The following is a 57671-nucleotide window of genomic DNA, read 5'->3' as shown; positions in this document are numbered from 1 at the left end:
GCAAAGTATAAAAAGTACAATACTGTGGGGGCCAGGGTCATCAGCAAGGGATCCGGCAACTGGTTTGAGATCTTTGCCATCGATAAAGGAAGCAAGGACGGCATTAAAAAGAATATGAATGTTATTGCTGACAACGGGCTGGTGGGCATTGTATACGATGTCTCTGACCATTACGCAAAGGTCCGAACCATTATCAACGACACGAGCATGGTCAGTGCCATGTTTATGAAGACAAAGGATTCCTGCATTGTCAAAGGAAGCTTAAGCACCATGTCCGATGGATATCTGGATGTGGTTTACATCGATAAAAATGCCAAAGTAAAAGAAGGCGATGAACTTGTCACATCCTATTTAAGTTCCAAATTCGTGGAGGGGCTTTCCATTGGAAAAGTGTCCGATATCAAGCTGGATTCCACAAAGCTTACAAAGACTGCGAGAGTGACGCCGATCGTGGATTTCAAGCATTTGAAAGAAGTCCTGGTGATCACGGACCTAAAAGAAAATGTCAATCTGGATGAAGATACAAAAGAATAGGGCGGTGGAAGGATGAATCTGAAAAGAACAATATTTTATATTCTATCTGTGATCTTTTGTTTTTTGCTGCAGACGTCAGTATTTCAATTTTTAAAGCTGGCTGATGTTATGCCGAACATTCTCCTGATCCTCACGGTTACCCTGGGGCTGATCAGAGGGAAAAAGGCAGGCATCGGCATTGGATTTTCCTGCGGTCTTTTGATTGACATATTTTTCGGTGACGTTCTCGGGCAATATGCCCTTCTTTATCTGCTCATCGGCTATATCAACGGATGTTTTAATTCTCTCTTTTATGAGGATGACGTCCTTCTGCCATTCGGGCTTTTAGTCATCAATACCCTGGCTTACAGCTTTGTGATCTTTTTCTTTTTCTTTGCACTGAGAGGAAGATTCGCATTTTTCAGTTACTTAAAAGATATCATGATACCAGAAGCAGTCTATACGGGGCTCATCGCGCTGCCGCTGTATAAATTCCTTCTGTTCATCGACGTACGCATCAGTGATTCAGAAAAAAGGAGCATGTTCTAGTGTTAAGAAAGATACAAAACCAAGTAGAAAAATTATTGGCAAACAGGCTTCTGGCTATGTCGGTTTTGTTTGCCGTGCTGTTTCTTGTGTTGGTCTACCGTCTGTTTGTCATTCAGATCGTGCAGGGGCAGTCACATAAGGAAGATTTCACTTACAAGGTGGAAAAAACGGTCAAGACTTCCGGGACCAGGGGCAATATCTATGACTGCAACGGAAAGCTCCTGGCCTACAATAAGATGGTCTATACTGTCAATTTCCAGAATGACAGCAAGTTCAAAACCCTGGCCCAGAAAAATAATACTTCAGAGAGCTATGAGAAGAATAAAGTCATCTACGAAGTGATCAAGATCCTGGAAAAGAACAAGGACTCTTTTAAGAGCGATATTCCTATAGAGATCACCGGTAACGGAACCTTCCGTTTTACGGAGAAGGGTTCTAAGCTGGAGCGCTTCAAGAGGGAAGCCTTTGGGATCGGGACAGATACAAAGGGGCTTTCCAAGGAACGTTTGAAGCTCCGCCAGCAGCAGCTGGATGCCAGCGCAGAGGAGGTTTTTGAATATCTGAGGAACGGAACTATGGGTAGTCCCGGTGTCGGAAAAATGTTTGACATTGATGAGAAGTATTCGGACAAGGATGCCTTAAAGATCATGTCGGTGCGTTACAGTGCGTACTTAAGCCGTTATTCCCAGTATATGAAGGTGACCTTTGCGACGGAAGTCAGCAGCAAGAGCATTGCTGAGATCGAGGAGCGCTCCAATGAACTGACCGGCATCGATGTGAGCACCAAATCCATCCGTGTCTATAAGAAAAGCGAGGCAATGTCTCATGTGATCGGCTACACCGGCACGATTAACACGGAGGAGCTGGAGGATTACAACAAAGGGAAAAAGGAGAGCGACAAAGACTATTATGCTATGGACGATGCTGTAGGAAAATCTGGCATAGAAAAGGAGTTGGAATCCTATCTGCACGGCAGCAGTGGAAGCCAGACTATGATCGTCAACAATATAGGAAAGATCGTAAAGACAACCAAGACGGAGAAAGCCGGAACAGGAAATAATGTTGTCTTATCCATAGACAGTGATTTGCAAGAATATGCCTATAATCTGCTGGAGAGAAGGATCACCGGTATTGTGCTCTCCAAGCTTACTACGTCCGATTCCAAAGGGGACCGGAGTGATATCAGGATCCCGATCAAGGACGTATATTATTCTCTGATCGGTAACAGTATCGTGGACATCACGGATTTAAACGGTGAACATGCCACTTCCTATGAAAAGAGTATGTACAAAAAGATACAGAGACTAAAAAAAGACAGTATAAAGACCATTGAGAATAATCTCACAGACAGCAAAAAAGCATATAAGGATGAGAGTGAAGAAAAGCAAAATTATGCAACTTATGTATATAAGATGCTTTCCAAGAAAAAAGTTCTTTTGACCGGCTCCATTGACACGAAGGACAAAACCTACCTGAAATGGAAAGATGAAAAGATTGGGCTGGGAGAATTTTTAAGATATGCCATCAACAAAGAATGGATTGATATCTCTATGCTGGACATTTCCTCCAAGTATACAGATACAGATAAGATTTTTGAGGCACTGGTATCTTATATAGGAGATCAGCTTGAAAAGGACGATGAATTTGATCTGACCGTGTGTGAGCAAAAGATTGGTACCGGTGAGCTCAGTGGAAAAGATGTATGCCTTCTGCTCTACGAGCAGGGAGGGCTGAGCAAGAAAAAAGATGCATCCACCTACCAGAGTTTAAAAAACGGTTCACTGGATGCGTACTCTTTTATCCGCCAAAAGCTTTCTGCCCGGGAGATCACACCGGCGCAGCTTGGGCTGGATCCCTGCTCTGGTTCCATCGTGATCACCGACCCTGACACGGGAAAGGTAAAGGCTATGGTCAGCTATCCGGGATACGATAGCAACAAACTGTCCAATGGAATCGACAGTGATTACTACCGACAGCTGGCAAACTCCACAGCAACCCCGCTGTACAATCAGGTGCTGAATCATAGAACGGCACCAGGATCCACGTTTAAGCCTTTATCCGCCATCACGGCGCTCAATGAAAGTACGATTACAACGGGAAGCCAGATCCAGTGTACCGGTGTGTTTGATAAGATCAGCCCCGAAGCACACTGCTGGATTTATCCTAACGGAAAGCACGGCTACAATAATGTAGCGGGAGCATTAGAAGTCTCTTGTAATTGCTTCTTTTATGAGGTAGGATATGATTTAGGAATGACCGGCGGATCTTACAGCAGCAAAAAGGGTCTGGAGGCGCTGAAAAAATACGCCACAAAGATCGGCCTGAATAAAAAGTCAGGTATCGAGCTCAGTGAAATGGCTCCGCATATTTCGGATGAGACATCCGTCCGTTCTGCGATCGGACAGGGAACAAACAGTTTTACACCAAGTCAGATATCCAATTATGTGACAACCCTTTCCAACAAGGGAACGGTATATGATCTGAGCATCTTAGATAAAGTCACAACATCCGGAGGAAAAACAGTCAAAAAATATGGGGTGAAGAAAAAGAGTAAGCTCACCTTGAATGACGATTCTTACTGGGATGCAGTATGGTCTGGAATGCGGCGGGTCGTATCCGGAAAGAAGGGTGCTGTGACCAGTATATTCAAAGGACTGAATGTAAAAGTGGCAGGGAAGACTGGAACGGCCCAGGAAGATAAGAAGAGGCCGAACCATGCGTTGTTTATATCGTTTGGACCGTATGAAGATCCTGAGATCACGGTCACTGCTGTCATCCCTTATGGATATACCTCATCCAATGCGGCTGCTGCGGCAAAGGATGTCTATAAGTATTATTTTGCAAATGATAAAGAGAAGGCGAAATTAAAGAAGGACAAGAAGGTAATTTCTGCGGCAGGTTCCGTATCTGATTAAGAGAGGTGAAAATATATGAAAGAACCAGTATTGTTGAAAGGAAACAATTTTGGTTTGACGATTGTCCTGGATGACAAGATAGAATTTGAAGAACTGCTCACGATCATCGAGCAGAAGTTTGTGGAAGCCGCTAAATTTTTCAATACGAAGACCCAGGTTGTGCTAAAGATCGAGGGAAGGGTTTTAAGCGTGGAGGAAACCGAACGGGTTCTGGAAAAGATAACACAAAACAGCTCTCTTTCCATCGCATATGTGATGGAAGGAGACCAGGTTTTGGAGACCAAATTTAAAAAGGTGATAGAGGAGAGGTCCATCAGGCTGAAAGAGTCAGAGAGTGAAGCCCGTTTAAAAAGCGGCGGAGTGTCCTTCGGACAGTTTTACCAGGGGACATTGAGGTCAGGACAGAGCCTTGAATCTGATGCCAGTGTGGTGGTCATAGGGGATGTGAACCCGGGCGCCACTGTAAGGGCAAAAGGGAATATTGTGGTACTTGGGTGTGTCAAAGGCTATGTATTTGCAGGGGTGGGCGGAAATGAAAAAGCGTTTATCGCCGCACTGGAGATGAAGCCCATGCAGATCCGGATCGGAAGCCATATTGCAAGATCTTCTGATGAAGAATCGGCAAAGAAAAAATGGTTTGGAAAACGGGCAAAGCAGGGCGCTGAAGAGGAAGCAAAGATCGCGTTTGTTGAAGATGATAATATTTACATAGAACCTATATCAAAATCACTTCTGAATGAAATTACAGCTTAAAACAATGGAGGAAGAAAACAATGAGTGAAGTAATCGTAATCACATCAGGAAAAGGCGGCGTTGGAAAGACAACCACAACGGCGAACGTAGGAACCGGACTGGCCAAAGAAGGAAAAAAGGTCGTACTGATCGATACGGACATCGGACTTAGGAACCTGGATGTGGTCATGGGACTGGAAAACAGGATCGTATATAACCTGGTGGATGTGGTAGAGGGAAACTGCAGAATCAAACAGGCTATGATCAAAGATAAAAAGTATCCGGATCTTTATCTGCTGCCTTCCGCACAGACAAGAGATAAGTCTTCCGTGAGTCCTGAGCAGATGAAGAAAGTTGTGGATGAGTTGAAAGAAGAGTTTGACTATATTCTTCTGGACTGTCCGGCGGGCATCGAACAGGGATTCCAAAACGCCATCGCAGGGGCTGACCGTGCCCTGATCGTCACTACACCGGAGGTATCTGCGATCCGTGATGCAGACCGGATCATCGGGCTTTTGGAGGCAAATGAGATACATAAGATCGACCTGGTCATCAACAGGATCCGTATGGATATGGTAAAAAGAGGGGATATGCTTTCCAAGGATGATGTGCTGGATATCCTGGCTATTGAACTGATCGGAGTTGTGCCGGATGATGAGAACATTGTCGTCTCCACAAACCAGGGAGAACCTATCGTGGGCAGTGACAGTATAGCAGGAAAGGCTTATGCGAATATCTGTAAGAGAGTTATGGGACAAGAAGTACCGTTTTTGGATTTGGATACCAAATCATTCTTCGAGAAACTTGCCGGTATATTCAAAAAATAGGGAAGGGGTAGAAGAATGGGTTTGTTTGACAGCTTTTTTAAAAAGAAAAATTCGGCGGATGAAGCCAAAGACCGGTTAAAGCTCCTGCTTGTTTCCGACCGCTCCAACTGCTCTCCGGAAACGATGGAACTGATCAAAAATGATATTATCAAGGTGATTTCAAAATATATGGAGATCGATGCCCAGGGATTGGACATCCAGATTACCCAGAATGACGAAGAACACACCGGACCGGCATTATTTGCCAATATTCCGATCCGTGAAATGAAAAAGAAAAAATAGACATGGAGTGATAAAATGCTTAGAAACTACCGACTGCAAAACTACAATATAAAGCTGGTTCTCAATGTATTGGTGCTGGCCACATTAGGAATTATTTTTATCCACAGCGCAAATCCGTCCTTTGTTTTGAAGCAGGGACTAGGGCTGGTGGTCTGTCTTGCGGTCATGGCAGTAGTTTCTCTCATCGATTATCAGACGTGGCTTAGAAGCTCCAATCTGCTGTATATCATCAATCTTCTGTTGTTGATCGGCGTCAAGCTGTTTGGTAAAGATGTCAACGGCGCAAAACGATGGTTTTCATTAGGTCCCCTCGGGACTCTGCAGCCGTCAGAGATCAGCAAGATTGTGATGATCATTGTGATCGCAGATTTTGTCATCCGCCACGAAGATGATCTGAACGAGCCGAAAGTATTAGGAAAGCTGGCGCTCCTTTGTGCACCGCCGCTTTACCTGATCTTAAAACAGCCGAACCTGTCCACCACACTGGATATTGTGTTCATCATACTTGCCATTGTGTTTGTGGGAGGACTCAGCTCTAAGCTGATCCTAAGGGTTTTAATCATAGGGATTCCTCTTTTTGCAGTCTTTATATGGTATGTCCAGACGCCCGGGCAGATTCTTTTAGAGCCACATCAGGTGGCCAGGATCATGTCTTTTTTAAACCCAGCCGCCTATGCGGATTCCACGGCCCTTCAGACCGCTAACTCTGTCATGGCCATAGGATCTGGTGGATTGTTCGGCAAGGGATTTGGGTCCAATACTATCTCCGATGTATCGGCCAGTGATGTGAATCTGGTATCGGAGAGGCAGACAGACTTTATTTTCTCTGTTGTGGGAGAAGAATTTGGATTTGTGGGATGCCTTGTGGTCATCGGACTGCTGGTACTTTTGGTAGCCCAGTGTTTGAATGTGGCCAGGAAGGCAGATAATGCGTCAGCCAAGATGGTGGCTGTCGGGGTGTCTGCTTATATGGGATTTCAGTCATTTATCAATATCGGAGTTGCCACGGGTACCCTGCCCAACACAGGACTTCCGCTGCCGTTTATCAGCTATGGTCTGAGTTCGCTTTTGTCGGCCTCCATTGCCATCGGCCTGCTGCTGAATATATATCTTCAACGTAAAAAGTATTAGGAGGAACCGTTATGAACGTAGGATTAGTTGCACATGATGCGAAAAAAATGTTGATGCAGAATCTCTGCATTGCTTATCAGGATATTTTAAGAAAGCACACGCTGTATGCTACGGCGACTACAGGAAAAGTGATTGAGGAAGTGACAAATTTGAGCATCCATAAGTTTCAGGTGGGACATTTTGGCGGCATGCATCAGATCGGTGCACTGATTCAGAACAATGAGATTGACTTGCTGATCTTTTTGCAGGATCCGGACAATAAGCAGAGGACTCAGGGATTCTATGATGTCTTAAACCTCTGTGACAAACACAACATTCCGTGCGCCACTAACCTGCCGACGGCGGAAGCGCTGATCATGGCTTTGGACCGGGGAGATCTGGACTGGAGAGAAATGTACAAATAGGCTGTCATCCGACAGTCTTTCTTTTCATCCCATAGGAGATTTCTATAGAATCCCCTATGGAACAAAAACGCTCTGCAGGATGCGCACAAATGCGTAAGGAAACTATTTGACTACGTCAAACTGATATCAGGAGGACAGAATGAAAAAACGGATATTATGCATATGGATGACAGCCTTCCTTGTTCTGATGACAGGGTGCAGTGCGCTCAATACGGTGACACAGCTTTCTGTGACTTATGAGGACCATCTGAGCAGGCAGGATGATGAATTAAGGTCAGAGACCCTGGGCGATAACTGGAAGTCCAAGGGAGCTTATGTGGGTGTCGTGTCCAGGGAAGACGCCGACGTACGGCAGTATTCCGGAGTCAAAGAGGCTCTTCTTGTGAATAATACGACAAATGAAGTGATAACAGCACAGAAAGTCTTTGAACAGGCTTATCCGGCCAGTATCACCAAGATTATGACGGCTCTTCTCGTATTGGAAAACTGTAATCTGGATGATGTTGTTACCATCGATCAGGATATTACATTTGATGACCCGGCGGCGGTGAGCATGCACCTAAAAAAGGGTGATAAGATTACTGTGGAGGCACTTTTGAACGGTCTCATTGTCATGTCTGCCAACGATACGGCCATTGCGCTGGGAAGAAAAGTGGCCGGCAGCGATAAAAAGTTTATTGCGATGATGAACAAACGGGCACAGGAATTAGGAGCTACCAACACACATTTTGCCAATCCCAACGGACTGCATTTAAAGAACCATTATACGACTGCATACGATCTGTACCTGATCTTCCAGGAATTAGTAAAACACAATGAGTTTCTTTCTATCGCAGGAAAGGCCAGCAGCAACATTGAATATACCAATCAAAAGAACAAACTCCAGGCATATGATATGTCCACCACCAACCAATACCTGCTGGGCAATTACAATCTTCCCCACAAGGTGTTTATGCTGGGAGGAAAGACAGGTACCACAGGGGAAGCCGGTTCCTGTCTGATCATTCTGACTAAGAATGAGGACGGAGACGAGTTTATCTCTGTGATATTAAAGGCATCCAGCAAACAGACTCTTTATCACACGATGACGGAAGTACTGGAAAAGGAAAATTAAGAGGATGGAACGTTACAACACTTACTCGGCACATTTGAAGAAGAGGTTCGGCGAGAAAGTCTACAAGCTTCCGGTGAACCTTCCGGTAACCTGTCCCAACCGCATGGAGGGCAGAGGCTGCAGCTTCTGCGCCGGTGTGGGAACAGGCTTTGAGGCCATGTCCGAAAAAGTGCCGGTGAGGGACCAGCTTGAGAAGACAAAGCAAAAGATCGGGAAGCGGTATGGGGCCAAGAAGTTCTTAGCTTACTTTCAGAATTATACCAACACATTTCTGCCACTGAAAGATTTTAAAGCTTACGTGCTGGAAGCTCTGGAGGCAGAGGACATCATAGGGGTCTCCGTTTCCACCAGGCCGGACTGCATCCGGGAGGATTACCTGAACTTTCTAAAAGAGGAAGTACAAGACCGGGGATTTGCGGTGACCATAGAGCTGGGACTACAGACCGTCAACTACCATACTCTCAAAGACATCAACAGGGGGCATACCCTGGCGGAGTATCTGAACGCGGTGTTGCTCACAGCGCCGTTCGGTTTTGAGATCTGTACACATGTCATCTTAAATCTTCCGGGAGATACACTTAAAGATGCGGTGGAGACTGCCAGAGTGATCTCGGCTCTGCCGGTGGATGTGATAAAAGCACATTCTCTGTATATTCCGAAGAACTCTGTCATGTATGAAGAATACGGAGAGGGTAAGATATCATTATGTACCAAGGAGGAATACATAGAACGGCTGACTGAATTTGTGGCAAATGTAAGAGAAGATATGGTCATTGAGCGTCTGTTCAGCAGGGTCCCTGAGGATGATGCAGTATTTTCAAACTGGGGAGTGAGCTGGTGGAAGCTGAAAGATCAGTTTGACGAAGAAATGGAACGAAAAGGATATGTCCAAGGATGTAAGTGTAATTATTTAAATGGGGCAGCTTTAAGGCGCTGGAGGATTTAGATGGCTAGAAAAAAATCAAGATGGAATATCGGGACCATTGTTTTTCTTGTCCTGCTGGTCTATGTTATCATTAACGTACTGATCTTTGTGGGCAAAGAAAAACTGACGGTTTACAAAGTGACAGAAGATAAGATTTCAACTACATATTCCCTGACCGGTATCGCCATAAGAAATGAAAAGCTGCTGCAAGCGGAAGACGATGGTTATATTACATATTATACGGAAGAAGGGAAACGGGTTAAAAAGTCCGGAACTCTGTATGTACTGGACAAAAACGGCAAGGTGCAGAAGGAATTTGCCAATCAGGTGGAAGAAATGAAGGGAAAGGGTGATATCCAGGAGAATTCCAGGGTTAAAAACCGGCTTTCTGAGTTTAAATCCATTTACGAGGACAAGGATTTTGAGGATGTCTATGACCTGAAATATGATTTAAAAAATGCAGTTTTGGGTATCAATGAAAAGTCCTTAAAAAAGGTCTTGGAGCAGGTGAAGGAGCAGGTTGGAGACGCAGCTTTTTCCACGAGGAAAAGCACCATCAGCGGCATCGCAAGTTTTTATTCAGATTCCTTTGATGATAAAAAGGCTTCTCAGATCAAGGCAAGTGATTTTGAAAGAGAAAATTATCGGGTGACAAAGCTGAATTCCACAGACAAAGTGAAAAAGGGAGATACCGTATGCCGGGTGACCACCAATGAAAAATGGACTCTGGCGGTGCTGCTGGATGAAGAGCAGTATAAAAGCCTGAAAGGCAGAAAGACGGTGATGGTCAGGTTTGCCGATGACCAGATGAAAGCAGCGGCGGGTGTAAAGACGGAAAAGAAAAAGGACGGTTATTTTGCATATCTGTCACTGGACCAGTATTTGATCCGTTACATCGGCGAACGGTATGTGGATATTGATTTGATCCTGGATACCTATCAGGGCTTAAAGATTCCGGATTCGGCTATTGTCTCAAAACAGTTTTATCAGGTTCCGGCTAAGTATATTTCAAGGGGCAACAACAAAGCCAGTGAGGGCTTTAGTGTGCGTACTACCTCCAAGGACGGTAATGTCAAGGTAGAACAGAAGGAATTTACTATTTATAAGAAGACGAAGAATTACTGCTATCTAGATCCGGAAGAGGTGGAAGAGGGCACAACATTTGAAGCTATGGATGCCGGAGACCGATTTACCGTGGGGGAAATGAAGAATCTCAAAGGAGTTTACTGTACCAATCAGGGTTATGCTGATTTCAGGCCGGTCCAGGTCATTGTAAACAAAGACGGTTATTCCATCGTAAAGACTGATACGCTGGAAGGCATCCGACTTTATGACTTTGTTGTTCTTGACAGTAAAACGATCAAAGAAAACCAGATGATATATTAAAGATAGGAAGTGTTTGTTATGTTAATCGACCAGTATAATGAAGTAAAGGAACGTGTGAGAGCTGCCTGTGAGAGGGCCGGGCGGAATCCGGAAGACGTGACAGTGGTCGCAGTCAGCAAGACAAAACCTCTCTCCATGATCGAGGAACTTAAGGACTGCGGAGTTATGGATTTTGGGGAAAATAAGGTCCAGGAGATCACAAAAAAATATGAACAGATCACGAGTCCAGTCCGTTGGCATATGATCGGCCATTTTCAGACAAATAAAGTAAAATATATCGTGGATAAGGTAGCGCTGGTTCATTCTGTGGATTCTGTGAAGCTGGCCAGGCAGATCAGCAAAGAGGCTGTAAAACATAAGGTAGAGGTCCCTGTTCTGATCCAGGTCAACCTTGCAAAGGAAGAATCCAAGTCCGGATTTTACGAGGAAGAGCTTTATGGGGCGCTGGAAGAAATTTCTAGTCTCCCCGGCATTCAGGTGGAGGGTCTCATGCAGATCGCACCATTCGTGGAAAATCCCCAAGATAACCGAATATATTTCAGACGCATGCGGCAATTATTTGTTGACATCAAAGAGAAAAACTTTGATAATATAGCTATGAACATCCTGTCCATGGGAATGACGAATGATTATGAGGTCGCGGTGGAGGAAGGCTCTACCATGGTACGGGTAGGAACAGGTATTTTTGGGGAAAGAGATTACAGCAAATAGTGGAGGATAGAGAGTATGGGTGCAGTGGATAAGCTGTTGAATTTTATGAAGCTTACAGAAGATGAAGAATATGATGAGTACGATGAATATGAAGAGGAGGAAGAAGAGGATCTGGATACAGAGCGCCGTTCATTCTTCCGCAAAAAAGACACAGTCAAAGAGGAATCCAATGTGATTGAACCGATCGCTTACACAAGCAGAGAAAACAAAGAACCAAAGCCGAGACGCTTTGGAACGGGGAAAGTGGTATCTATGAACGGACACGGAGTAGAAGTTTATGTGATCAAACCTCAGGATTTTGCAGAGGCCCAGACGGCGGCAGACCTTTTAAAAGAAGGAAAGACCGTTGTCATCAACTTAGAAGGCGTGGAGCTTACGGTAGCCCAGAGAAGCATTGATTTTGTGGGCGGAGCGACTTATGCTATTGACGGATCCTTACAGGCTGTTTCAAACAATATCTTTATCGCGGCACCGGACAGTATTGAAGTCAACGGGGATTTAAGAAGTGAGATCATGAATGAAAACATCATCTCCCCGCAATTAAAGTAAGCGATGGATGAGCAGCTGTTTAAAAAACGTTTGGAAGAATTAGCGCAGACTGCATTTATGAATTCGGTGTATACCCATACTCCGTTTCTGTCAGAGAGGGAACAGAGCCTCTTTCACGAGATGAGAAAGGAACTGTCCTTTGCAGATGCCTCACTTTATGGCGGCCATGAAGATTATGACCGCTGTATTGTTGTGTTCGGCTCAAAGGAAATGTTCGGATATGAAGGTGAGATTCCATTGGCCTGTGCCAAAGTCTCGCCTCTTTTTGAAAAATACGCAGAACCCCTGTCACACAGAGATTATCTAGGGGCACTTATGAACCTGGGAATCGAGAGAAGCCAGATCGGAGACATTTTAGTCTCAGGAAAAGAGGCGTACATTTTCTGTTTTGAACATATGGCCGGGTTTCTGTGCCATGAACTTACAAAGGTTAGGAATACTCAAGTAAACACTGCCGTTGTGGATTTTAAAGAGATCCATTATCAGCAGGAGTATATTACAAAAGATGGCTTTGTGTCTTCACCAAGGCTGGATGCGCTTGTTGGGCTGGCTTACGGCCTGTCCAGAAGCAAGGCTCTTTCATTGTTTCAGAGCCAGAAAGTATTTATCCGGGGGAAATTGGAGACAAGGAACAGTTACCAGGCAAAACCAGAAGACGTTATATCTGTCCGTGGATTTGGAAAGTTCCGGTTTTCGGAGCAGGGAAGAGAGACGAAAAAGGGCAGGTACCACGTGAAGCTGCAAATTTATAAATAGGAGGAGACAGATGATTACACCAATCGAGTTATTAGGGAAGGAACTGAAAAGAGGATTTGGCTATAAGGCTATTGAAGTGGATGAGTTCCTGGAGGAAGTGGCCAGAGATTACGAGAAGGTCTACAAGGAGAACAATGAATTAAAAGAGAGGGTTTCCGCTTTGACTGAGAACCTGGATCACTACCGGGTGATCGAAGAATCCTTGAAAAAGGCACTGGTCCTTGCGGAGGAAACTTCCAAGGAAACCATCGCAAACGCAGACAAGGCGGCAAAATCCATGGAAGAACAGGCAGAGATGGAGGCCAGAGAGATCATAGACAAGGCCAGGAGAGAAGCTGAAGATTTTGCACGACAGGCCAGGGAAGCCTTCGATAAAGAGAACCAGCAAAAGCAGGAAGAGATCGATGCTCTGGAAAAACAGATCAATAAATTAAACGGAGATTATGTGTCTTACAAGTCCAGAATGCTGCAGTTTATCAACGGCCAGCTGGATTATCTTAAGAATCCGGTCTATGAACTGGAGATTTCCAAAAAATCAGACAAGGAAGAGACGGAGGCAGCAGTGACAGAGGAGCCTAAATATGATGGAGAAGAATAGTCTGGAAGTCAGGGAACAGGGACAAAAGATATATGACATTTATTTCAGGGATTCCTTTGAGGACCTTATGGAGGCGATGTCCGGTCTGGGTCTGTCCGGACGGAAGGTCTGCATCGTGACAGAGAGTCATGTGGCGCCTTTATATTTAAAAGAGATCTATGATCTTTTAAATCCGGTGTGCGCAAAAGTGACCACCTTCAGTTTCAGCGCGGGGGAGGCCCACAAGCAGTTAAAGACCATCGAACAGTTATATGAGCAGCTGATCCGGAACCATTTTGACCGCAAGGATCTGATCGTAGCTCTTGGCGGCGGTGTCGTTGGAGATATGGCCGGTTTTGCGGCTGCTACCTACTTAAGGGGGATAGATTTTATCCAGATTCCCACAACCCTGCTCTCCCAGGTGGACAGCAGCATCGGCGGCAAGACTGGAGTGGATTTTATCCAGTACAAAAACATGGTTGGGGCATTTCACCAGCCTAAGCTGGTCTACATCAACGTCAACACATTAACGACACTGCTGGACCGTGAGTATGCGTCCGGCATGGCGGAAGTCATCAAGCACGGACTGATCAAAGACCGGGAGTACTATCACTGGATCCGAAACCATCAATCAGAAATACTTTCGAAAGACTCTCAGATCCTGGCGGAAATGATCCTGAAAAGCTGTGATATCAAACGGCGGGTAGTTGAGGTGGATCCGAAAGAGCAGGGGGAAAGAGCATTATTAAACTTTGGCCACACACTGGGCCATGCTGTGGAGACGCTGATGGATTTTTCACTGCTCCACGGAGAGTGCGTAGCCATTGGGTGCCGGCTGGCACTGAAGCTTTCCGGGAAACGAGGTATGATCTCAGAGGAAGAGGTTAAAGAGGCCAATGCTCTGTTTGATGTTTTTCATCTGGACCAGAGGTTTGACCGGCTGACCGCGGAGCAGATCATAGAGACGACGAAGTCCGATAAGAAAATGGCAGGCGGCCATATCCGTTTTATTCTATTAAAGAACATTGGGGAAGCCTGTATTGATCTGACGGTCAGTGACGAAGAAATGATGGAAGTGTTAGAGGAAGAGTTAGAATGAAACATGTGAGAGTATTCATTTCAATTGTTCTGCTTCTGGCCATTGACCAGATGACCAAAGCGGCAGCGGTAGTGTGTCTTTCAGGAAAGGAAGCGATCCCGGTCCTTAAAGATATTTTTGAACTGCAATATGTGGAGAACCGCGGAGCGGCATTTGGAATTCTCCAAAACCAACAGTGGCTGTTTTTTATTATCACTGTGGCGGCAGTGGTTTTGCTGACAGTCGTCTATAAAAAGCTGCCGGCTGAGAAGAAATACCGTCCGCTCCGTCTGTGTTATATCTTTTTATGCGCAGGTGCGGTGGGAAATCTCATTGACAGGGTCGTTAGAGGATTTGTGGTGGATTTCTTTTACTTCAAATTGATTGATTTCCCTGTATTTAATGTGGCCGACATTTATGTGACCGTGTCTATGGCAGTACTGTTCTTTCTTATCTTGGTGTACTACAAGGAAGATGATTTTGCATTTTTAGAAAAAAGGAAACAAGGCTGATGGAACAAAAGAGACAGTTTACAGTTTCAAATCAGGAGACGGGAATCAGGCTGGATGTCTGTCTGGCAGGAAGGTTCCCGGAGTTTACCAGATCCTATCTTCAGAAACTATGCAAGGATTTTGCTGTATCAGTGGAAGGTGCTGTTAAAAAGAGCAATTATAAGGTCAGGGAGGGAGAACAGGTTTCTTTGGACATACCAGAGCCAACGGAACTTTCCATCAAGCCGGAAAAAATGGATTTGGATATCGTATATGAGGACCAGGATATCATTCTTATTAATAAACCAAAAGATATGGTAGTCCATCCGGCCCCTGGGCATTATGAGGGCACCCTGGTCAACGGTCTGATGGAGCATTGCAGAGAGGAGCTTTCCGGAATCAATGGAGTATTGAGGCCTGGCATCGTGCACAGAATCGATAAGGACACTACAGGGATCCTGGTCATCTGTAAAAATGACATGGCCCACCAGTCTCTGGCGAAACAGCTGAAAGACCATACGATCACAAGGCGGTACCACGCCATTGTCTATCACAATATAAAAGAAGATTCGGGAACGGTGGATGCTCCCATCGCAAGAAGCAAAAAGGACCGGAAGAAGATGGCAGTCGACCGGGAGGCAGGAAGGCGAGCGGTCACTCATTACCGGGTCTTAAAACGGCTGAAAGAAGGCTTTACCTATATTGAATGCAGCCTGGAGACGGGAAGGACCCATCAGATCCGGGTGCATATGGCATCCGTCGGCCATCCGCTTTTGGGGGATACTGTCTATGGGCCGAAAAAGTCCAGATACTCACTGGACGGACAGTGCCTTCACGCTAAGGTGCTCGGGTTTATCCATCCGAGGACAGAGGAATACATGGAGTTTGAAGTGCCGCTCCCCGCATATTTTGAGGAGCTTTTAAATCGTTTAGGTTGAAAGAAAGGAAGATCAGCATGGAAATTGGATTTATCGGATGCGGAAACATGGCAAAGGCCATGATTTCAGGAATTCTTGCAAAAGGAACTTTTCAGAAGGACGAGATCATCGCTTCCGGGCCGACAAAAGAGAAAATGGACGGGGTTTCCCAGGAGTTTGGTATAAAGACAACGCTTTATAATATTGAGGCAGCAAAAGATTCCAGGATCCTTGTGTTGTCCGTGAAACCGCAGATGTATGACAAGGTCATCAAGGAGATCCGCGATCATGTCAGCAAAGACCAGCTTGTGGTCACTATTGCGGCAGGGCTTTCCATGGAGTCAGTGGAGAGAAGCTTTGGAAAAGAGACAAAGATCATCCGCACCATGCCGAATACGCCTGCTCTGGTGGGTGAGGGCATGACGGGCATGTGTATGAATCCTTATGTAAAAGAGGAGGAAGCTTGTGAGGTCACAAAGATCTTTGAAAGCTTTGGCAGGGTAGAGATCGTAGATGAGAAGCTGATCGACGCGGTTGTAGGTGTCAGCGGCAGTTCACCAGCTTATGTCTACATGTTCATCGAGGCATTGGCGGATGCGGCAGTACTGGGAGGAATCCCAAGGGAAAAAGCGTATACATTTGCGGCCCAGGCAGTGCTCGGCAGCGCAAAGATGGTTCTTGAGACGAAGGAGCATCCAGGAAAATTAAAAGATGCGGTGTGTTCTCCGGCGGGAACAACCATCGAGGCTGTGAGAATTCTGGAAGAAAAAGGATTAAGAAGCGCAGTGATCGAAGCTGCCAACGCAGCTGTGGAAGTCAGCAAAAAAATGGGATGAGTCTTTACAATAGAATTTTTGTATGATATACTCATCAAGTTGACCGGTACTCAGATTTCGGAGCTCTCCGACCAAGTCTTAGTATCTGGCGGCTAATATATTTCAAGGAGGAAACAAAATGATTTCATCAGAAAAGAAAAAACAGATCGTTGCAGATTTCGGAAGGGATGCCAATGACACTGGTTCACCGGAAGTACAGATCGCGATTCTTACTGCACGGATTGAAGAACTTCAGGAGCATTTTGACATGCACAAGAAGGATCATCATTCCAGAAGAGGTCTTTTAAAGATGGTAGGTAAGAGACGTAATCTTTTAGCATACTTAAAAAATAAGGATGTTGCAAGATACCGTGCACTGATCGAGAGACTCGGACTGAGAAAATAGCCGAATTATGGGGACAGGAATTGAAATTCCTGTCTTCTTTTTTTGGTATAGTTATGATACAATAAAAAAGTTGTAAAAGACGTATTCCGAGACTACTAAGGAGTCTACAGCCAGCTGCACAGAGCACATCCACTTGTATGCTGTGGACCGCTTAGTTGTTTCGGCGTCTTTTAAATAAGATTTTAAGGAGAAATTAAACATGGTAAAAGAATTTAGTATGGATCTTGCAGGACGGAAATTGACCGTAGAGGTAGGCCGCGTGGCGGCTCAGGCAAATGGTGCGGCATTTATGCACTATGGAGATACCGTGGTCCTTTCCACAGCTACAGCATCCGACAAACCAAGGGACGGAATTGACTTCTTCCCATTGAGCGTAGAGTACGAAGAGAAACAGTACGCTGTAGGTAAGATCCCGGGAGGGTTTTTAAAGAGAGAGGCAAGGCCTTCTGAAAACGCGATCCTCACAGACCGTGTGATCGACCGCCCGATGCGTCCCCTGTTCCCGAAAGATTACAGAAATGATGTCCTGCTGGACAACCTTGTGATGTCTGTGGATCCGGACTGCAGCCCGGAACTTACCGCAATGCTTGGATCTGCCATCGCAACCTGTATTTCTGACATTCCATTTGACGGACCGACGGCGTCCACTATGGTGGGACTGATCGACGGCGAGTTCATTATCAATCCAACCGCGGCACAAAAGGAAGAGTCTGAGATGGCACTGACCGTAGCCTCCACAAGAGACAAAGTCATCATGATCGAAGCCGGTGCCAACGAAGTACCGGAGGATGTGATGATCCAGGCAATCTTCAAAGCACATGAGGTGAACAAGGAGATCATCGCTTTTATCGATACCATCGTAGCAGAGTGTGGCAAAGAAAAGCATGAATACGAGCATCATGAAATCGACCAGGAAATGTACGATGACATGGTTTCCTTCATCACACCAGAAGCTATGGAAGAAGCAGTCTTTACCGACGAAAAGCAGGTGAGAGAAGAAAATATCCGCGCTATTGAAGAAAAGCTGGCTGAGCGTTATGCTGATAAGGAAGAGTGGCTTTCCCAGGTAGGAGAAGCAGTATATGCTTTCCAGAAAAAGACCGTGAGAAAGATGATCTTAAAGGACAAAAAACGTCCAGACGGAAGAGATATCACAGAGATCCGCCATCTTGCAGCAGAGGTGGACTGTCTTCCTAGAGTTCACGGTTCTGCCTTGTTCCAGAGAGGTCAGACACAGGTTATGACAGTGACGACACTGGGCTCCCTTTCAGAGGCTCAGAGACTGGACGGTATGGATCAGGAAGAGACCAGCAAACGTTATATGCACCACTATAATTTCCCGTCTTACTCAGTGGGAGAGACCAGACCGAGCAGAGGCCCTGGAAGAAGAGAGATTGGACACGGAGCGCTGGCTGAACGTGCTTTGATTCCTGTCCTTCCTACAGAAGACGAGTTTCCATATGCAATCCGTACAGTATCCGAGATCATGGAGTCCAATGGATCTACATCCCAGGGAAGTATCTGTGCATCCTCTCTGTCCCTGATGGCGGCAGGTGTTCCGGTCAAAGCGCCGGTAGCAGGTATTTCTGTAGGATTAGTCACAGGAGACAGTGATGACGATTATCTGATCCTCACAGATATCCAGGGACTGGAAGATTTCTTCGGAGACATGGACTTTAAAGTGGCAGGAACAGACAAGGGTATCACGGCCATCCAGATGGATATCAAAATCCACGGACTGACAGACCAGATCATTCGTGAAGCCATTGCGAGAACAAAAGAGGCAAGAACTTATATCCTTCACGAAGTTATGAATCCGGTTATCGGAACTGCAAGAGATCACGTAGGCAAGTATGCGCCTAAGATCTCCCAGTACACCATCGACCCTGAGAAGATTTCTGAAGTTATCGGAAAACAGGGCAAGACTATTAACGCTATCATTGATGAGACCGGCGTTAAGATCGATATCGATGAATCCGGAAGAGTTGACATCTTAAGTGAAGATCAGGAAATGATCGATAAAGCCATCGGTATCATCAAATCTATCGTAGAACCGCTGAACGTGGGAGATATCTACGAAGGTGAAGTTGTCAGGATCATGCAGTTCGGTGCCTTTGTACAGGTTTCACCAAATAAGGACGGACTGATTCATATTTCCAAACTTGCCAAGGAACGTGTGGAAAAGGTAGAGGATGTGGTTAACATCGGAGACCGTGTTGCTGTCAAGGTTCTGGAAATCGACAAAATGGGAAGAATCAACTTAAAACTGGAAGAAAAATTATCATAGGGAAGAGTATGAGACGAAAAGCACAAGTGTTTGGCATCCTGGCAGTATTTGCCGCTGTGGTGGCTTTTACAGGATGTGCAAAGAAAAAGTCAGATGATGTAAAGCGGATCGGGATTCTGCAGCTGGTAGAGCACGATGCGTTGAATGATGCCAGAAAAGGGTTCATTGACGGTCTCAAAGAAGACGGATACGTGGACGGCAAAAATATAGAGATCCAGTATAAAAATGCCCAGAATGACCAGTCTAACTGCCAGACCATCGCCTCCCAGTTTGTTGGGAGCCGGTGTGATCTGGTGCTGGCCATCGCAACACCGGCAGCGCAGGCCATGGCCACGGAGACAAAGGATATTCCGATCCTGGCTACGGCTGTGACGGATCATCAGGCCTCCAAACTGGTGAAGGATAACAAGAAGCCGGGGACAAATGTGTCCGGCACTTCAGACATGGCTCCGGTGAAGGACCAGATCGGATTGATCAAGAAATTGGTGCCTAAGGCAGAGAAAGTGGCGTTCCTCTATTGTTCTGCAGAGGCCAATTCGGTTTTACAGGTAAAACAGGCCAGGACAGCCGCAGAGGCAGCGGGCTTTCAGACTATGGATGCTACGGTGTCAGAATCCAGCGAGATCCGGCAGGTTGTTGAATCATTAAAAGGCAAAGCGGATGTTATCTACGTCCCGACGGATAATATCATATCCGCCAGCATGAATACGGTTTCTATGGTCGCCAATGAAGATAAGATCCCTGTGATCGTTGGTGAAGAAGCCCTCTGTACGGGAGGCGGGCTTGCCACATACGGTATCAATTATTACCGGCTTGGCAAGCAGACTGCAAAGCAGGCGGAGGAGATACTGGAAGGCAGGAAAGAGGTCTCTGAGATGCCGGTAGGCTATCAGAACCAATATGATCTGATCATCAACGAGGACCAGGTAAAGAAACTTGGAATCCAGATTCCTAAAGAGTTAAAAGAGAAAGCAAAGTTTGTGAAAACACAAAATAAAAGCAAATAAAAAAGTGGGCCTGCCCACTTTTTTATTTGCTTTTAAGAAGAACCGTATTTCGGAAAGTGCTTTGCTTGACATTGGGAATCGGCAGTGATATAATTTAGCACATAAAAGCGCTGAAGTGCCGGCGTAACCATAAGGACGGAGGAAAGAGTTATGAGAATGAAAAAAGTAATGGCAGTAGGCCTTGCAGCCGTGATGAGTGCAGCAGTACTCTCTGGATGCGGAGGAGGAGACAAGAAGGGCAGTGCAGAGAAAGAACAGAAGAAAGTCGGAGTCGTACAGCTGACAGAGCATGCGGCGTTAGATGCTGCATACAAGGGCTTTAAGGAAGGCCTTGAGGAGGCAGGATACAAAGACGGGGATAAGATCAAGATTGAATATAAAAATGCCCAGAATGAACAGTCCAACTGTCAGACCATCGCGTCCCAGTTTGTCAGTGACAAGTGTGATCTGGTGCTGGCTATCGCAACACCGGCAGCGCAGGCTATGGCCAATGAGACAAAGGATATTCCGATCCTGGTAACGGCGGTGACCGATCCAGCGGCATCCAAGCTTGTAAAGAGCAACAAAGAGCCTGGAAATAATGTTTCCGGAACTTCTGACCTGACACCTGTGAAAAAGCAGATGGAGCTGTTAAAACAGATGCTTCCGAAGACTAAGAAGGTGGCGATGTTATATTGTTCAGCAGAGGCTAACTCTAAGATTCAGATCGCTATGGCAAAGAAAGAAGCAAAGAAATTAGGATTTGAGACAGTGGATGCGACCGTATCTGAATCCAGTGAGATCCGTCAGGTGGTAGAATCCCTCAAAGGAAAAGTTGATGCGATCTATGCACCGACCGACAATCTGATCGCAGCCGGAATGAATACCGTTTCCATGGTAGCAAATGAAGCCAAGATCCCTGTTATTGTAGGGGAAGAAGGCATGTGTACCGGCGGAGGACTTGCTACATACGGAATCAATTACTATGAACTCGGAAAACAGACAGCAGCACAGGCAGTGAAGATTCTGGAAGGCAAAGCAGAGCCTAAGACGATGCCAATTGAATATCAGACAAATGCGGACCTGATCATCAACAAAGATACTGTGAAGAAGCTGGGAATTAAAGTTCCGAAAGATTTAGAGAAAAAAGCCAAGATGGTGACAACGATCACGGAAAAGAAAAAATAAGTGGAATGTGCAAAGCAAAACTGTCTTCTTTCATTCATTTGAAAGAGGACAGTTTTTTGTTCCATAGGAAGGTTCACTGAACTTTACTGGTGCAAAGTCTTAAATCGTGGTATAATAAATTCTCGTGGACAGTAAAGTAAGAAAAGGAGAAAAGAAGAATGGATTTAGCAGTTAACATGCAAAGTGCGATTGCCCAGGGGACACTTTGGGGGATCATGGCGCTTGGTGTCTATATTACATTCAGGATACTGGATATTCCGGATTTGTCTTGTGAGGGTACCTTTGCCCTCGGAGGCTGCATCAGCGCAGTTATGATCGTAAAAGGGGTGAACCCCTTTGTTTCACTTATCATCGCACTGGCAGCAGGTATGGCGGCAGGGGCAGTCACCGGGTTTTTACATACAAAGTTAAAGATTCCCGCGATACTGGCAGGTATTTTAACGATGATCGCCCTGTACTCGGTCAACATACGGATCATGGGGCAGCCGAATACCTCCCTGCTGGGAGAGGACACGGCATTTACCCAGGCGATCGACGCACTGAAGCTGGACCAGACAATGGCGACTCTGCTCGTGGGGGCTGTCATCAGTATTTTTGTAGTGTTATGTATCTACTGGTTCTGCGGTACCGAGATCGGATGTGCCCTGAGAGCAACGGGAAATAACGAATACATGGTACGGGCTTTGGGAGCCAATACCAATACATCCAAGGTGATCGGCCTTGTCATTTCCAACGGAATGATCTCTGTATCTGGTGCACTGGTGGGACAAAGCCAGGGATACGGCGACATCAAGATGGGAACCGGAGCGATTGTCATCGGTCTGGCATCCATCGTCATAGGGGAAGTGATCTTCGGCAAGCGTTTTAATTTCATGTATATTTTAGCCTCCGTTGTATTCGGATCTATCATTTACCGTATGATTATTTCGCTTGTACTTTATATGGGCCTGAGCACGGACGATATGAAGCTGTTTACGGCATTAGTCGTAGCACTGGCTCTGGGAATCCCTGCGATCAAGGCAAGGTATTCCCAAAAAAGAATTCCTGGAAAAGGAGGGAATACCACATGCTAAACATCATCGATGTGCATAAGACATTTAATAGAGGGACAGTCAATGAGAAGAAGGCTCTGGATGGGATCAATCTTCATCTGAATCCGGGAGATTTTGTCACTGTGATCGGAGGCAACGGGGCTGGAAAGTCAACAATGCTGAATATGATCGCCGGTGTGTATCCCATTGACCAGGGAACGATCCTTTTGGACGGCAAGGATATCTCCGATCTGCCGGAACACAAACGGGCTTATATGCTGGGGCGCGTGTTCCAGGATCCTATGATGGGAACCGCAGCCGGTATGGAGATTCAGGAAAATATGGCTATGGCCCACCGCCGGGGAAAAAACAGGAGCCTGCGCTGGGGTATTACGAAAAGTGAAAAGAAGCTGTATAAAGAAAAGTTAGCAATGCTGGACTTAGGACTGGAGGACCGTCTCACATCTAAAGTCGGCCTTCTGTCAGGGGGACAGCGGCAGGCCCTGACACTGCTCATGGCAACACTGAACAAGCCGAGCCTTTTGCTTTTAGACGAGCACACGGCGGCCCTGGATCCGAAGACTGCAAAAAAGGTGCTTGAACTTACGGAAAAGATCATCGCAAGAGATTCTCTGACAGCCATGATGGTAACCCACAACATGAAAGATGCCATCCGTATCGGAAATCGGCTGATCATGATGAACAGCGGAAGGATCATCTACGATGTCTCCGGGGAAGAAAAGAAGAATCTGAAGGTTCCGGATCTGCTGCAGAAGTTTGAGGAAACCAGCGGGGAAGACTTTGCAAATGACAGAATGTTGTTATCATAGGAGGAATACAGGAATATGAGCGATTATAAAATTGAGACAAAATGCATCCAGTCCGGATGGGAGCCAAAAAAAGGGGAGCCGAGAGTTGTACCGGTTTATCAGAGCACCACATTTAAGTATGATACAAGCGACCAGATGGGGCGTCTTTTTGACTTAGAAGATGCAGGGTATTTTTATACAAGACTTCAGAATCCGACCAACGACGCAGTGGCGGCCAAAATCTGCGACCTGGAAGGAGGAGTGGCGGCGATGCTTACTTCATCCGGTCAGGCAGCTAACTTCTATGCCATCATGAACATTGCGGAGGCAGGAGACCATATTATCTGTACAACAGCTCTCTATGGGGGAACTTTTAATCTGTTTGCGCATACACTGAGAAAAATGGGTGTGGAAGCGACATTTGTGGATCCAGAGGTCAGCGAAGAAGTATTAAATGCAGCCTTCAGAGAAAATACAAAAGCAGTGTTCGGAGAAACGATTTCTAATCCTTCACTGGTAGTCTTGGATTTTGAAAAGTTTTCAAAAGCGGCCCATGCACACGGAGTGCCGCTGATTGTGGACAATACGTTTGCGACACCGATTAACTGCCGCCCGTTTGAATGGGGGGTAGACATTGTGACACATTCCACAACGAAGTATATGGACGGGCATGCAGTATGCGTAGGCGGAGCCATCGTTGACAGCGGAAATTTTGACTGGGATGCCCATAAAGATAAGTTTTCATGCTTGACCCAGCCGGACGAAACCTATCACGGTGTTGTCTACACAGAACGATTCGGAAAAGGGGCTTACATTACAAAAGCCACTGTACAGCTGATGCGTGATCTGGGATCAATTCAGTCACCCCAGAACGCATTTTACTTAAATATTGGCCTGGAGACATTACATCTCAGAGTAGCAAGGCATTGTGAAAATGCCAAAGCTGTGGCTTCATGGCTCAGGGACAATGACAAGGTTGCCTGGGTACACTGCCCAATGCTGGAAGGGGACCAGTATTATGAGAGAGCTCAAAAATACATGCCGAACGGCGCATGTGGTGTTCTTACCTTTGGGCTGAAGGGCGGCCGTGAGGCTTCTATCAAGATGATGGACAGCTTAAAGCTGATCGCCATTGTAACACATGTGGCGGATTCCAGAAGCTGTGTTCTTCATCCGGCAAGCCATACCCACCGTCAGATGAACGACCAGGAATTACTGGAAGCCGGAGTGCAGCCGGATCTGATCCGTTTCAGCGTGGGAATTGAAAACGCTGAGGATATCATTGCAGACCTTGACCAGGCACTGCAGCAGATTGGATAAAGATAAATAACATGACATGTTCCATATGATTTTCGTTCAGCTCTTAGAATGTCTCACTCCAATCATGTAGAACATGGGCGTAATGTCTGCTAAATTAGCATGGCTAAACAGAAGCTGCCATCTTACGATAGTTTTTCTTCGATGTCGGGTGGATGAGCTTTGCACAACAAGATACAGATAATGTCCGGGACTTTAGGGAGAGAGTTCCGGGCATTTTTTTCGCCAGATACAATCCTAAGGTTGCCCACAAAGCCCCTTGTTATCATGCTAACTTTGCTCATGAAGCTTTTAAATGCAAGAAAGGAGACAAAGTGACTGAGTAGTGATTGACTTTTCATATCCAGTCTGATCAGATTTTACATTCTTTTTATGTCTATATGTAGGAATTGCATAAAATCTATTGACCCTCACGTTACGTGATAGAATATGATGAATTTATCAAGAAAAGGAGGTAGTAATCAATGAAAACAGTAAAGGAAGTGTCCCAGCTTACTGGGATCAGTGTGCGCACGCTTCGCTATTATGATGAGATCGGGCTGTTAAAACCTACTAAGACCAGCATGGCAGGTTACCGGCTTTATGACGATAAAGCACTGGAAACGCTACAGCAGATTCTTTTTTTCAGAGAATTTGATATGCCTCTGAAAGAGATAAAAGCTTTGATGCAGAATCCTGATCTTGATAAGAAGCAATTGCTGAACGACCAAAAAAAGATCTTGATCTTAAAAAAAGAAAGATTCGAGCGGATCATCGCAAGCATTGATGAAATTCTGAAAGGAGAAAACAAGATGGACTTTGAAGTTTTCAGTAAAAAAGAGATTGAAGAGATGTACAGCTCAATGATAGACAATATGTCCGACGAACAAAAAGATATTTTTATCAAACAGTATGGAAGTATGGGAAAATTCGAGGAGCATTTTATGGAAAGTGCGTCCAGTGAACAGGCGCAGAGAAATTATGCAAAGGTCGTTGAATGGTATGGAGACAAAGAAAGCGCCCTGGAAGCATCCATGAATCCGGACAATTCTAAGATCATACAGGCATACTCCAACCGGTATGACGCTGTTATTAAAAAATTGGCGGCAAAAGTCGGCATTGATGTGAACTCATTTGAGGTAAAGCAGATCGTGGGTGAACTGGATTTTGTATCAAAGCAGCTTTACCAAATGAAAGACATGTCCGCATTTATGCTGGAGATGGCAGAAAAATATCAAGAAGATGTAGAGATGCAGAAACGGCTGAATGAGATTTATGGACAGGGAACAACAGTGTTTATCGGACAGGCGCTGGAAGCGTTTTATCAACACTAAATTCTTTGGATAGAGAATGAGATTTTGGTAATATATATTATCAGAAGCTTAAATCTATAGGGGGTCCATTTATGGAAACAAAATTAAAGAATATGAGAAAGTCCGAAATACTGCAGTTGAAAGACGAAGTACAGTACCAGAACGGACAGGTAGTCAGTAAAACCCTGGCACAAAACCACTCCATAAGTCTGACGTTGTTTGCTTTTGAAAAGGGAGAAGAGATCAGTACGCACGAATCTGGCGGGGATGCGCTGGTGACAGTTTTGGAAGGCACAGGAAGATTTACGGTCGCTGGAGAGGAATATGTTTTAAAGCAGGGAGAAAGCATTGTCATGCCGGCAGGTATTCCTCACGCAGTTTTTGGACAGGAACGGTTTAAGATGTTTTTAACTGTTGTATTTTAGAAGACGGTTCGAAAAGATTCCGCGGAAAGCAAACGTTTGCGCGGGATCTTTTTGCGGGCTTCACTCCATCTAAAGGTATTAATTACCATGAGTTTAAAACGTATGTTCTGGTATAATATCTATGAGGTGAGGTAGAATGAAAATGGTAGAAATATTTTGGTATGAGGAAGAAAAACGTCTGCAAATCTGTGACAAAGGCGGACAGAGCAGGGAGTTTGATGTATTAGAAATGCTATTCTTATCACAGGACAGCTGCAGGGACCATACGGGAAAAGAATGGGAGTACATAGAATATAAAGTGCGGATACAGTGCAGAATGGATGATAATTTTAGAACATGCAGAATACGGCATTATCCGCAGAAGATGAAGTGGTTTATTTTAGAACGATTTGAAAAATATTTATAGCAAGGAAAGAAGTATGTACGATAGAAGCAGAAATGAAAACCCAGGACACTAGATGTGCCCTGGATTCAATTTTATTCTGAGATATTTAAACCGGCAAGCCTGGCTAATTCAAGGATAGAACTTTTTGATATCTTTTTTCCTTTGTACTCTACAAGATCCTCCATTTGACCAGTAAAAATGTCTGCTGGGTTGTATTTTTTCATGATGATCGTATCCTCATCCACGAAAATCTCCAGGGGATCCCTGTCGTTTACATCCAGATTACGCCTTAATTCGATCGGTAACGTTATACGTCCCAGTTCGTCAAGCTTTCTTACAATTCCTGTACTTCTCATGATTTTTCCCTTCTGTCTATGTATTTATTTATAACTCCACCAACATGATAACACAGTTATGCAGAGATTTATGGTGGTAGATTATGGAATATATAGGTGAATCCTGTTTCCTTATTTATGCATATGTGATATAAAGGGATTGGGATATATTTACATTGTAAGCCGATATAAATGAGATACTAATAATGTAATTACCCAGGCAACCGGAAGGGCGTTTCATCCGTTTCTAGATTTGTAGAAAAGGGTGATAAAATGGTTACATATAGTGAGTTATTTAACTTTGTAATTATACTTTGTGCTGTTATTGCTTTAATAATAACACACAAAAAATAGACGCCCTGTCTTTTGATGTGACCCCAATAAGTTAGACTTTATAGCGAAATAGTATTTTACTGCTTCGCTATTTCTAGTTTGCGCGCCATGGGCGCGCTCTAACGGGTGCAAGTCCCGAACATGCCCAGGTAGTGGGAAATGTATAGCCGAACGGCAAGGGTGTCCATCGTGAGGTGAAATCTGAAGGAAGCCGAAGGCAAATCTCTGGTCCGACGGACAGAAATCGCATATAAGGCTAGGTTTCGAGAGATGAGTTGGCTAGAAGCAACAAAGTCTATTAACTACCACATTTGTAGAAACAGAGTAAATGCGGCGGACATATGGAGAGAAAGAGCGTGCACCTTAAGCGTGGAGGTCTCACAGCGGTTTCATTAGCGGAGTAACAACGAACTGTGAGAAGTCAGCCGAGCCCATAGTAGTGGAGAAGTTTCTGTAATGGAAATGGAGTGAAGGGGGGAACTATCAATCAGTTTTAGTAGAGTCTCGATTGCAGAAAAGACAACATCTGCCGTAACCAATCGGGTTAAGGATGGTCAATTCAAGCGAGACAGAAAGGAACGAACGCGTGGATACAAGTAGTCTAATGGAGCAGATATTAAATAAGGATAATCTTAATACGGCATATCTGCAAGTCGTGCGGAATAAAGGTGCCGAGGGTGTGAACGGAATGATGTACACAGAACTCAAAGAATATCTTGAAAAGAACGGCGAAATCATCTAGGAGCAGTTGAGGTCTAGAAAATACACCCCCAAACCATTACGGAGAGTGGAGATACCAAAGCCAGACGGAGGTGTCAGAAACCTAGGAGTGCCAACAGTAACAGATCGATTTGTACAACAAGCCATTGCACAAATATTAACCCCAATCTATGAGGAACAGTTCCATGAACACAGTTATGGATTTAGACCGAACAGATGTGCACAGCAAGCCATCATTACAGCACTTGATATGATGATGGAAAGGATTGGATAGTTGACATGGATTTGGAGAAGTTCTTTGACACAGTAAACCATGATAAGTTAATGACGCTCATCGGCAGAACGATTAAGGATGGAGATGTAATCTCAATCATTCGGAAGTTTCTGGTAAGTGGAATTATGGTAGACGATGAATACAAGGAATCAGTGATAGGAACACCGCAAGGGGGGGATCTATCGCCACTTCTAGCAAACATCATGCTGAATGGACTCGATGAGGAAATGGAAGAACGAGGGCTCAACTTTGTCAGATACGCAGATGACTGTATCATAATGGTTCAGAGTGAAATGTCTGCGAGGCGTGTAATGAGGAATCTTCCAAAGTTTATTGAAGAGAAACTAGGGCTCAAAGTAAATATGACAAAGAGCAAAGTAGATAGACCAGGAGGTCTTAAATATCTTGGATTCGGCTTCTACTATGACAGCAGAGCACATCAGTTTAAGGCAAAACCGCATGCAAAATCAGTAGTGAAGTTCAAAGTAAGAATGAAACAACTAACTTGTGGAAGTTGGGGAGTAAGTAACGGTTATAAAGTACAGAAACTCAATGAACTCGTTAGAGGGTGGATAAACTATTTTAAGATAGGCAGTATGAAGACCCTTTGCAAAGAAATGGATTCCAGAATCCGTTACCGATTGCGTATGTGTATTTGGAAACACTGGAAAAATCCACAGAATAGAGCAAAGAATCTGATGAAGCTAGATGTGCCAAGATGGGCAGCATTTAAAATCGCTTATTGTGGCGATCAATATGCGAGACCTGCCCATAATGGATGGTTACAGAAAGCAATAAGCAACAAGAGATTAACCTCATTTGGATTGGTCTCAATGTTAGATTACTACACTGAAAGGTGTTTTTTTTGTTAAGTTGATTGAACCGCCGTGTACGGAACCGTACGCACGGTGGTGTGAGAGGTCGGAATTTCTCAATTAAGAGAAATTCCTCCTACTCGATTGCTACTTGGCTGAGCCTATATTCAACTGGACTCATCCAAGATAGTTTTTGCTTAATTCTTTGATTATTATAATAATCTATATATTTCTCTATTGCATTCTTTCATTCCTCATAACTGTAATACACGCAGCCATAATACATTTCTTGTTTCATTACACCAAAGAAGTTCTCTATAATGGAATTATCATAGCAGTTATCTTTTCTCGACATACTTTGGTATATACTGTTTGATTTTAACGTGTTGCTGTATGCTTTCATCTGATAAGTCTACCCCCGATCAGAGTGAAAAATTCTTCTATAGACACAGTCAGATGTGATTTCGATTGCTTCATTTAGAACATTCATTACATTCTGTGCTGAAGGTCTCTTATCAATGCCGTAACGAATTATTTCTGAATTGAACATATCCATAAATGGATCCGGATATAGTTTTTGTATTGTCATTCGTCCTTTATCATCTACGTTATAATATTTAAATTCAGTTGTATCCGTTGTTATCTTTTGATGTGGTATACAAGTGTTAAAACGTCGGTGGATTTTGTTTGGAGCAATCCGTCTTATCGTTCCCTCATATGAACTATATTTACGGCTTTTCCTTGTGAATGGCGTCACTTGAAGTCCAAGTTTTTGCACGATTCTTTGAACTTTCTCTTTATTTACGTCCATGCCTCGTTTTCCTTATTCGCCATGAATTCTTGGGTAACTAAAGTCCTTGTTGTCTTTACGAATTTCAAGAATAAGGTCTTCCAGTACAGCATCTGGATTTTCTCTTTTAAATCGCTTCTGCCAGTACATATATGTAGCTTTTGGAAATCCTGTATATGAGAGAATGCCTTTCAATTTGAAGTCTCTTCGGAGGCTGTGGATGACTCTTGCTATTCTCTCAGACGTGCTTCATCCTCTAGTTGCTTTACGTGTTCAGCACTTGTATCCATATGTGATGATTCAGAAGATGGTGATTTTTTTACTATTTGCTAATTTTAATGATTTCTTCCTACCTTTCTTCTTAGGTCCTAGTGCATCATATCCAGCAATTCTAAAATCATTTACCCACTTTGTAATGAGCGGTGGATTGTTTATTCCAACAGATAATGCCAGTTCTTGATAAGAGATCTCGGTTGATAGGTATAACTCTACCACATGAAGTTTAAAATGGAAAGGATATACATTATTTTTTTGAACGAAGCAGTCCTTCACCACCGAATTCTTTGTATGCATTTACCCATTTACGTGCAGATTCCATGTTGGACAAAGCATTTGAAAAGTTCACTAAAGTCGAAGGATTGTTTTTTCACTCAGATCAAGGTTGGCAATATCAGCATACTTCTTATAGAACTTCTTTAAAAGACCATGGAATAATTCAATCAATGTCACGAAAAGGGAACTGTTATGACGATTGCATTATGGAAACATTCTTTGGAAGATTAAAAAATGAAATGTTCTATGGATATGAGAAAGACGATTCTTCGTTTGAATAGTTTTCTAATGTAGTTGAAGAATATATAGATTAATATAATAACAAGAGAATTCAGGCTAAAACAAAATGGATGCCTCCTGTAAAATACAGAGAAGCATCCATGTGTTCCGCCTAAGTTAAATTTTAATGTGTCTAGGATTCTGGGTACATATCATTTAGGTCTAACTTCTTGGGGTCGGTACATTTGGCCAAATAAACGTCTATTTTTAGATCATATCTACCGAAGCGAATGAGTCGAATCCATCCATCCGGTTGTCTTATTAAGTTCATTATACTCAATATTTCCTAATATGTAGGGAAACGGTTTGGTGATTTTTGTCTAGTCTGTATAGTATGAAGGAACTAACTCGTATGACTTAAACTTTTTGTCAGTACTGAATGAAAATTGGACTTTAGTTTTAGGTTCCCAATTATTTGCATAATCTGTAAGGGTTTCAATGATAACATTGTTTTTATCCTTTAATTTTACATCTAATTGAAATGATGTAAATTTAGATGTCGTGTTATTTTCTAAAATTATTTTATATTCTTTATAGCCATATTCTGATGAAATAAGCTTGAGTTTGGAGGAGTTAACCATCTGTTTCACTTTATTATCAGTCTCCTCTTTATCGGTAACTTCCTTTGCGTTTGTTTCCATCTCTGTGAGAATTTTTTTATTTCGATCACTTATTTTCAAATCGTATTTTTTATTTATTTCAACGATTAATTTTGATCGCTCATCATAAGCTTTGCTCCAAAGGTCATCATATTTATTAGAATTCACAGTCATATATTTGAGAGCTGATTTTTGAGCTTTTAATTGATTTATATATTTTATTGCTAATTCTTGCAATTCAGAATCTTTAAACTTTTTATCTTTATATTGTTGAATCCCATTCAATTCTTTTGTGACAATGTTTTCGAAATGTTCTTGTTGTTTTTCACTTCCAGCTACAACGTCATCCGGGGTTTTAGTATCCCAACGTTCATCTAATCCTTTGGCCATATACTTTAAAAAGTCATCATCACAAAATTCATTTGTTGATTTGTTTGAACATGCGGTCAAAGTAAAAATTAATAGAGTGCAAATTGTTAATAATAGTGCCTTTTTTTTCATAGTAAAAATCCTCCTTAGTATATAAGTCTATAGTTACACCCCTCTTAAGTGTATCTAATTATATGATATTACATTCATGTCAAATAATCTATAAAATTATTATGTTTTGATTATCGTATTGTTCAAAGTAATTAAATAGCAACAAAGGATTTTGGTGAGTAACTTTTCCACACAAACATTAAAAAACCGAAACACCGCATAAATACGATGTTCCGGCTGTATGACCCCAACGAGAATTGAACTCGTGATTCGACCTTGAGAGGGTCGCGTCTTAACCTCTTGACCATGGGGCCTTCTTGCTGTCACCTTTATCTATTATATAGGTTTTTCAAAAAAAGTAAAGACAAATTTTAAAATTCTTTGTATATTTTTTCAAACATAGCAGAACGGTATACACAGGAAGCTTTTTCTGGTTTTAAATTTATGAGTTTTTCTTCATTATCTCCAGTCGGCTCTGGAAAGGCCTCCTTCCGACAATGAAGAAAAACTATCGTAGGATGGCACCTTCTGTTTAACTGTCATCCTTATCCAGCAGACACTACGTCCATGTTCTACATGATTGGAGTGAGGCATTCTAAGAGCCGAACGGAAATCATGTGGAACATGTCATACCCACAGGGCATCCCGTATTTTATACCCTGTGGGTGGACGTGCTTTGCACAATAAGGTATATTATATTAAACAGATGGTATATAGAAGAAATAGCAGAAGAGAAAAGGGTGCAGCATTATGTTAAAAGAACAGCAGGCAATGCTGGAATTAATTTTTAATTTAATCAAAGGTAATACAGAACATACGAGCAAGGTGGATTTTACACCGCAGAAGCCGTCATTTTCCAAGATGCCGGAGTCAGCACAGAGACTGCCCAGATCATCGCCTGAGGAGCAGGGGATCAGATCTGCCCAGATCATGGATCTCATGAAAGAACTTTTGAGCCTGAATAAGGTAGACATTCACCAGGTCATGGTCCTGAGGCATGGATATGTAATCGGAGAATGCCATTACGCTCCGTATCCGGAGAACTTATGGCATATTACCCATTCTCTGTGTAAAAGTATCACAGGGATAGCCATAGGAATGTTGATCGATGACGGAAAGCTGAGACTGGATGATAAGGTGCTGGATATATTTGATAAGAGTATTTTTTCTATCCGGGGCTTCCAGCAGAGAAACCTGACAGTGGAACATCTGCTTACCATGACCAGTCTGGTGCAGTTTAATGAAAGAGGAGCAGTATCCTGCAATGACTGGGTACGGGGATTTCTGGATTCTCCGGTTAACGGAACAGCTGGCTCTAAGTTTGAGTACAATAGCATGAATACGTACATGCTGTCAGCGATCGTGACTGAGATAACCGGAGAATCTTTGATGGATTATTTAAGGCCAAGGTTGTTTGAACCGCTGGGAATCACCAGGATCTTTTGGGAGAGCTGCCCCAAGGGTATCACAAAAGGCGGATGGGGGCTGTTTCTCTGTCCAGAGGATGCGGCGAAGATCGGGCAGCTGTGTCTTCAGAAGGGGATGTGGAACCAGTGTCAGCTTGTACCGCTACAGTGGCTTGAGGAAGCCTGTGTCTGTCATGTGGAAACTCCAAAACAGTTTGGAGCATACGGCTACGGATATCAGATGTGGATGGCGGGAAGACCCGGAAGCTATGTCTTCAACGGCATGCTGGGACAAAATGTTTTGGTATATCCGGATCTGGACATGGTCATTGTCACAAATGCCGGAAGCAATGAATTGTTTCATACTTCTTTGCTGTCAGATACGGTTGCAAAGTATTTTGAAGGAGACTTTATTCCGGAGGAACATGTCAGGAAGAATCCCTGGGCTTATCATAAGCTTCAGAATTTCCAGAGGAAAACAGGCATTCATGATACCAGATTTCCAGTGGTCTCCTGCGCAGGACTTAAAAAAGTGCTTTGGTATGGAAGCGAGAGCTACAAGAGAAAAAAACTCATCTCCCGGACAGAGGGACGTTTCTATAAGCTGGAGAAACAGCATGTGGGCATCCTACCGCTGATCATGCAGGTCTTTCATAACAACTTTACAGACGGGATCAGTGAAGTAGGATTCATAGTAAAAGACCAGAAGTTTTATTTCTGTTTCAGGGAAGGCAAAAAAGCCAGCATGATGGAAGTGGGATGGAAGGAAGCCAAGATCACGGAACTTGATATGCACGGGGAGCCTTATCTGGTGGCAGTCAAGGGACAGGCAGCCTATGACGAGGATGGGCACACGATGCTGAAGCTCAAGTTTTCTTTTATAGAGGAGGCGTCTACCCGTCAGCTGAAGATAAGGTTTACAGATGACCAATTAGAGATGATGTGGAGTGAATGTCCGGGGAAAGATTTGTTGCTTACTGGGCTGGATTCGATCATGTCTGAGGGGACCAGCAGTTTTCTTCTGGACAGTCTGATGGAAAAGGATACTATAGGCCTGGTTGACCTGCTCCTGGACCAGACGATCTGCCCAAAAGTGAAAGGGGAGGAAGACGATCAGGTTAGGGAGAGATTCTTAAGAGAGGTTCCAATTTCTTTTACTTTATAGTATGATAAAGCATAGTGTGCCCCGGAAGGGGAAGATTCTTGAGAGATAGGAAAGAAGGAGTAGTAATTTATGGAGTTTAAGTTAGACGTGCATTCTCACACCATTGCCAGCGGACATGCATTTGGGACAGTCAAAGAGATGGCCCATGCGGCGGCAGAAAGTGGATTTGATCTGTTTGGGATTACGGAACATGCCAAAGGGATTCCAGGAACATGTTCGGATGTGTATTTTAAGAATTTAAGAGTACTTCCGAGACAGATGTATGGCATAGAGATGATGTTCGGTTCAGAGATCAATATTATTGATTATAACGGCAGACTGAGTCTGGATGATGATCTGATGGAGGAGTTTCTGGACATTAGGATCGCAGGGATTCACGACCTGTGCTATAAAGTGGGAAACAGGGAGCAGAATACAGCGGCTTATCTGGGAGCTATGAAGCACCCGCTGGTGGATATCATAAGCCACCCGGATGATGGAAAGATTCCGATTGATTATAAGACTTTGGTCATGGGTGCGAAGGAGACAAAAACTTTGCTGGAGGTCAACAACAGTTCCCTCTGTCCTGAGAGCTTCAGGATCAACGCCAGAGAAAATTATTATGAAATGCTGGATCTCTGCAGGAAGCATAACGTTCCTGTGATCGTGAACAGCGATGCACATACTCCATATGCAGTAGGTGATCTCAACGAGGCAGAAAAACTGCTGAAAGAGATAGATTTTCCGGAAGAGCTGGTAGTAAACCGCTCTGTGAAAACTTTTAAAGAGGCTCTGCAAAAGAAACGAAAATAAAAAATCTGCGCAAAACTGCGCAGATTTTTTATTTTTGTGAAATTGTCAATGAAAGAGAACCAATGCCAGGATGACAGTGATAATGCCGGATATACCGATGGAGATACCGCTCATGGCTCCTTCGATCTCACCCAGCTCCACTGCCTTTGAAGTTCCGACAGCATGGCTGCAGGCACCGATGGAAACACCGGCGGCAGCAGGGTCAGTCACCTTAAAGATTTTGATCAGTGCAGGGCTTATGACTGCCCCCAGAATACCGGTGATCACCACAGCCGCCACTGTGATGGAGGGGATACCGGAAAGCTGGCTGCTGACTTCCATGGCGATGGGGGTTGTCACGGATTTGGGAAGCAGGGAGACAGTCAGATGTTCGTCAAATCCAAAAAGCCGGCACAGCACATAGACACTGGCGATGGATGTGGCAGCGCCCACAAAGCAGCTGATCAGAATCGGAAACCAGTGTTTTTTCAGCAGGTCAAACTCTCTGTAAATGGACAGTGCCAGGGAAGAGGTGGCAGGTGCCAGGAACATGGAGATGATGGCTCCGCCATTGTTATAATCCTCAAGGGGGATAGAGAAAATATTTAAAAACAGAATAATAAATGCTATGGAGAGCAGCAATGGGTTCAAAGCTGCGATCTTTGATTTTTTCTGTAATATCCGAAATCCCTCATAGACGCACAGGGAGAGGGCGATGGGAAACATGGGATTAGCAGTCAGTTCCTTCATTGGATTCTCCTTTCTTTTGCAGGGCTAAGATCAGACGCATGGAAAGTGACGTGGTGAAAAACGTGAGTACGGTAGTGAGCAGACAGATCAGGAGAAAAGGAATGATCTTTCCCTGAAGCAGCTGATATTTTTCCATGATTCCGATGCCGGCGGGAAGAAAGAAAAAAGCCATATGGTGAAGTAGAAAGTCACAGATATCTTGAATCTGATGTTCCTTTACGATCTTTGAAAGCAGAAGTATAAGCAGCAGAAACATGCTGATGATACTTCCCGGAAAAGCAAACGGGAGCAGCTTAGCCAGCCCTTCTCCTGCCAAACAGACGAAGAAAAGAAAGCTCATTTGTAATAGGTGTCTCATGTTATTTATCCTTTCTAAGTAAGTAATATATCATATCAGTACAGTATTTTTGAAGATCATCCTGATTTGACAGAAAGTTTTCATCCGGACAAAATCTTGTGTAACAATTTTGGGGTTCCGCCTTTTCCACTGCGGACTGATCTACAAAAGAAGCCATGGAAACCGGTATGACCAAATCTTCCAGCGGAAGATAGCGGTAATCTTTGGTATTTTTGTGGTAGTGCTTTAACTGTCCGTTGTCTAAAGGGCAGGATAAGCAGGCCTCCGATGAGGAAACACAAAGGCGGTGGCCGGATTTTTCAATAAAGAGCGATGTGGGGGCAGCAAATGGAAGAGACAGATGAACCGATAATTTGTGGTCCGTGATATGATGTTCTTTCACCGTAAAGCTGCCGTTACCCAGCGGTCCAAAAACCAGCAGTGACTGAATCCGGGGTAGGGATAAGATATCTTCCTTATTATGCTGCAAAATCATAGATTTTAATTCCGGCTGTCTGGTTTTTATGTAGTCTTGGTAGACTTTGACCAGTTGTCTGCCGGATAACCGGTCTTTGCGTTTTATTTCAAGGAACTCCTCTACGGTTTTTTGTTTTAAGTTCTGTAAGGGCAGCAGGTGTTTCCAGGAACGCAGATTTTTATAGAGGTCAATGCAGTTCTTTCCTTCTATAGAATAAGGAAGACCATACTCTTCACACTTCTTTTTTAGAAAAGGCAGGTCAAAGGTGCCTCCATTGTAGGTGACAAAGGTGTCAAACCGTTCTGCGTAGGAGAGAAAAGAAGAAAGAATTTTTTTTTGTTCCGATCCGGACTCATTAAACCACTGAACGGCTGTTCCGTCTTTTTCACAGCATCCTATGACCGTTAAGGCGGAGGTTTCCGGCGAAAGTCCGGTAGTCTCAATATCCAGATATAGAAGGTTTTCTTTTGTATTCAAGGGTCAGGCTCCTTTCAAAAACTGCTGTCCTTCATTATAGTTCCTGTGTGAATTTTTTTCAATCCCTAACCACAGGTGAAAGATTTATGTTATAATGACTTCAAAACGTCGCAAGGAGGATATGGAGTGATTTCATATATTAAGGGCATTTTAGTTTCCATGAGACCTGGGGGAGCGGTGGTAGAAAATAACGGTATCGGGTATGACATTATGATGCCTGCCGGTAAAGAGTTTCCGGGCGGCATCGGCCAGGAGGTCAAGATATACACCCACATGCATGTGAGAGAAGACGATCTGAGCTTATTTGGATTTCTGACAAAGGATGAGCTGGAAGCGTTTGAGCTGTTGATCGGAGTCAGCGGAATCGGGCCGAAGGTGGGGCTTTCTGTACTGGCTACCCTTTCTGTCTATGAATTGAAGATCGCAGTGATGAGTGATGATTCCAAAACTATCGCAAAAACACCTGGGCTTGGGCCAAAAGGGGCTAAGAAATTGATCCTGGAGCTTCGGGACAAGCTGGACTTTGAGGAATTTAAGCAGGAGGATACGGTAAGCTTTGAAGGAGAAACCCTGGAGGAGGATTCCGTGGCGATCACGGCACAGGGACTTGTAAGTCTCGGTTACTCCAGGTCAGAGGCGATGATGGCCATCAAGAAAGTAGAGAATGCAGCAGATTATGGGCCTGAGCAATTGCTAAAAAAGGCGCTGACGAAGCTGATATAGAGGAACATTATGTTAGATAGAATGATTTCCACAGAATTGGTGGAAGAAGATATTACAATAGAAAATAACCTAAGGCCGCAGAGCCTTGACGATTATATCGGGCAGGAAAAGGTCAAACAGAATCTTAGAATTTTTATCGAGGCTGCCAAGAGCAGAGGCGAATCTCTGGACCATGTGCTGCTTTACGGGCCTCCGGGTCTTGGAAAGACAACACTCGCAGGGATTGTTGCCAATGAGATGGATGTTCATCTGAAAGTGACCAGCGGGCCTGCCATAGAAAAACCGGGGGAGATCGCAGCACTGCTCAACAACCTTCAGGAAGGGGATGTGCTGTTTATCGATGAGATCCACCGGCTGAACCGTCAGGTAGAGGAAGTTCTGTATCCCGCCATGGAGGATTTCGCTATTGATATTCTGGTGGGTAAAGGACAAGCCGCGCGGTCGATCCGCCTGGAGCTTCCCAAGTTTACTTTAGTGGGGGCTACCACCAGGGCAGGGATGCTGACAGCACCGTTAAGGGACCGGTTTGGTGTTGTCAATCGGCTGAATTTTTATGAGACAGAGGAGCTTATGACCATTGTCATCAACTCAGCCGCCGTGCTGGGCATTGCCATCGAAGAGGAAGGGGCACGGGAGATCGCCAGAAGATCCAGAGGGACCCCGAGACTTGCAAACCGCCTGTTAAAGAGAGTCAGAGACTTTGCGGAAGTAAAGTATGACGGGATCATTACAAAGGACGTGGCAATGGTTGCCTTAAACCATCTGGAGGTAGATACCCTTGGACTGGATCAGATCGACCGGACATTGCTTAAGACAATGATTGACGTCTTTCGTGGCAATCCGGTAGGGCTTGATACCCTTGCGGCTGCGATTGGAGAGGATTCTGGGACCATAGAGGATGTATATGAACCATACCTGATCCAAAATGGTCTGATCCAGAGAACTCCAAGAGGGCGGATTGTGACAGGTGCCGCCTACCAGCATTTTGGACTGCCAATCCCGGAATAGGAGGGCTTACTTATGAAGAAAAACGTCGTAGAGGTTGTAATTGACGGAAAATTATATTATTTAGGCGGAGAGGAACCGGAAGAGTTCATGCATCAGATCGCATCGTATCTGAACGCGAAGATCAGGGATCTGAAAGCTTCGGAGCATTACCTGAAGCTTCCGCCGGACATGCAGAGCTTCCATCTGGCACTCAGTGTGGCAGATGAATACATGTGTATGAAAAATACCTTGGAGAAAAGCAGGGAAGATATGGATCAGCAGGATTCGGAAATGTACCGTATGAAAAATGAGTTGGTGGAACTGCAGATCAAGAATGAATCATTAGAAAAGCAGCTGAACGAGTACCGGGAAAGGATTCGGATGCTGGAGGAAGAATCAGTTGCAAAAAAGGAACGGTAAAAGTATGAAATCAACAGAAGTGCTGGCACCGGCTGGCTCGGCAGAGAGTCTGAAAGCCGCTGTGAAAAACGGGGCGGATGCCGTATATTTAGGCGGGAGCTTATATGGCGCCAGGGCCTATGCAAATAATTTCGATAAAGAAGAACTGCTCTGGGCCATTGACTATGCCCACCTTTTTGGGCGCAGGGTCTATTTGGCAGTGAATACACTGATGAAGCAGAATGAGGTCCCGGGGCTTGCCGGGTTTTTGGAGCCTTATTATGAGAGGGGACTGGACGCAGTCATTGTCCAGGATCTAGGAGCAGTGAGCATCATCCGAAGCTGCTTTCCGGACATGGAGATTCATGCCAGCACCCAGATGACGGTGACCGGCATCCATGGGGCAAGACTGGTAAAGGAACTGGGAGGCAGCAGGGTGGTTCCCGCCAGAGAACTTTCCCTGAAGGAAATACAAAAGATTAAACAAGATACAGGGCTGGATATGGAGTGTTTTGTCCATGGGGCCCTTTGTTATTGTTATTCAGGACAATGTCTGATGAGCAGTATGCTGGGAGGCAGAAGCGGAAACCGGGGACGCTGTGCAGGCACCTGCAGGCTGCCCTTTGACCTGTACGAGAACGGCACAAAGCTGAACCGGAAAGGCCAGAATTTCCTGCTGAGTCCCAAGGATCTCTGTACAATCAGAGAACTGCCGGAACTGATAGAGCACGGCGTGGATTCTCTGAAGATCGAGGGCAGGATGAAACAGCCGGAATACGTAGGCGCTGTCACAAGGATTTACAGAAAGTATGTGGATCTCTATGAGAGCGGACGTCCCTACCGGGTAGCTGAGGAAGATGAAAAAGAATTGCTGGAGCTTTTTAACAGGGGAGGATTTACATCCGGATACTATAAGAAGCATAACGGCAGGGATATGATGTCCCTTCACAGGCCCAACCATCAGGGAATATTTGTAGGAAAGATTCAGTCGGTCCAGGGAAAACATGTTGTGTTTCAGACGGCAGAGAACCTTGGAAAAGGGGATGTGCTGGAGATTTCCCTGGAACATGGGCGGAAGGTAGAACTCACCTGTCCGCAACGGTGGAAAAAGGGAGATAAGGTCGACTTAAACGGCCAGAAGCTGAAATATCTGAAACCTGGAATGTCTATTTTCAGGACAAAAAATCAGGCTCTTAGGGATAAGTCAGCAGAAAATCTAAAACAAAAATCGAAAGAAAATATTAAGGGAAAAATTATAATTTTTCCTGGAAAGTGTGCTAGACTTGTGTTAACTTCAGGAGAAGTGACAGTGGAAGTTTTGGGTGCCCTGGCAGAACCGGCCCAGAAACGCCCTCTTTCCAGGGAGGATATTATAAAGCAGATATCTAAGACTGGTGAGAGTAACTTCACCTTTGAAGAACTTCAAGCGGAAGTTCACGGAGAGAGTTTTCTTCCCGTGGCGGCGTTAAAACAGCTGAGAAGAGACGGTTTTGAAAAGCTGACGGAAGAGATTCTGAAAAAGAGCCGCAGAAATCAGGTTGAATGCCAGGCAATCTATGTGCCGGAAGAAGAGATACCTGTACAGAATTCCCCTGTGTTGAGTGTTTCTCTTGAAGACAGGAAACTGCTCCCGGAAGTCCTCACATGGGACAGGGTGAAAAAAATTTATCTTTCTCTCTACGAAGTATCGGAGGCACCGGAGATTTTATCACAGTGCCAGAAAGCAGGACGTCAGGTGACCATCATGCTTCCACAGATCGTGAGAGAGCCGGAACTTAAGCTTTTAGAGCAGTGCTGGAATCTGCTGTCCGGACCGGATGTAAATGAGATCTGTGTACGGAGCCTGGAAGAACTCATTTGGCTCAGAGATAAGGGATGCACAAAAAATGTGCTGGCAGATTATACGGTTTACTGTTACAACAGAGAGGCATACCAGACGCTCAATGAGGCCTATGGCAAGAAGATCCGGCCGACATTTCCTGTAGAACTCAACTTTGAGGAACTTATGACATTGTCACTCAGGGATGCGGATTTTCTGTTTTACGGACACCTGCCGCTGATGGTTTCGGCACAGTGCCAGAGGAAGAACAGCATCGGATGTGACCGTCAAAGTTTCTGGATGACATTAAAAGACCGGTATGGAAAAGATTTTTATGTCAAAAATCAGTGTAAGGGATGTTTTAATGAAATTTACAACGGAGAGCCTCTATGGCTTGGGACAGAGACATCAGCATTAAAGAGACTCGCTCCTAAAAACCTCCGTCTGCACTTTACCAAGGAAAACCGGGAGGAAGCCCGTCTGGTGTACAGGGCTGCCTTAAGGGCGCTGGATGGCAGATCTTTTGAGTTTCCATTCCCACAGTTTACAAAAGGACACTTTAAGAGAGGAATATTATAGGTGGTAATATGGTTCAAATCATTGCAGTGGTTGCGAAATACCTGATACTGATTATGTGCCTGGTTTATACATTTTCATGTTTTACCATGTTCCGGCCGAAAAATAAAAAGCGGCAGGAAGAACTTCTGGACAACCAGGTCATTTATATGTTTGTATTTTTGTTTCTGTGCAATCTGGTCCTGTTTTTAAGGACCCTGGAATTAAAAGTCCTCATATTTTTTGCGGCACAGATCGTTTTCTTTGAGATCGTAATGATCCTATATCCGAAAATATATAAGAGGTCCTCAAGACTTCTGATCAACAATATGTGTTTTCTTCTGGGAACCGGGTTTGTCATTCTAACAAGGCTGTCCTTTGAACTGGCCATGAAGCAGTTTGCCATCGTGGCCATCGGTGTGCTTGTGACTGGACTGATCCCGCTGATGATGCATAAGCTTTCTTTCTGGAATAAGCTTGGCTGGGTCTATGCGGTCGGTGGTTTCGCACTGTTGTCATCGGTTTTTGTGTTCGGTGTCATGAAAAACGGTGCATATAACTGGGTACAGTTTGGAAGCCTGGCATTCCAGCCCTCGGAGTTTGTTAAGATCATCTTTGTTTTCTTTGCGGCAGCTATGCTGAGCAAGGCAAAGGAATTTAAGGATCTTGTGAAAATCACAATCATCGCCGCATTTTATGTGCTGGTGCTGGTGGTGGAAAAGGATCTTGGAGGAGCGCTTCTATACTTTATGATCTACCTTATGATGCTGTATGTGGCCACAGCCAAGCCTAGTTATCTGCTGGGCGGACTGGGAGGCGGAGCTCTGGCGGCAGTGGTAGCATATCATCTGTTTTCCCACGTACAGGTCCGGGTGGCTGTTTGGAAGGATCCGTTTTCCATGATTGAGGGAAGGGGAGCACAGGTCTGCCAGTCCTTGTTTGCCATCGGCACAGGAAGCTGGTTTGGAATGGGCCTCACCCAGGGAAGACCGTTTGATATCCCGGTCCGGGAATCAGACTTTATCTTTTCCGTGATCAGTGAGGAATTCGGCGTAATTTTTGGTATCTGCTTGATCTTTGTTCTGATCAGCTGTTTTATTTTGTTTATGGATATTTCTACAAGAAGCCGTACTCTGTTTAACAAATTGCTATGTTTGGGATTCGGCATTTGTTTTATCTTTCAGGTATTTTTAAGCATCGGCGGAGTGACCAAATTCATACCGTCTACAGGAGTTACCATTCCTTTGGTCAGCTACGGAGGAACATCGGTGCTGAGTACTTTGATCATTTTGAGCGTAATTCAGGGATTGCACATGTTAGCAGATAGTGAGGAAGAAGAAAATGAAAATATTCAAACGCAGAAAGAACGCGGAAACGGAGACACCAAAGAAATCTCCCTCCCAAAAAACAGAACGAAAACAAGGAAAAAAGAAAAAGCACGCCAATAGACAGATCCTGCAGATTACATATATCTTTGTGGGACTGTTTCTAGTGCTGATTGGATATATCATACATTTTGTTGTCAGGGACAGCCAGAGTGTCATCACAGATTCCCACAACCTGAGACTTCAGGAATTAGAGAAGCATGTGGTGAGAGGAAAGATCATCAGCGCTAACGGAAAAGTGCTGGCCCAGACGGTCAATGACGGAGAAGATGAAGTCAGAGACTACCCGTATGGCCGTATGTTTGCCCATGTGGTCGGATACAATGCCAAAGGGAAATCAGGTCTGGAGTCTAAATGTAATTTTGACCTTCTAAAGTCCAATGCCAATCTCCTGTCTCAGATCGAGAGTAATCTGAAAGGAGAAAAGAGCATCGGGGACAATGTCTATACAACACTAGATACAAGAGTGCAGAAGGCTGCATACAATGCGTTAAGCGGTGAAAAGGGAGCGGTAGTCGCCATGGATCCGGAGAGCGGGAAGGTCATCGCCATGGTTTCCAAGCCAGACTTCCGTCCAGCTCTTGTCAAAGAAAACTGGGAAGAGTTAAACACGGACAGCGACGCTCTTTTGATCAACAGGGCGACACAGGGACTGTACCCGCCAGGGTCTACATTTAAAGTGATAACGGCTCTGGAATATATGAGAGAAAATAAAGATTATAAAAACTTTTCATATCACTGTACCGGCTATACAAAGATCAACAATGTAAAGATCCGCTGCTATGGAGGGACCGCCCATGGGACCGTGAACCTGGAGCAGGCTGTCGAAAAATCCTGCAACACTGCGTTCGTCCATATGGCATCAAAGCTGAACAAAGGAAAGCTGGCTTCTCTTGCGGAGGACATGATGTACAATTCTAAGATACCGATCAACCTGGCAGCTGTCTCCAGCCGTTTTTCATTTGACGGAAGTTCCAAAGACAGCCAGGTTCCTCAGATTGCCATCGGACAGGGGACTACACTGGTCACTCCTCTCCAGAATGCGGCAGTCATGAGTGCCATTGCCAACGACGGTGTCATGATGGAACCGTACCTGGTAGACAAGGTGAAAAATGTGGACGGAGGCATTATAAAAGAAACGAAAGCTAAAGAGATAGCCAGTCCATTGAGCGCAAAAGAATGTAAAACCCTGAAAAAAATGCTGAGAAAAGTTGTGACCAATGGTACCGGTACAGCAGCTTATTCCTCAAGATATAAGGTCTACGGGAAGACCGGTTCGGCAGAGTACAACAGCGATAAGGACTCCCACGCATGGTTTATCGGCTGTGCGGAGCACAACGGCAAAAAAATTGTGGTGAGTATTATCGTAGAAGGCGGAGGATCCGGAGGAAGTGTGGCTGCGCCGATCGCAAAAGATGTATTTGACGCTTATTTCAGGTAAGTAAAGGGAAAGCAAAATCCAATGTTGAAATGAATTGCCATTAACGTTATAATATTTTCTAGAGAGACCCAAAATAGCGTTGAGGCAGGATGATTGGAGGCTGCAATGACAGAGGCAACAAGCTGTGGAGGTGTCGTAATTTACAGAGGGAAGATATTGCTGTTGTACAAAAGCTATAAAAACAGATATGACGGCTGGGTACTTCCGAAAGGTACAGTTGAAAAAGGGGAAACGCACGAACAAACCGCTTTGCGTGAAGTAAAAGAAGAGACAGACGCCAATGCCCGAATCATTAAATATGTAGGAAAGAGTGAGTATTCTTTTTATTCTTTCCATGAACAGATCGTAAAAAGTGTTCACTGGTATTTGATGGAGGCAGAGGGATATCATTCAAAACCGCAGAAAGAAGAGTTTTTCGTTGACTCTGGGTACTACAAATATCACGAAGCCTACCACTTGTTGAAGTTCCCGAATGAAAAAGAGATTTTAAAGGAAGCATACGAAGAATACAAGAAATTAAAATCTAAAAATCAATGGGGAATAAGGCAAAGAAGATGAAAAGGAACTGTAGATGGGAATCCATCTATGGTTCTTTTTTTCATGTCGGCAGTTTTTTTGTAATAAATCGGCTTGTTCCTTATTAAACTGTAACATAAGAGGTGAAAGGTTTTTTTATGAAAAAAGCAGCGATTTTTATTCTTTCTTTGTTGGTATGCATCTCGTCCGGAACGGTTGTGACGGCCACAGAACCGGAAACATTGCTCACAGTGGCCCAGGATGAAGAAGGACTAGATTTGACAGCCAAATCTGCAGTGGTGATGGAAGCGGGAAGCGGCACCATACTGTATCAAAAAGACAAGGACATGGAACTGCCGCCGGCCAGTGTCACAAAAGTTATGTCCCTGCTTCTGATTTTTGAGGAGCTGGACAAAGGAAATCTGAAGTATACTGACAAAGTCACAGTCAGTGAACATGCGGCGTCTATGGGAGGATCCCAGGTATTCCTGGAGCCAGGGGAAAGCCAGAGCGTGGATACCATGCTGAAGTGTATCGTGATCTCAAGCGCCAATGATGCAGTGGTGTCTATGGCAGAGCACATTGCCGGCAGTGAGGGAGCCTTTGTAAAACGGATGAATGAAAAGGCAAAACAGCTTGGAATGAAACATACAACATTTAAGAACAGCTGTGGGCTGGATATCAAAGGACATGAAACTTCAGCCTATGACATTGCACTGATGTCCAGGGAACTGACCACCAAGCACCCGGATATTTTTAAGTACACAAAAATTTGGATGGACAAATTTACCCATGAGACAAAAAAAGGAACAAAGGAATTCGGACTCAGCAATACAAATAAGCTTTTAAAACAGTACAATGGCTGTACGGGACTGAAAACAGGAAGCACAAGTACAGCGAAATTCTGCCTAAGCGCAACCGCTACAAGAAATGATGTCAGCCTGATCGCAGTTGTTATGGCCAGCGATGATTCCAAGGCCAGGGTAAAAGATGCCAGCGCACTGTTAGACTATGGATTTTCTCATTGTCAGGTGATGGAAGATCACACAAAAGCAAAAGATATCGGAAAGATCGCAGTCACAAAGGGGAAAAAGGAATCAGTCTCCTACGATCAGGATATTCCGGCAAAAATTGTTCTGGTCAAGGGCAGCAAAAATGACGTGAAGAAACAAATCCGCATCGGGCAGGTGAAGGCTCCCGTGAAAAAGGGCCAGGTGCTGGGTTATATTATCTATAAAAGAGGGGATGAGATCCTTTTGAAGAAACCGGTGAGGGCCACAGAAGATGTAGAAAAAATGAACTATCTGACCAGTCTGACACGTCTGGCGGAACAATATTTTTAAATGAAAGTGAACAAAAATAGTAGATTATGAATTCGCTATCAGTTATAATGCTATTACCTTTGGATAGATCCTTAGGTATAAATATTTTATAAACAAATAATGAACAATATATAAAGTAATATTTCCGCAAATTTCATAAATAAGACACTTCTTTTCATTGGCATGGAAAAAGACAGAATTAAATTTCTTCATTTTTGTCTTTATAATAAAACCATCAAGTAAACAAGTCACATGTTAGGAGGATTATTTATGAGCGAATCATGGTTAGGACTTAGCGGCAAGACCGTCATCGTAACTGGAGGGGCATCCGGAATCGGAAAGGCAGTAGCCCAGGAATTTTTAAATGTGGGCTGCAATGTTGTCGTTTCCGATATGGCACCGGAAGCTCCGGAGTTTGACACGGCAGACGGCAAGTTCCATTATGTTAAGACCGATGTGACCAGCGCAAAAGATGTGGACGCCATGGTCAAAGAAGTGGTGGACACATTCGGCACCGTGGATGTGTTAGTGAACAACGCAGGGATCAACATTCCGAGACTGCTGGTAGATCCAAAGGATCCGAAGGGTCAGTATGAGTTGGATGAAGCTGTGTGGGATAAAGTGTGCAGCGTCAACTTAAAAGGAGTGTTCTTCTGTGCTCAGGCAGTGGGAAGGATCCTTGTGGAAAAAGGAGAGGGCGTCATCATCAATATGTCCTCAGAGAGCGGACTGGAGGGTTCTGAGGGACAGAGCGTATATGCGGCGACAAAGAACGCGGTGAATTCCCTGACCAGAAGCTGGGCAAAAGAATTAGGAAAACAAGGTGTGCGTGTAGTAGGAGTGGCACCTGGAATCATGGAAGCAACAGGTTTGAGAACCTTATCCTATGAATCAGCATTGGCTTATACAAGAGGAATCACAGTGGATGACTTAAGAGCAGGATACAGCAAGACATCCACCACACCGCTTGGAAGATCCGGAAAGCTTTCCGAAGTGGCAGATATGTGTGTGTACCTGGCAAGCCAGAGATCTTCTTATGTACACGGAGTGACCATCAACGTAGCCGGCGGAAAAACGAGAGGTTAATTCTACATACGGAGAAAAGGTGGTAATCAGGTAAGCTTATGAAACTTTTTAATGATGAAAACAGGATGGCTGCTATATTAAGAAACGTAGAGGTACAGACTTCCTCTGATGTTGACCGCATCGCGGCAAAGCTTGATGTTTCTACAAAAACGGTGAGAAACGATGTAAAAGAGCTGAACTGCCTGATGGGCGGTTATGCAGTCATCAGCAATAAAAAAGGACAGTATAAGCTTATTGTATTCGATCAGAAGGGTTACGAAGAGATCCGTAACAAGATTTACGAACAGGAAGAATATTTTAATTCACCGCAGACAAGGATGGCGTATATTTTCTGGCAGCTGATGGATGCCAAAAAGCCATATCTGATCGATGACCTGTCAGAAGAGATGAAGGTAGGGAGAACGACTACCGTAGGAGATTTAAACCGTATCCGGGAACAGATAAAAAAGTACAATCTGACAGTGGAAGGAAAGGCCAACACAGGACTTGTCCTGTGCGGCGAGGAGATTAAGATCCGCATGTTCCTCCTGGAGAATGTTTATGAACAGATTTATCTGAACTATCCTCTGGGCAGTCAGCTGAGACAGCTTCTGTACGATATGCAGACAGAATATTCTCTGGATGCCCTGGGATTCGGGCAGTTCTTTAGAGCCTTTGTGGTCATGATTGACCGGCTCGGAAACGGACATACGATCGAGTCTCTGGACCACAGGTATCTGGAGCTTTATGACAGCAAGGTTTACGAGATTGCAGACGAATTTGCGGACAGAGTGGAAAAAGCAGTACCGTTTAAAATACCAAAGCCGGAAAGGATTTTTCTCTGCCTGCCCATTGCAGGGATGAGGACTCCGGTCAATACGGAGGGGATTGAAAATTATATTCAGATTTCAGAGGAAGCGGCGGACCTGATTATTGAGATTTTGGACCGAATCCGGGATGAGATCGGAGTCACAGTCATAGTGAATGAACTGTTTGACGATTTTGTCTATCATGTATTTTTTATGATCAACCGTCTGAAATATGGATTTCATATCCGGAACGCTCTGGTGGAGGAAGTAAAAGATGAATACTCCGTTGCCTACACGATGGCCGGCATTGCCAAAGATGTCATCGAGACAAGGACCGGAGTCGAGGTGACCAAGGACGAGCTCGGATTTCTGGCTATGTACTTCGGTGTGTTCCTCTTAGAGCAGGCACCGGAGCAGAAGCAGTACAGAATCGCCATCGTCTGTGGATCAGGAAAAATCATCGGCAGATTGATCGCCAGCCAGCTGAAAAATATTTTTGAAGTGGAGCCGGCTATTGATTACTATTTTAACGGGGACTTTGAAGTACAAAAAGAAGATTCCTATGACTTGATTATTACGACGACAAATTTAAAAGCAAAAGGGAATACACCTATTATAGACATTGATGAGGTGTTTGACAAAAATCTGCTGAAAAGCAAGGTGGAAAGTGTAAAAAACATGGTAGAGATGGGAATTCCCATCCGCCGTGGCATCGATTCAGTATTCTTAAATATGCTGGACGAGGAGCGGTTCTTTGTACTGGAGCCAGAGCTTGGCTATGAGGAAAACGTAGACAAGATGGTCGGAGAGCTCTTAAAACAAGGACTTGTAGATGAGAGCTTTAATGAGAGACTCAGGCTTCGGGAACAAGAATCGACGATGATATTTGAGAAAAATATTGCTTTTCCCCACACAACAAACAGACTGCCTGAGCTGGCCCTTGCTTTCGGAGTATTTCCGGAAAAAGAGAAAGCAAAAGGGAAGGACGAGGTACAGCTGGTGTTTTTGCTGGCCATACCGGAAGAAATGAAAAATGATTCCGTGCTAATTCAGCTTTACGACAACATGCTGGCCATTGCCCATGAACCAGACGTGGTGAAGAAGCTTAGGAAGATGAAGACTTACCGGGAATTACTGTTGTACTTTGTGGAAGAAAACAATATTTTTAAATAAGATTAAGGAGGATGCATATGTCATACTATTTATTGATTGCAGGTGCGCTGCTCACCGCATTTATACTGCAGTTTCTGTTTTCAATGATTCAGATGAAGGCCTTTAATGTCCATTACGGCAGACTGAGGAAGATCGGCAGAGTGGCGATCGGAAAGAGCAAAGGCGGTTTTCATGCCGGAGCCATGGTAATGTTTGCAATTGATAAGCGTGGCATGATCAAAGAAGGATGCTTTATGCGGGGATTTACGATCTTTGCAAGATTTAAAAAGTTTAATGATTTCAACGGAAAGAACGTTGGTTTGATCACAAAAGAAGATTGCAAAGGGATGGAATATTCTCTGAGGAGATCCGTTCTCAATGCAGCCTCCAACTACAACACGATCATGGACGGAGGCGAAGTAGTGGAGACGCCGGGACTTTTGACAAGAATTGCAGACATGCTTCTCGGCAAATCCAGAAAAGCCTGCAAATAGGAAGGAGAAATATATATGAACGTTATAGTAAAATTTGCGTCAGGATTTATGGGATTATTTGATACTGGTGCTGAAACATTTATCGGCTGGGTGTCAGGAATTGTACCAAAGGTATTACTGTTACTTATTTTAATGAATACAATCATCGCATTGGTTGGACAGGAAAGAATCAATAAATTTGCGAAAGTTTGCTCTAAAAATGTAATTTTGGCTTACGGGGTGCTGCCGTTTATCGCAGCCTTTATGTTAGGAAACCCAATGGCTTTTTCCATGGGAAAATTCTTACCGGAACGCCAGAAACCAAGTTACTATGCATCAGCAGCTTATCACTGCCATACAAACAGCGGTATTTTCCCTCACATCAATCCAGGTGAGATCTTCATTTACATGGGAATTGCAGCTGGAATCCAGAAACTCGGCTTAAATGAGACAGATCTTGCTCTCCGCTATCTGTTAGTCGGTCTTGTCATGAACTTCTTCGCAGGATGGGTGACAGACTTTACTACAAAGATGGTTATGAAACAGCAGGGAATTGAATTGAGCAACGAGATTAAATTAGAGGATTAATTGAGAGAAAAGGAGGATTCATCATGGCAGATTACAGAGCAATTACAATTGAAAAAGGAAGCGGCGGATTCGGCGGACCTTTAACAGTAAAACCAGAAGAAGGAAAAGATGTTTTATTATTTATCACCGGAGGAGGGGCAGAACCTGAGATCGTTGAGAAGATCGTAAGCCTTACTGGATGCCGTGCAGTAAATGGATTTAAGACAACCGTACCGGAAAAAGAAATTTTCCTTGTGATCATTGACTGCGGCGGAACACTTCGCTGCGGAATCTACCCACAGAAAAGAATTCCGACTATCAACGTCAATCCGGTTGGAAAATCAGGACCGATGGCAAAATATATCACAGAAGACATCTACGTTTCAGGAGTCGGCATGAACCAGATCAGCGCAGCAGACGGATCTGCAGCTCCGATCAGAGAGGAAGCTCCAAAGACAGAAGAAAGAGAATTCAAATACAGTGCTGATAAGAAAGTTTCTGAGCAGATGGGTGGAAACGGCGGCGGAAAGTCCAGCTTTATCCAGAAGATCGGTATGGGAGCAGGTAAAGTCGTAGCGACCTTTAACGCAGCTGCAAAAGAATCTGTAAATACCGTATTACATACGATCCTTCCATTCATGGGATTCGTATCCCTGCTGATCGGTATCATTCAGGGATCAGGATTCGGTAACTGCTTCGCGCAGATGTTAAAACCTCTCTGCGGAAATATCGTTGGACTCGTGATCTTAGGACTGATCTGTTCTATTCCGTTCCTGTCCTGTCTGTTGGGACCTGGAGCTGTTATCGCTCAGATCATCGGTACTCTGATCGGTGTAGAGATTGGAAAAGGAAATATTGCACCAGGACTTGCGCTTCCAGCATTGTTTGCCATCAATACACAGTGTGCCTGTGACTTTATCCCGGTAGGTTTAGGACTGGCAGAAGCAGATCCGGAAACAGTTGAAGTGGGTGTGCCATCTGTGCTATACTCAAGGTTCATCATAGGTGTGCCGCGTGTGCTCGTAGCATTCGTCGCAAGTATCGGATTATACAAATAATTCAGCTTTAGCAGGAAAGGAAGAAGAAAATGATTTATCAGACAACAATCAAAGGAATGGGAGATCAGGTAGAAGCATTCGTGGGAGAAGGAATCTTCGTAACATTCGGAGACAATGCTCCGGATACTTTGACAGATTTCTGCTACACAGTGGATGTAAATCCTGTTCAGGGAGACATCAAACCTGGCAGCAAGCTTGTGATTGACGGACAAGAATATACGATCACCATGGTTGGTGATGTGGCCAGAGAAAATCTGAATAATCTGGGACATGTAACATATTCTTTCAATGGAAGCGGAGAATGCCTTCCGGGAAGCATTTGTGTGGAAAAAGCAGATGTACCGTCATTAAAGGTCGGAAGCACAATTTCCATCACAGAGTAATCGAACGATTCATATTTACAAGGTATCACAATGGACAATGGAGGACGGAAGCCCGGATGGGCATCCGTCCCCTTGTTTTTTTCCTGAATATTTAGTAGAATAGGGAAAGGTATACCCGAACCGTAAAGAAAGGCGCGGGAATGGCCTTTATTGGAAATTGGGCTTTCAAATACCAGGAAAGTGAGAGCATATGTTGTTTATTATTATAACCGGGGTTTTGATCCTCACCGCTGCCATTTGTCTGGTCAGCATAAATGAAAATCAAAACCTGGCATTGGAAGAATATAAGATCGTATCAGCGAAACTGCCGGAGGACTTCGATGGATATAAGATCGTGTTCCTCACAGATCTGCACTGCAATGAGTTTGATTACCAGAATAAAGCACTTATTGACATGATCGACGGATGCAGTCCGGATGCTGTCTTTGTAGGCGGAGATATGCTTGTGAGCAGAACAGATTCATCTTATGACGTTGCTTTGGATCTGATGAGAGAGCTTTCTTTGCGATACCGTATCTATTATGCTGATGGAAACCATGAACTGAGACTGAAACGGAATGAAGAAGTATATGGTGTGGCTTATAAGGAATATGTCCATCAGTTGAAAGAGTTCGGTGTCATTCATTTGTCAAACGAAAGTGTTATGGTGGACAGCGGGATCTCAGCGATCTGTCTGACTGCCTATGATATGGAGGAAAAGCAGTACCGCAAGTTCCATCCGGCGCCCCCTTCCGTAGAAGACATGGCAGATGCTGTCGGGGAACCGGACCCGGATTTTTTTCAGGTGCTTTTGGCACACAATCCAAACTACTTCAGGCAGTACTCTAAATGGGGCTGTGACCTGGTCTTATCCGGGCATTTCCACGGGGGAATGGTCAGGCTTCCAAAGATCGGCGGTGTTATCTCACCACAGTTTCAGCTGTTTCCTAAGTATGACTCGGGTGAATACCAGATAGGGAGATCCATCATGATCTTAAGCCGCGGACTTGGGAATCATTCCATTAAGATCAGGCTGTTTAACAGGCCTGAGGTATCGTGTATCACATTAAAGAAAAAGTAGGATATAAACTATGGCATCAATTGATATAAAACTAAATGTATTTGAGGGGCCGCTGGATCTTTTGCTCCACCTGATTGAGAAGAACAAGGTGGAGATTTACGATATCCCAATCTCTGAGATTACGGAGCAGTATCTGGCTTATATCCGCCAGATGGAGGAGGAAGACCTGGATGTGATGAGTGATTTCCTTGTGATGGCGGCAACTCTGTTAAGGATCAAGGCTAAGATGCTTCTTCCAGCCAGGGAAGAAGATGAAGAGGAAGGAGATCCGAGAGAAGAACTGGTCCGGAGGCTTTTGGAGTATAAAATCTACAAGTATGCGTCCAAAGAACTGAAGGCAAGGGAATATGAGGCAGAGAAAATATTCTTTAAGGAACGTGCCGTTCCCGAAGAAGTACTCAAGTACCGCCAGCCGGTGGATATCCGGGAGATCACCAGAGATGTGTCAATGGAGGACTTAAACCGTATCTTTCAGTTTGTTATGCGCAAGCGGGAGGATAAGATTGATCCCATCAGAAGTAAATTCGGAGAGATCAAGCAGGAGGAAGTTAAGCTGGAAGATAAGATGGACGAGGTGGAATATCTGGTCTTGTCAAAAAGGCGTCTTTCATTTCGGGAGCTTCTGGAGGGACAGGTAAGCAAAGAACAAATCGTGGTGACGTTTCTCTCCATTTTAGAGCTGATGAAGGTAGGAAAGATCCGGGCCGTACAAGAGAGGACCGGCCAGGAAATTATAATAGAGGTGTTAGAGAGGCATGAAACAGAAACAGGCAATGATTGAGGCAATTTTATTTTCCATGGGAGAGAGTGTCTCGAAAAAACAGCTGATGGCGGCTCTGGAGATTCCAGAGGATTTATTTTTTTACTTAATTGATCAGCTTAAGAGAAAATACAACAGAAAAGACAGCGGCATCCGGCTCCTGGAACTCGATGGGGCATACCAGCTGTGTACCAGGCCGGAATATTATGATCAATTAATTAAAATAGTAAACCAGCCGAAAAAGCCTAAGCTTACGGATGTTATGATGGAGACATTATCCATCATCGCATATAAGCAGCCGGTGACAAAACAAGAGATAGAAGCCATCCGAGGGGTCAAATGCGACCATCCGGTGAATAAGTTGTTAGAGTACAACTTGATCCGGGAGGCCGGACGTTTGGATGCTGTCGGACGACCGATATTATTCAGGACAACGGAAGAATTCTTACGTTGTTTTGGAGTTGAATCCATAAAAGAGCTTCCTGAAATCGGGCAAGATAAGGTAGAGGACTTTAAACAAGAGGCTCAGGAGGAAATAAAGTATGCATTAGAGGAACTAGAACAAAGTTAAGGGAGGACAGCATATGGGAAAGATTACAGGAAACCAGCTTTTTGTAAAAGCATTAAAAGAAGAAGGTGTTGATACCATTTTTGGGTATCCGGGAGCCTGCGTCATCGATATTTTTGATGAATTATATAAAGATGATACGATCGACGTCATCCTTCCGAGGCATGAACAAGGATTAATCCATGCGGCTGACGGTTATGCCAGATCCACCGGGAAAGTAGGCGTCTGTCTTGCCACCAGCGGCCCAGGGGCGACCAACTTGGTGACAGGGATCGCTACAGCCAACTATGACAGTGTACCGCTTGTGTGTTTTACCGGACAGGTAGCACTGCCTTTGATCGGAAACGATACCTTCCAGGAAGTGGATATTGTCGGAGTGACGCGGAATATCGCAAAGTTTGTGATCGTTGTCAGAGACAGGGAAGATCTGCCGCGTATCATAAAGGAAGCCTTTTATATTGCCAGGACAGGTAAACCGGGGCCGGTGCTGATTGACCTGCCGAAAGATGTTATGGCAGGCTTTGGCAGTGATGAGTACCCGGAAAGTGTCAATATCAGAGGATATAAACCAAATACAAAGGTACATTCCGGTCAAGTGAGAAGGGCTTTAAAGACCCTTTATAAATCCAAAAAGCCGTTATTCCTCATCGGTGGAGGAACCAAGATCGCCGGAGCGCACAAGGAGATGACGAAACTGGCAGAAATCCTGAAGGTGCCAGTAGTGTCAACGATCATGGGCAGAGGCGTACTTCCCACAGATCATCCGCTCTATTTCGGAAATATTGGAATGCACGGAAATTTTGCAGCCAATGAAGCCATTGCAAACTGCGATGTGCTATTTTCCATAGGGACCAGGTTCAACGACCGTATAACGGGAAAGCTGGGAACCTTTGCGTCCAATGCAAAGATCATACATATCGACATTGATACAGCAGCGATTTCTAAGAATGTCACAGTGGATATTCCGATTGTAGCAGATGCAAAAGAAGCAATTATCGATATTTTAGAATTGGCGCAGAAAGAACCCCCTCTGAATGTAGAACGCTGGATTTCCATGATGGAAAGCTGGCAGAAAACACATCCGATCAAAATGGAGGATACAGCAGAAGTATTAACTCCTCAAAAGATCATTGAGGCGATCAATAAGGACTTCAAAGAACCGATTGTTGTCACAGACGTAGGACAGAACCAGATGTGGGCGACACAGTACGTTGAGCTTCACGGACGGCGCCAGCTCCTCACATCAGGTGGGCTGGGCACTATGGGGTATGGTTTCCCGGCAGCGCTTGGGGCATGTATCGGAAATCCAGGAAGAGAAGTGGTCTGCATCAGCGGAGACGGTGGTGCGCAGATGAATATCCAGGAGATGGCTACTGCAGTTGTGCAGGAACTTCCGGTTGTGTTCTGTATCTTTAACAATGGATATCTCGGCATGGTGAGACAGTGGCAGGATCTCTTCTATAATAGAAGATTCGCTAGCACCTGCCTGAAATACAGAAAGAGCTGCAAAGACAACTGTACACCGGAGCATCATCCATGTCCTCCGTACACTCCTGATTTTGTGAAATTGGCGGAGAGCTATGGTGCACAGGGTATCCGGGTGACAAAACCGGAGGAGATTGATGCAGCATTTGAAAAAGCAAAAGCAAAGACAGACGGACCGACATTGATCGAATTCATTATTGACAGTGAGCAGCTGGTATTCCCGATGATGAAGACCGGCGGGTCCATCAACGAAATGATCATGGACCGATAGGAGGTTTTTCTATGGAAAAAAGATGGTTATCCTTATATGTTGAAAATCGTGTGGGAGTGCTGGCAAGGATTGCAGGTTTATTCTCAGGGAAATCTTACAATCTGAGCAGTCTCACAGTGGGACCGACGGAAGACGAGACGGTTTCCAGAATGACGATCAGTGTGGAGAGCGATGACGCCACATTTGAACAGATCAAAAAGCAGTTAAACCGCAGCGTGGAAGTTATCAAGGTTATGGATTATACGACTGTATCCATCCGTATGAAGGAGATCATGTTCATCAAAGTGAAGGGATGCACACAGAAGGATAGAAACGAAGTATTCCAGATGGCTCAGGTTTTTCGCTTTCTAGTAAAGGATATGGGAAAAGACAGTATCCTAATCGAATCCGTTCGGACAGAAGCTAAAAACAACTCCATTTTAAATGTATTCAAGAAAAGGTTCTCAAGCATTGAGGTAGTCCGTGGAGGAAGCGTGGCCATTGACTCTATCAGTATGCAGGACAGATAAAAGGACGTTATCCACATGATTTCCTTTCGGCTCTTAGAATGCCTCACTCCAATCATGTAGAAAATGGATATAATATCTGTTGGAGGAGGAAGCATTTAATATAGAAGACATCATTCTGCGACAGGAATAAAAAGATGATATAATTCAAAGGCTCAGGGGCAAACAGGCTCCTGGGCCTTTTCTTGTTTATAACATAGGAAATAAAAACGCTCCGCAGGAATGGGGGTCAGTTCAGAGGGCTTGCCCAGTTTGTTCAACATTGTTATTTTGTGAAATAATTGTGAACTTTTATTAGATGAGTTGACATATCGGATGGTTATTGTTATATTGCATATAGAACAAGTAGATTATATATAACAATACAGAGTTTTCTGTATCAGAGATAGAATAGGAGGAATGACTTATGTTAATGCCAAGTATTTTTGGAGAGAACCTTTTTGACGGCTGGATGGACCATGCATTTAAAAATGCATTCCCGGCTGACCGTTTCGGCTTCGGAGACTGTGAACGTTATATGAAGACGGATATCAAAGATACCAAAGACGGATATGAGCTCAGTATGGAGCTTCCGGGATTCAGTAAAGAAGATATCTCCGCTCAGCTGAAGGACGGTTATTTGACCATCAGTGCAGCTAAAAATGAAGTAAAGGACGAAAAAGATAAAGAAGGTAATTTCATTCGCAAAGAACGCTATTCAGGACAGTGCAGCAGAAGCTTCTATGTTGGAAAAGAGGTCAAACAAGAGGAGATCAAAGCTAAATTTGACAATGGCGAGTTAATGTTAAAGATTCCTAAGACCAATGAGGCAAAGGAAGTACCTGCAGAGGAATACATTTCTATAGAAGGTTAACTGTCAAAAAGATACGGCCGGGGCGCTTAAAAAAGCACCCCGGTTTTATCGTTCTATCCTGTGCAATATCATACAAGAATTTTCTGATTGTTTGCATTAAAATAAGACTTGATCGAAAAAAACAAAATGGAGGAAACATATGAAGATGGAAAAAG

General features: G+C 44.3%; 61 protein-coding genes, 1 tRNA gene and 2 pseudogenes (2 of these 64 only partly in view). 55 read left to right on the top strand and 9 right to left on the bottom strand.

Going from position 1 to position 57671, the window contains the following annotated elements:
- From mreC to AR1Y2_RS11355, 29 genes are all read left to right on the top strand, one after another.
- A protein-coding gene (gene mreC, locus AR1Y2_RS11495) for a rod shape-determining protein MreC (RefSeq protein WP_137329078.1) crosses the window boundary here: on the top strand, positions 1-534 show its 3' portion. It extends 333 nt beyond the left edge of the window; only the last 534 of its 867 coding nucleotides appear in the window; the start codon falls outside the window, past its left edge; its stop codon occupies positions 532-534.
- Between the two features lie 12 nt (positions 535-546).
- Positions 547-1062, top strand: coding sequence for a rod shape-determining protein MreD (mreD, locus tag AR1Y2_RS11490; RefSeq protein ID WP_137329077.1), 516 nt, complete (start codon positions 547-549; stop codon positions 1060-1062).
- Positions 1062-3977 (top strand): penicillin-binding transpeptidase domain-containing protein, encoded by a 2916-nt coding sequence (locus AR1Y2_RS11485; protein ID WP_137329076.1) that lies wholly within the window; start codon positions 1062-1064, stop codon positions 3975-3977. The genes mreD and AR1Y2_RS11485 overlap by 1 nt, the downstream gene beginning before the upstream one ends.
- Before the next feature lie 15 nt (positions 3978-3992).
- On the top strand, positions 3993-4730 hold the full coding sequence (minC, locus tag AR1Y2_RS11480) for a septum site-determining protein MinC (protein WP_137329075.1): 738 nt from the start codon (positions 3993-3995) through the stop codon (positions 4728-4730).
- Between the two features lie 20 nt (positions 4731-4750).
- A complete protein-coding gene (minD, locus tag AR1Y2_RS11475; RefSeq protein ID WP_137329074.1) occupies positions 4751-5536 on the top strand; it encodes a septum site-determining protein MinD in 786 nt (261 codons plus the stop codon).
- A 15-nt stretch (positions 5537-5551) separates the two neighbouring features.
- On the top strand, positions 5552-5818 hold the full coding sequence (gene minE, locus AR1Y2_RS11470; protein WP_006565822.1) for a cell division topological specificity factor MinE: 267 nt from the start codon (positions 5552-5554) through the stop codon (positions 5816-5818).
- A 15-nt stretch (positions 5819-5833) separates the two neighbouring features.
- A complete protein-coding gene (locus AR1Y2_RS11465) occupies positions 5834-6949 on the top strand; it encodes an FtsW/RodA/SpoVE family cell cycle protein (protein ID WP_137329073.1) in 1116 nt (371 codons plus the stop codon).
- An 11-nt stretch (positions 6950-6960) separates the two neighbouring features.
- Complete coding sequence (locus tag AR1Y2_RS11460; RefSeq protein WP_137329072.1) at positions 6961-7353, top strand: methylglyoxal synthase; 393 nt, start codon at positions 6961-6963, stop codon at positions 7351-7353.
- Positions 7354-7492: 139 nt separating this feature from the next.
- Positions 7493-8467, top strand: coding sequence for a D-alanyl-D-alanine carboxypeptidase family protein (locus tag AR1Y2_RS11455; protein WP_243118738.1), 975 nt, complete (start codon positions 7493-7495; stop codon positions 8465-8467).
- A 4-nt stretch (positions 8468-8471) separates the two neighbouring features.
- Entirely contained in the window at positions 8472-9413 is a 942-nt protein-coding gene (locus AR1Y2_RS11450) for a TIGR01212 family radical SAM protein (RefSeq protein WP_137329071.1), read from the top strand.
- Positions 9414-10778: an HlyD family efflux transporter periplasmic adaptor subunit gene (locus tag AR1Y2_RS11445; protein WP_137329070.1), complete on the top strand. Its 1365-nt coding sequence runs from the start codon at positions 9414-9416 to the stop codon at positions 10776-10778.
- Between the two features lie 18 nt (positions 10779-10796).
- Complete coding sequence (locus AR1Y2_RS11440; RefSeq protein ID WP_137329069.1) at positions 10797-11489, top strand: YggS family pyridoxal phosphate-dependent enzyme; 693 nt, start codon at positions 10797-10799, stop codon at positions 11487-11489.
- Positions 11490-11504: 15 nt separating this feature from the next.
- On the top strand, positions 11505-12038 hold the full coding sequence (locus AR1Y2_RS11435; RefSeq protein WP_137329068.1) for a cell division protein SepF: 534 nt from the start codon (positions 11505-11507) through the stop codon (positions 12036-12038).
- Between the two features lie 3 nt (positions 12039-12041).
- A complete protein-coding gene (locus AR1Y2_RS11430) occupies positions 12042-12794 on the top strand; it encodes a YlmH family RNA-binding protein (RefSeq protein WP_137329067.1) in 753 nt (250 codons plus the stop codon).
- Positions 12795-12804: 10 nt separating this feature from the next.
- Entirely contained in the window at positions 12805-13392 is a 588-nt protein-coding gene (locus AR1Y2_RS11425) for a DivIVA domain-containing protein (protein ID WP_137329066.1), read from the top strand.
- Positions 13379-14470, top strand: coding sequence for a 3-dehydroquinate synthase (gene aroB / locus AR1Y2_RS11420; RefSeq protein WP_137330260.1), 1092 nt, complete (start codon positions 13379-13381; stop codon positions 14468-14470). The genes AR1Y2_RS11425 and aroB overlap by 14 nt, the downstream gene beginning before the upstream one ends.
- The gene (gene lspA / locus AR1Y2_RS11415; protein ID WP_137329065.1) at positions 14467-14961 is read left to right on the top strand and encodes a signal peptidase II; all 495 of its coding nucleotides are present in this window, start codon (positions 14467-14469) and stop codon (positions 14959-14961) included. The genes aroB and lspA overlap by 4 nt, the downstream gene beginning before the upstream one ends.
- Positions 14961-15878 (top strand): RluA family pseudouridine synthase, encoded by a 918-nt coding sequence (locus AR1Y2_RS11410; protein WP_137329064.1) that lies wholly within the window; start codon positions 14961-14963, stop codon positions 15876-15878. Before lspA ends, AR1Y2_RS11410 begins: the two co-directional genes overlap by 1 nt.
- Before the next feature lie 17 nt (positions 15879-15895).
- The gene (gene proC, locus AR1Y2_RS11405) at positions 15896-16693 is read left to right on the top strand and encodes a pyrroline-5-carboxylate reductase (RefSeq protein ID WP_137329063.1); all 798 of its coding nucleotides are present in this window, start codon (positions 15896-15898) and stop codon (positions 16691-16693) included.
- Positions 16694-16811: 118 nt separating this feature from the next.
- A complete protein-coding gene (rpsO, locus tag AR1Y2_RS11400; protein ID WP_137329062.1) occupies positions 16812-17078 on the top strand; it encodes a 30S ribosomal protein S15 in 267 nt (88 codons plus the stop codon).
- Between the two features lie 199 nt (positions 17079-17277).
- Positions 17278-19365, top strand: coding sequence for a polyribonucleotide nucleotidyltransferase (locus tag AR1Y2_RS11395; RefSeq protein WP_137329061.1), 2088 nt, complete (start codon positions 17278-17280; stop codon positions 19363-19365).
- Positions 19366-19373: 8 nt separating this feature from the next.
- On the top strand, positions 19374-20372 hold the full coding sequence (locus tag AR1Y2_RS11390; RefSeq protein ID WP_137329060.1) for an ABC transporter substrate-binding protein: 999 nt from the start codon (positions 19374-19376) through the stop codon (positions 20370-20372).
- 150 nt (positions 20373-20522) lie between these two features.
- Positions 20523-21539, top strand: a complete 1017-nt coding sequence (locus AR1Y2_RS11385; RefSeq protein WP_137329059.1) for an ABC transporter substrate-binding protein — start codon at positions 20523-20525, stop codon at positions 21537-21539.
- Between the two features lie 158 nt (positions 21540-21697).
- On the top strand, positions 21698-22612 hold the full coding sequence (locus AR1Y2_RS11380; protein ID WP_137329058.1) for an ABC transporter permease: 915 nt from the start codon (positions 21698-21700) through the stop codon (positions 22610-22612).
- The gene (locus tag AR1Y2_RS11375; protein WP_137329057.1) at positions 22606-23400 is read left to right on the top strand and encodes an ABC transporter ATP-binding protein; all 795 of its coding nucleotides are present in this window, start codon (positions 22606-22608) and stop codon (positions 23398-23400) included. Before AR1Y2_RS11380 ends, AR1Y2_RS11375 begins: the two co-directional genes overlap by 7 nt.
- Positions 23401-23415: 15 nt before the next feature.
- The gene (locus tag AR1Y2_RS11370) at positions 23416-24699 is read left to right on the top strand and encodes an O-acetylhomoserine aminocarboxypropyltransferase/cysteine synthase family protein (RefSeq protein WP_137329056.1); all 1284 of its coding nucleotides are present in this window, start codon (positions 23416-23418) and stop codon (positions 24697-24699) included.
- Positions 24700-25160: 461 nt separating this feature from the next.
- The gene (locus AR1Y2_RS11365) at positions 25161-26009 is read left to right on the top strand and encodes a MerR family transcriptional regulator (protein WP_137329055.1); all 849 of its coding nucleotides are present in this window, start codon (positions 25161-25163) and stop codon (positions 26007-26009) included.
- A 71-nt stretch (positions 26010-26080) separates the two neighbouring features.
- A complete protein-coding gene (locus AR1Y2_RS11360; protein WP_137329054.1) occupies positions 26081-26413 on the top strand; it encodes a cupin domain-containing protein in 333 nt (110 codons plus the stop codon).
- A 136-nt stretch (positions 26414-26549) separates the two neighbouring features.
- The gene (locus tag AR1Y2_RS11355; protein WP_137329053.1) at positions 26550-26819 is read left to right on the top strand and encodes a hypothetical protein; all 270 of its coding nucleotides are present in this window, start codon (positions 26550-26552) and stop codon (positions 26817-26819) included.
- A gap of 71 nt (positions 26820-26890) precedes the next feature.
- Here AR1Y2_RS11355 and AR1Y2_RS11350 read toward each other — a convergent pair whose 3' ends face one another.
- Positions 26891-27154 (bottom strand): AbrB/MazE/SpoVT family DNA-binding domain-containing protein, encoded by a 264-nt coding sequence (locus tag AR1Y2_RS11350; RefSeq protein ID WP_137329052.1) that lies wholly within the window; start codon positions 27152-27154, stop codon positions 26891-26893.
- Positions 27155-28052: 898 nt separating this feature from the next.
- Between AR1Y2_RS11350 and ltrA the strand changes: the two are divergent.
- Positions 28053-29332, top strand: a pseudogene (gene ltrA / locus AR1Y2_RS11340) (group II intron reverse transcriptase/maturase).
- A 79-nt stretch (positions 29333-29411) separates the two neighbouring features.
- Here ltrA and AR1Y2_RS18420 read toward each other — a convergent pair.
- The 3 genes and pseudogenes from AR1Y2_RS18420 to AR1Y2_RS18415 form a co-directional block, all read right to left on the bottom strand.
- Positions 29412-29561 (bottom strand): annotated as a pseudogene (locus tag AR1Y2_RS18420) (IS3 family transposase).
- Between the two features lie 126 nt (positions 29562-29687).
- The gene (locus AR1Y2_RS11325) at positions 29688-30086 is read right to left on the bottom strand and encodes a transposase family protein (RefSeq protein WP_137329050.1); all 399 of its coding nucleotides are present in this window, start codon (positions 30084-30086) and stop codon (positions 29688-29690) included.
- A gap of 279 nt (positions 30087-30365) precedes the next feature.
- Complete coding sequence (locus tag AR1Y2_RS18415) at positions 30366-30638, bottom strand: helix-turn-helix domain-containing protein (RefSeq protein WP_137329049.1); 273 nt, start codon at positions 30636-30638, stop codon at positions 30366-30368.
- A gap of 23 nt (positions 30639-30661) precedes the next feature.
- On the opposite strand from AR1Y2_RS18415, the gene AR1Y2_RS18410 reads away from it, so the two are divergent.
- Positions 30662-30898: a DDE-type integrase/transposase/recombinase gene (locus AR1Y2_RS18410; RefSeq protein WP_137329048.1), complete on the top strand. Its 237-nt coding sequence runs from the start codon at positions 30662-30664 to the stop codon at positions 30896-30898.
- 48 nt (positions 30899-30946) lie between these two features.
- The gene (locus tag AR1Y2_RS18405) at positions 30947-31012 is read left to right on the top strand and encodes a hypothetical protein (protein WP_408608831.1); all 66 of its coding nucleotides are present in this window, start codon (positions 30947-30949) and stop codon (positions 31010-31012) included.
- A gap of 204 nt (positions 31013-31216) precedes the next feature.
- On the opposite strand, the gene AR1Y2_RS11310 is transcribed toward AR1Y2_RS18405, so the two are convergent.
- The gene (locus tag AR1Y2_RS11310; protein ID WP_137329047.1) at positions 31217-31996 is read right to left on the bottom strand and encodes an FxLYD domain-containing protein; all 780 of its coding nucleotides are present in this window, start codon (positions 31994-31996) and stop codon (positions 31217-31219) included.
- A 221-nt stretch (positions 31997-32217) separates the two neighbouring features.
- Positions 32218-32289: transfer RNA gene (locus AR1Y2_RS11305), tRNA-Glu, on the bottom strand.
- Between the two features lie 436 nt (positions 32290-32725).
- Here AR1Y2_RS11305 and AR1Y2_RS11300 point away from each other — a divergent pair.
- Entirely contained in the window at positions 32726-34546 is a 1821-nt protein-coding gene (locus tag AR1Y2_RS11300) for a serine hydrolase domain-containing protein (protein ID WP_137329046.1), read from the top strand.
- A gap of 69 nt (positions 34547-34615) precedes the next feature.
- A complete protein-coding gene (locus tag AR1Y2_RS11295) occupies positions 34616-35338 on the top strand; it encodes a phosphatase (RefSeq protein ID WP_137329045.1) in 723 nt (240 codons plus the stop codon).
- Positions 35339-35383: 45 nt separating this feature from the next.
- Here the strand turns inward: AR1Y2_RS11295 and AR1Y2_RS11290 are convergent, their stop codons facing one another.
- Genes AR1Y2_RS11290 through AR1Y2_RS11280 form a run of 3 tightly spaced genes read right to left on the bottom strand, consistent with a single transcriptional unit; the run spans position 35384 to position 37359 of the window.
- The gene (locus AR1Y2_RS11290; RefSeq protein WP_137329044.1) at positions 35384-36067 is read right to left on the bottom strand and encodes an LrgB family protein; all 684 of its coding nucleotides are present in this window, start codon (positions 36065-36067) and stop codon (positions 35384-35386) included.
- Positions 36048-36425 carry a CidA/LrgA family protein gene (locus AR1Y2_RS11285; protein ID WP_137329043.1) on the bottom strand — a complete coding sequence of 126 codons (378 nt, stop codon included), beginning with the start codon at positions 36423-36425 and terminating at the stop codon, positions 36048-36050. Before AR1Y2_RS11285 ends, AR1Y2_RS11290 begins: the two co-directional genes overlap by 20 nt.
- 1 nt (position 36426) lies before the next feature.
- Positions 36427-37359, bottom strand: a complete 933-nt coding sequence (locus AR1Y2_RS11280; protein WP_137329042.1) for a ribonuclease H-like domain-containing protein — start codon at positions 37357-37359, stop codon at positions 36427-36429.
- A gap of 126 nt (positions 37360-37485) precedes the next feature.
- On the opposite strand from AR1Y2_RS11280, the gene ruvA reads away from it, so the two are divergent.
- From ruvA to AR1Y2_RS11175, 21 genes are all read left to right on the top strand, one after another.
- Entirely contained in the window at positions 37486-38082 is a 597-nt protein-coding gene (ruvA, locus tag AR1Y2_RS11275) for a Holliday junction branch migration protein RuvA (RefSeq protein WP_137329041.1), read from the top strand.
- Positions 38083-38091: 9 nt separating this feature from the next.
- Positions 38092-39090 (top strand): Holliday junction branch migration DNA helicase RuvB, encoded by a 999-nt coding sequence (gene ruvB / locus AR1Y2_RS11270; protein ID WP_137329040.1) that lies wholly within the window; start codon positions 38092-38094, stop codon positions 39088-39090.
- 12 nt (positions 39091-39102) lie between these two features.
- Positions 39103-39489 (top strand): cell division protein ZapA, encoded by a 387-nt coding sequence (gene zapA / locus AR1Y2_RS11265; protein ID WP_137329039.1) that lies wholly within the window; start codon positions 39103-39105, stop codon positions 39487-39489.
- Positions 39490-39493: 4 nt separating this feature from the next.
- Entirely contained in the window at positions 39494-41866 is a 2373-nt protein-coding gene (locus tag AR1Y2_RS11260; protein WP_137329038.1) for a peptidase U32 family protein, read from the top strand.
- Between the two features lie 8 nt (positions 41867-41874).
- A complete protein-coding gene (locus tag AR1Y2_RS11255; protein ID WP_137329037.1) occupies positions 41875-43290 on the top strand; it encodes an FtsW/RodA/SpoVE family cell cycle protein in 1416 nt (471 codons plus the stop codon).
- A complete protein-coding gene (locus AR1Y2_RS11250) occupies positions 43184-44668 on the top strand; it encodes a peptidoglycan D,D-transpeptidase FtsI family protein (RefSeq protein WP_243118737.1) in 1485 nt (494 codons plus the stop codon). Before AR1Y2_RS11255 ends, AR1Y2_RS11250 begins: the two co-directional genes overlap by 107 nt.
- Before the next feature lie 105 nt (positions 44669-44773).
- Positions 44774-45226, top strand: coding sequence for an NUDIX hydrolase (locus AR1Y2_RS11245; RefSeq protein ID WP_137329036.1), 453 nt, complete (start codon positions 44774-44776; stop codon positions 45224-45226).
- Positions 45227-45342: 116 nt separating this feature from the next.
- Entirely contained in the window at positions 45343-46527 is a 1185-nt protein-coding gene (locus AR1Y2_RS11240; RefSeq protein ID WP_137329035.1) for a D-alanyl-D-alanine carboxypeptidase family protein, read from the top strand.
- Positions 46528-46776: 249 nt separating this feature from the next.
- Positions 46777-47592 (top strand): SDR family oxidoreductase, encoded by an 816-nt coding sequence (locus AR1Y2_RS11235; protein WP_137329034.1) that lies wholly within the window; start codon positions 46777-46779, stop codon positions 47590-47592.
- 38 nt (positions 47593-47630) lie between these two features.
- Positions 47631-49553 (top strand): BglG family transcription antiterminator, encoded by a 1923-nt coding sequence (locus AR1Y2_RS11230; RefSeq protein WP_137329033.1) that lies wholly within the window; start codon positions 47631-47633, stop codon positions 49551-49553.
- Between the two features lie 17 nt (positions 49554-49570).
- Positions 49571-50026, top strand: coding sequence for a transcriptional regulator GutM (locus AR1Y2_RS11225; RefSeq protein WP_137329032.1), 456 nt, complete (start codon positions 49571-49573; stop codon positions 50024-50026).
- 15 nt (positions 50027-50041) lie between these two features.
- On the top strand, positions 50042-50593 hold the full coding sequence (srlA, locus tag AR1Y2_RS11220; protein ID WP_137329031.1) for a PTS glucitol/sorbitol transporter subunit IIC: 552 nt from the start codon (positions 50042-50044) through the stop codon (positions 50591-50593).
- 23 nt (positions 50594-50616) lie between these two features.
- Positions 50617-51630, top strand: a complete 1014-nt coding sequence (gene srlE, locus AR1Y2_RS11215; protein ID WP_137329030.1) for a PTS glucitol/sorbitol transporter subunit IIB — start codon at positions 50617-50619, stop codon at positions 51628-51630.
- A gap of 29 nt (positions 51631-51659) precedes the next feature.
- Positions 51660-52013 carry a PTS glucitol/sorbitol transporter subunit IIA gene (locus AR1Y2_RS11210; protein WP_137329029.1) on the top strand — a complete coding sequence of 118 codons (354 nt, stop codon included), beginning with the start codon at positions 51660-51662 and terminating at the stop codon, positions 52011-52013.
- Between the two features lie 190 nt (positions 52014-52203).
- On the top strand, positions 52204-53073 hold the full coding sequence (locus AR1Y2_RS11205) for a metallophosphoesterase (RefSeq protein WP_137329028.1): 870 nt from the start codon (positions 52204-52206) through the stop codon (positions 53071-53073).
- A 10-nt stretch (positions 53074-53083) separates the two neighbouring features.
- Positions 53084-53854 (top strand): segregation and condensation protein A, encoded by a 771-nt coding sequence (locus AR1Y2_RS11200; RefSeq protein ID WP_137329027.1) that lies wholly within the window; start codon positions 53084-53086, stop codon positions 53852-53854.
- Positions 53829-54404, top strand: a complete 576-nt coding sequence (gene scpB, locus AR1Y2_RS11195) for an SMC-Scp complex subunit ScpB (protein ID WP_137329026.1) — start codon at positions 53829-53831, stop codon at positions 54402-54404. The genes AR1Y2_RS11200 and scpB overlap by 26 nt, the downstream gene beginning before the upstream one ends.
- A 13-nt stretch (positions 54405-54417) precedes the next feature.
- Positions 54418-56157, top strand: coding sequence for a biosynthetic-type acetolactate synthase large subunit (gene ilvB, locus AR1Y2_RS11190; protein WP_137329025.1), 1740 nt, complete (start codon positions 54418-54420; stop codon positions 56155-56157).
- Between the two features lie 11 nt (positions 56158-56168).
- The gene (gene ilvN, locus AR1Y2_RS11185) at positions 56169-56666 is read left to right on the top strand and encodes an acetolactate synthase small subunit (RefSeq protein WP_137329024.1); all 498 of its coding nucleotides are present in this window, start codon (positions 56169-56171) and stop codon (positions 56664-56666) included.
- Between the two features lie 403 nt (positions 56667-57069).
- Positions 57070-57516: an Hsp20/alpha crystallin family protein gene (locus AR1Y2_RS11180; RefSeq protein ID WP_137329023.1), complete on the top strand. Its 447-nt coding sequence runs from the start codon at positions 57070-57072 to the stop codon at positions 57514-57516.
- 139 nt (positions 57517-57655) lie between these two features.
- On the top strand, positions 57656-57671 hold the 5' end (the start) of the coding sequence (locus AR1Y2_RS11175) for a DUF2000 domain-containing protein (RefSeq protein WP_137329022.1). The gene runs 407 nt beyond the window's last position; the window shows 16 of its 423 coding nt (coding positions 1-16); it begins with the start codon at positions 57656-57658; its stop codon lies beyond the right edge, outside the window.

It is taken from the genome of Anaerostipes rhamnosivorans, assembly GCF_005280655.1.
GTDB classification, from domain to species: domain Bacteria; phylum Bacillota; class Clostridia; order Lachnospirales; family Lachnospiraceae; genus Anaerostipes; species Anaerostipes rhamnosivorans.
The sequence above is the reverse complement of the archived record's forward strand: the minus strand, read 5'-3'. Positions and strand labels throughout refer to the sequence as shown.

Bases quoted from the DNA above. Each gene is read 5' to 3' on its own strand.
- AR1Y2_RS11390 (WP_137329060.1), top strand. From the start codon at position 19,374: ATGAGACGAAAAGCACAAGTGTTTGGCATCCTGGCAGTATTTGCCGCT.
- AR1Y2_RS11180 (WP_137329023.1), top strand. From the start codon at position 57,070: ATGTTAATGCCAAGTATTTTTGGAGAGAACCTTTTTGACGGCTGGATG.
- AR1Y2_RS11440 (WP_137329069.1), top strand. From the start codon at position 10,797: ATGTTAATCGACCAGTATAATGAAGTAAAGGAACGTGTGAGAGCTGCC.
- AR1Y2_RS11355 (WP_137329053.1), top strand. From the start codon at position 26,550: ATGAAAATGGTAGAAATATTTTGGTATGAGGAAGAAAAACGTCTGCAA.
- AR1Y2_RS11445 (WP_137329070.1), top strand. From the start codon at position 9,414: ATGGCTAGAAAAAAATCAAGATGGAATATCGGGACCATTGTTTTTCTT.
- AR1Y2_RS11395 (WP_137329061.1), top strand. From the start codon at position 17,278: ATGGTAAAAGAATTTAGTATGGATCTTGCAGGACGGAAATTGACCGTA.
- proC (WP_137329063.1), top strand. From the start codon at position 15,896: ATGGAAATTGGATTTATCGGATGCGGAAACATGGCAAAGGCCATGATT.
- rpsO (WP_137329062.1), top strand. From the start codon at position 16,812: ATGATTTCATCAGAAAAGAAAAAACAGATCGTTGCAGATTTCGGAAGG.
- mreD (WP_137329077.1), top strand. From the start codon at position 547: ATGAATCTGAAAAGAACAATATTTTATATTCTATCTGTGATCTTTTGT.
- ruvB (WP_137329040.1), top strand. From the start codon at position 38,092: ATGTTAGATAGAATGATTTCCACAGAATTGGTGGAAGAAGATATTACA.
- AR1Y2_RS11255 (WP_137329037.1), top strand. From the start codon at position 41,875: ATGGTTCAAATCATTGCAGTGGTTGCGAAATACCTGATACTGATTATG.
- AR1Y2_RS11365 (WP_137329055.1), top strand. From the start codon at position 25,161: ATGAAAACAGTAAAGGAAGTGTCCCAGCTTACTGGGATCAGTGTGCGC.
- AR1Y2_RS11310 (WP_137329047.1), bottom strand. From the start codon at position 31,996: ATGAAAAAAAAGGCACTATTATTAACAATTTGCACTCTATTAATTTTT.
- AR1Y2_RS11465 (WP_137329073.1), top strand. From the start codon at position 5,834: ATGCTTAGAAACTACCGACTGCAAAACTACAATATAAAGCTGGTTCTC.
- AR1Y2_RS11455 (WP_243118738.1), top strand. From the start codon at position 7,493: ATGAAAAAACGGATATTATGCATATGGATGACAGCCTTCCTTGTTCTG.
- AR1Y2_RS18415 (WP_137329049.1), bottom strand. From the start codon at position 30,638: ATGCATACAAAGAATTCGGTGGTGAAGGACTGCTTCGTTCAAAAAAAT.
- AR1Y2_RS11230 (WP_137329033.1), top strand. From the start codon at position 47,631: ATGAAACTTTTTAATGATGAAAACAGGATGGCTGCTATATTAAGAAAC.
- scpB (WP_137329026.1), top strand. From the start codon at position 53,829: ATGAAACAGAAACAGGCAATGATTGAGGCAATTTTATTTTCCATGGGA.
- AR1Y2_RS11450 (WP_137329071.1), top strand. From the start codon at position 8,472: ATGGAACGTTACAACACTTACTCGGCACATTTGAAGAAGAGGTTCGGC.
- AR1Y2_RS11370 (WP_137329056.1), top strand. From the start codon at position 23,416: ATGAGCGATTATAAAATTGAGACAAAATGCATCCAGTCCGGATGGGAG.
- minD (WP_137329074.1), top strand. From the start codon at position 4,751: ATGAGTGAAGTAATCGTAATCACATCAGGAAAAGGCGGCGTTGGAAAG.
- AR1Y2_RS11225 (WP_137329032.1), top strand. From the start codon at position 49,571: ATGTCATACTATTTATTGATTGCAGGTGCGCTGCTCACCGCATTTATA.
- AR1Y2_RS11325 (WP_137329050.1), bottom strand. From the start codon at position 30,086: ATGGACGTAAATAAAGAGAAAGTTCAAAGAATCGTGCAAAAACTTGGA.
- AR1Y2_RS11290 (WP_137329044.1), bottom strand. From the start codon at position 36,067: ATGAAGGAACTGACTGCTAATCCCATGTTTCCCATCGCCCTCTCCCTG.
- AR1Y2_RS11350 (WP_137329052.1), bottom strand. From the start codon at position 27,154: ATGAGAAGTACAGGAATTGTAAGAAAGCTTGACGAACTGGGACGTATA.
- minC (WP_137329075.1), top strand. From the start codon at position 3,993: ATGAAAGAACCAGTATTGTTGAAAGGAAACAATTTTGGTTTGACGATT.
- AR1Y2_RS11430 (WP_137329067.1), top strand. From the start codon at position 12,042: ATGGATGAGCAGCTGTTTAAAAAACGTTTGGAAGAATTAGCGCAGACT.
- AR1Y2_RS18410 (WP_137329048.1), top strand. From the start codon at position 30,662: ATGTTGGACAAAGCATTTGAAAAGTTCACTAAAGTCGAAGGATTGTTT.
- AR1Y2_RS11360 (WP_137329054.1), top strand. From the start codon at position 26,081: ATGGAAACAAAATTAAAGAATATGAGAAAGTCCGAAATACTGCAGTTG.
- AR1Y2_RS11205 (WP_137329028.1), top strand. From the start codon at position 52,204: ATGTTGTTTATTATTATAACCGGGGTTTTGATCCTCACCGCTGCCATT.
- AR1Y2_RS11250 (WP_243118737.1), top strand. From the start codon at position 43,184: ATGAAAATATTCAAACGCAGAAAGAACGCGGAAACGGAGACACCAAAG.
- AR1Y2_RS11245 (WP_137329036.1), top strand. From the start codon at position 44,774: ATGACAGAGGCAACAAGCTGTGGAGGTGTCGTAATTTACAGAGGGAAG.
- AR1Y2_RS11200 (WP_137329027.1), top strand. From the start codon at position 53,084: ATGGCATCAATTGATATAAAACTAAATGTATTTGAGGGGCCGCTGGAT.
- AR1Y2_RS11210 (WP_137329029.1), top strand. From the start codon at position 51,660: ATGATTTATCAGACAACAATCAAAGGAATGGGAGATCAGGTAGAAGCA.
- AR1Y2_RS11300 (WP_137329046.1), top strand. From the start codon at position 32,726: ATGTTAAAAGAACAGCAGGCAATGCTGGAATTAATTTTTAATTTAATC.
- AR1Y2_RS11380 (WP_137329058.1), top strand. From the start codon at position 21,698: ATGGATTTAGCAGTTAACATGCAAAGTGCGATTGCCCAGGGGACACTT.
- lspA (WP_137329065.1), top strand. From the start codon at position 14,467: ATGAAACATGTGAGAGTATTCATTTCAATTGTTCTGCTTCTGGCCATT.
- zapA (WP_137329039.1), top strand. From the start codon at position 39,103: ATGAAGAAAAACGTCGTAGAGGTTGTAATTGACGGAAAATTATATTAT.
- AR1Y2_RS11260 (WP_137329038.1), top strand. From the start codon at position 39,494: ATGAAATCAACAGAAGTGCTGGCACCGGCTGGCTCGGCAGAGAGTCTG.
- srlA (WP_137329031.1), top strand. From the start codon at position 50,042: ATGAACGTTATAGTAAAATTTGCGTCAGGATTTATGGGATTATTTGAT.
- AR1Y2_RS11410 (WP_137329064.1), top strand. From the start codon at position 14,961: ATGGAACAAAAGAGACAGTTTACAGTTTCAAATCAGGAGACGGGAATC.
- AR1Y2_RS11285 (WP_137329043.1), bottom strand. From the start codon at position 36,425: ATGAGACACCTATTACAAATGAGCTTTCTTTTCTTCGTCTGTTTGGCA.
- AR1Y2_RS11425 (WP_137329066.1), top strand. From the start codon at position 12,805: ATGATTACACCAATCGAGTTATTAGGGAAGGAACTGAAAAGAGGATTT.
- ilvB (WP_137329025.1), top strand. From the start codon at position 54,418: ATGGGAAAGATTACAGGAAACCAGCTTTTTGTAAAAGCATTAAAAGAA.
- srlE (WP_137329030.1), top strand. From the start codon at position 50,617: ATGGCAGATTACAGAGCAATTACAATTGAAAAAGGAAGCGGCGGATTC.
- AR1Y2_RS11435 (WP_137329068.1), top strand. From the start codon at position 11,505: ATGGGTGCAGTGGATAAGCTGTTGAATTTTATGAAGCTTACAGAAGAT.
- AR1Y2_RS11460 (WP_137329072.1), top strand. From the start codon at position 6,961: ATGAACGTAGGATTAGTTGCACATGATGCGAAAAAAATGTTGATGCAG.
- AR1Y2_RS11295 (WP_137329045.1), top strand. From the start codon at position 34,616: ATGGAGTTTAAGTTAGACGTGCATTCTCACACCATTGCCAGCGGACAT.
- aroB (WP_137330260.1), top strand. From the start codon at position 13,379: ATGGAGAAGAATAGTCTGGAAGTCAGGGAACAGGGACAAAAGATATAT.
- AR1Y2_RS11375 (WP_137329057.1), top strand. From the start codon at position 22,606: ATGCTAAACATCATCGATGTGCATAAGACATTTAATAGAGGGACAGTC.
- AR1Y2_RS11235 (WP_137329034.1), top strand. From the start codon at position 46,777: ATGAGCGAATCATGGTTAGGACTTAGCGGCAAGACCGTCATCGTAACT.
- minE (WP_006565822.1), top strand. From the start codon at position 5,552: ATGGGTTTGTTTGACAGCTTTTTTAAAAAGAAAAATTCGGCGGATGAA.
- ilvN (WP_137329024.1), top strand. From the start codon at position 56,169: ATGGAAAAAAGATGGTTATCCTTATATGTTGAAAATCGTGTGGGAGTG.
- AR1Y2_RS11385 (WP_137329059.1), top strand. From the start codon at position 20,523: ATGAGAATGAAAAAAGTAATGGCAGTAGGCCTTGCAGCCGTGATGAGT.
- AR1Y2_RS11240 (WP_137329035.1), top strand. From the start codon at position 45,343: ATGAAAAAAGCAGCGATTTTTATTCTTTCTTTGTTGGTATGCATCTCG.